The following is a 46737-nucleotide window of genomic DNA, read 5'->3' on the forward strand; positions in this document are numbered from 1 at the left end:
CGACGCCCGGCACGCGCCCCCACCCTCGAACCGGCTTCGCTCGGCTCGGGCGGGGGGACCCCCACCGCCGCACGTCGCCGCAGGACAGGTGGCTCCGCCACATGACCTGCAACGCCGCACGCCGAGGGCACGCACCGACCGCCGCTGCGCCCGCGCTCCGCGCGGACGACGGGGGTTCAGACACAGGCTCTCAGCGCCCCGCGGGCCGCAGAACCCCGCGCCGCTCCCGGGCCCCGGGCACCGGAACCCGGACCGGCTCCGCACGCAGCCGGCGCCGCACCCCTCGTACGAGCGTCCGCGCCGTGAACGAGGCCCCGTGCACGAAGCGCATGGCGGGCCCGAAGCCGGACGCCGTGACCAGGCCGGCCATGAAGAGGCCGGGCCAGGAGGACTCGAACTCCCGCCCCAGACAAGGGGATCCGTCGGGTGTCACGGTCAGGCTGCCTCGTACGTCCGCCGCCAGCAGGCCCAGGCGTTCGCCCGTCGCCCTGAAACCGGTGGCCGCGATGACGTGTTCGGTGTCCAGGGACGTCAACTCGCCGGTGTGGCCGACCGCTTCGAGGCGTACGCCGCCCCCGGACACGTACGCCGCCGCGACCTCGTTGCCCAGCAGCAGCTCGACGGTCGGTTCGACCCGGTCGCGGAGCCACCAGGCGCCCGCGGGGCCCAGCGCCGTGGCGGTGATCCGGGTGCGGGTGGTCTCCGGGAGGTGGTGGAACGCGCCCGGCCGCTCGGCGTAGAACCAGTTGCGCCAGCCGGGGCCCAGGCCGCTGTGCGGGGCCCGGGCCGACTGCCACCAGGGGCGCTCCCAGGGCGGGGGCTCCTCGTTCCAGCTGAGTCCGCGGGCGCGGGCCACGACGCGGACCCGGGTGCCCTGTTCGGCGAGCAGGGCCGCCGTCTCCAGGGCGGCCTGACCGCCTCCGACGACGGTCACGTCCTTGCCCCGGAAGCGGGCCAGGTCACCGTGGTCGCTGCTGTGCGAGACGTACTCGGGTGCCAACTCGTCGAAGACCGCGGGCACTTGGGCGAAGGGCAGCACGCCGACCGCCAGCGCCACCGTCCTCGCGCGGACCGTCCTGCCGTCGTCGGTGACCGCCTCGAAGCCGCCGGGGAAGGCCTGCAAACGGACCGCCATGCGCTCGTCGACTTCGGGGACCGCGTGCCGGGCGAACCACAGGCCGTACGAGGCGAACATCTCGACCGGGACGGGCTCACCGTGCCGGGCCGCCACGCCCTGCTCGGCGCAGTAGGCGTCCAGGCGCAGGCGGCCCTCGGGGTCCGAGAGGCTGGACGCCCACGGCTCCGACTTGAGGAACATGCCCGGGGGCATGTGGTCCCGCCAGGACGCCATGGGCCGGCCGAGGACGCGCAGGCTCAGGCCGGCCGCCGCGGCATGGGAGGCGATGGACAGGCCGTAGGGGCCGGCCCCCACCACCAGCAGGTCGTACATCAGCAACGGCTCGCTTTCTCGTCATCGGTCAGGGGGTTGGCGTCGCGGCGTGCCGTCTGCCGTACGACACGGGCGTCCGCGGCCGGTGCGGCGGGCGTCCGGCGTACGCGGTCCAGCAGGCGCCGGCCCACGTGGCGGGACCACAGCGCCCACATGGCGACACCGGGCGCGAGGTCGTCCCGGGCGTGCCAGGCCCGCTCGGATCCGCGGCAGAGGACCGCGGTGAGCGGTGCGTAGTTCTCAACGACGAAGGTCCGCCCGGGGAGCGGGGCGGGCGGCGGCAGCGGACGGTGGGTCAGGTCCAGGTGCAGCGCGCGCACCACGTCGAGCCCTGACCCGTCGGCGAAGAGCCGGAACTGGGCGCCGGGCCGGGGGTTGAAGTCGAGCAGGTGGTACGAGCCCGTCGTGGCGTCACGTCGGAAGTCCAGGTCGAAGATGCCGCGGTAGCCGAGCATCGACGTGAGCCGTTCGGCCAGCGCCTGCACGGTGGGGTTCGGCGTCCAGCGGCCCACCGCGGTCAGGCCCGCCCCGCGCGGCCAGGCGCGCTGCTTGCGGCCGGGGCCGCCGCCGCACACCGAGCTGGACCGGTCGGCGTACCCGTGGAAGAACCAGTCCCGGTCGGGACCCGGCGGCAGGAACTCCTGGAGCAGCAGCCGGCTGCCGGCCTCCTCGGCGCGGCGGCAGAGGGTCCGGGCCTCGTGGGCGGAGCGCAGCACCGTCGTGCTGCGCAGGTCCGTCCCGGCGGGCAGCAGCCAGGGGCGGCTCCACTTCGCGACCACCGGCAGGCCCAGCCGCCAGGCCGCGGCGGCGGCCTGTGCCGGGCTGTCCGGGGCCAGGGTCCGCGGGTGCGGGATGCCCGCGGCCGCGCACACGGCGGCCAGCTCCGCCTTGTCCGCGACGCGCTCGGCGAGACCGCGGGGGGAGAGGGGCAGCAGATAGCGGGGCGCGAGTTCGTCCCGCATACGGTCCACCGCGACGGCGCTCGCGTCATCCATTGGGATCAGTACGGCCGGACGGTTCACCCGGGCGGCCACCCGGCGCAGTGCCAGCGCGATGTCCGCGGGCGGGGAACCGGGCGCGGGCGGCGGATGCATCCGCCGCACAAAGCGCGATCTGCATACCGGACTTCCGGTGGAATCGGCTACCACGTGCACGTCGATTCCGGCCCGGCCGAGCGAGCGTACGGCTCCCAGGGTGCCGTGATGAAAGGGATTCCGGTCGATCCGCAGAAGTACGGCGGGAACGCGGGTGTCGAATGGCGGCACGGGTATTTTCCTTTGGTCTCGGTTGGCGCAATTCGCATTTATGTGACTGAGTGTCAGTAGAAGGCGGAAGCAGAGAGCGAGGAGCAGGAAATGGCCCCACGGCGACGAACCCGCACCAGACGGCTGGCCTTGGTCACCGCCTCACTCACCGCAGCACTCTTCGCGTCGACCGCCCTCGCCTCGGGGCCGGGTTACGCCGTGGGCGCCGGGGCGGTGCGGGCGGCGGATCCGCCGGCCCCGGTACCGGCCCCGACTCCGACCGCGCCCACCGGTGTCGTGGCGCCGGTGGCCCTGCCCGACGCGCCTCCGAAGGACCCCGAGGACCCCGCCTTCGGCGCCTACCTGGACTACGGCCCCCGTGGCGTGGCCCGGATCGCCGAGCTCAGCCGCTGGCTGGGCGGGACCGAACTGCGGGTGGGGCACACCTATCTGCCGGGCGACCGGTGGAGCAATATCGAGGGCCTGCCCGGCTTCCTCGACAGCTGGGCGGACTGGCGGCGGGAGCAGGACGACCGGCTGTTCGTCCTCAACGTCCCGATGCTGGAGCGCAACGAGGAGCACGTCTCCGACGCCGAGGTCCGCATCCAGCTGCGCCGCGGTGCGGCCGGAGCCTTCGACCACCACTTCCGCACACTGGCCGAGCGACTCGTCGAGCTGGAGGTGCCCGACACCGTCATCGTGCTCGGCTGGGAAATGAACGGCATGACGTACACCCATCGCTGCGGGCCGGACCCGGAGGCCTGGAAGAAATACTGGAACAGAATCGTCACCGCCATGCGCGCGGTGCCGGGGCAGAAATTCCGGTTCGACTTCACTCCGAACCGCGGCCGGGACGCCATTCCCTGGACCCAGTGCTATCCGGGCGACGACACGGTCGACATCATCGGCATGGATTCGTACGACCAGCCGCAGGGACAGTCATTCGACCAGGAGGTGTCGGAGCCGTACGGGCTCCAGGCGCACGTCGACTTCGCGAAGGCCCACGGAAAGCCGATTTCCTATCCCGAATGGGGGCTCTTCCGCAACGGGGACAACTCGACGTACATGAAGCGCATGCTCGCCTGGATGGACGAGCACAAGCCGCTGTACAACACGCTCACCGACTACTGCCCGCACGGCGTGTGGCAGTGCGAGGACAACCCCAAGGCCTCCGAGATCTACCGGTCCGCGCTCTTCGGACGCGACGACCCGACGCCGGTCCCGAAGCCCACCGACCCGACGCCGGTGCCCAAGCCGACACCGGTGCATCCGCCGAACTGCTCGCCGATTGAGCTGGGCGACTGGGTCGAGTACTGGCTCGGCGGGAAGCTCTGCCTGCGCTTCGACTGGTGGTCGCGCAACCGCTGACCGGGTCACCGCCGGCCGGGCGGAGGTGGCGGCGGGTCGGTCACGGCCTGCCGCCACCGCGTTCCCTCCAGCTGTGGAACCGGTGGAGCAGCTCCTTGCCCCGGCGGCGCGCGGCGACGTCGCAGACGGCCGCCGACATCAGCGGCGCGGTACGCCGCCGGGCCAGCAGGAAGCGCTGGTTGACGACGGAGTGGGGCCGCCAGTGGTGCTTGTAGGGCTCGTTGCCGCGCAGCAGGCTCAGCACCCGGTGCCCGCCCGCCCCGGTGTGCTGGGCGCCGGCGTGCAGCAGCATCGTCGCCACGTCCGCCTTCCGCTCGCGCAGCCCCGGATGGGCGCCGTACAGATAGCCGCCCGCCAACTGCCGTGACAGCAGCGTGAGATCGACCGCCATCACGGTGTCGTCCAGCCGGAACTCGGTCACCACGGCGTCCCCCGCGCGGACCATCGGCCCCACCGACCGGACCAGATGCTCGGCGAACCGCTCCTGGAGGTGCTCGCCGGTCACCTTGCGGCCCTGCCACTGGAGCCGGTGCAGTTCGAGCATGTGCCGCAGCGCCGCGTCCACCTCGTCGGGGCGTACGACACGCGGCTCGACGCCCAGGGCGGTGAGCTTGCGCAGCTTGGCGCGGGCCCGCTGCTGGGCCTTGGCCGTCTCCAGCCGTCCCACCAGTTCGTCCATCGACGCGGCGGGCAACTCCAGGCACAGCGAGTCCGGCACCTGTCGCCGGGGCCCGCGCCAGTACGCGTAGACCCGCTCCACGGCTCCGCCCGGTCGCACCTCGCGGAAGTCGATCAGTGCGGTGCGGGCGGCCGCGGCGAGACCGTCGGCGAGGGCGGCGGCCGCCCGGTCGGCCCGCTCGCCGTCCTCGATCAGGACGTCGCCGAAGTCCGAGATCGACCCGCCGAGCGGCACCAGGGCGGGCCACGGCTGCCGTACGAGCATCAGCGGGGCGGCGGCGACCAGTTCACCGCCGTCGTGGACGAGCACGAGCCGGAGCCGTCCTGGCGTGCCGTACGAGAGCCACCACGAGTGCAGCCAGGCGTGGCTCTGGAACGGGGTCGCCGCCCCGCACCGCCGGTACAGCCGCCCCCAGGTCTCGGCCAGCTCACCGAACTCCCGCTCGTCCGTGCACAGTTCGGACCGCAACGCGGCGCGGGTGCCGATCACAGCTGTCCGTGGGCGTCGGCGGCGACGGCCGGGCCCGGCACCGAGGCCGGGCGCGCGGCGTCCTCGGTCCGGCGCGGCCCGACCAGCAGCACGAGGCCGCCGAGCAGCCCGCCGGCGCTCGCCCCGACCAGCCCGGTCACCGCAGGCGACGCCGAGGACGCCTCGGTGGGCCGGACCGCTCGGGAGAACTGCAGCAGCTCCACGTTGGTGCTGCCCTGGGTGTCGTTCGCGTGCCGGGTCAGCGAGCGCGACACGGCGTTGGAGATGTCGGCGGCGAGGTCCGGACGGGTGGAGGTGGCGGTGACGGCGACCATCGGGGCGTCCGGCGAGGTCGCCGTCCGCACGCTCTCACGCAGCGTCGACACCGGCACGCCCGCCCACACCTGCGCGTCCCCGAGCACCGCGAGCTGGGTGGCGACCCGGCCGTACGCCTGGGCGAAGCCGAGCGCGGACGCCGGGTCGGACTTCTCCGTCGGTACGGCGATGACGTAGCTCGTGGCCGTGTACTGCGGTGTCTTCAGCACGCCGTACGCGCCGCCGACCAGGCCGCCGAGCAGCGCGCCCGCGGCCAGCAGGGACCAGGGCGGCAGCGTCCTGGCACGGGCAAGTGCCGTACCCGTCCGGCCGGTTGATCGGTTGGGGTTCTCGGTCGTCATGCGGAAGTCACTCCCAGAGTTGCGGCCGTGTAGATGTCCATGAGCCGGTCGGCACTGCGGGCGATGCTGTAGTGATGGGCGGCGTCCGGCGCCGAGCGGGGCCGCGGGCCCTCGGCGCGCACCTGCCGAAGGGCCCGTACGAAGGAGTCCGCGCCGCCCTGGACGCGCCTCGCGCCGGACGCCGCGCCCGGGGGCAGGTCGTCGACGGCCGGGCAGGAGACGTAGAGCACGGGCAGACCCGCCGCCAGGGCCTCCACGACGGCGAGCCCGAAGGCCTCCTCCGCGCACGGCGAGGCGAGCGCGTCCATCGCTCCTATCAGGGAGGGCAGGTCGAGCTCCGGACTCCCTTGAGGGCCACCGGTGTTGGGCCGTTCGCCGGTGAACAGCACCCGGTCCGCGACCCCCTCGTGCTGTGCCGTACGCCGCAGCACGTTCTCCTCGGGCCCGCCGCCGACCAGCAACAGCCACACATCGTCGGGCAGTTGGGCCAGCGCGCGGATGAGCACCTCGAACCGCTTGCCGGCCGTCAGCCGGCCGACGCCCCCGACGACGTACGCCCCCTGCGGCAGCCCTAGCCGTCGCCGGGTGCTCTCGCGCAGGGCCGGGTCGAAGCGGAAGCGGGCCACGTCGATGCCGTTCGGCACGACCTCGATCCGTGGTCCCGGCACGCCCCAGCGGCGCAGCCGTTCGGCGACCGTCGGCGAGACGGCGACCGTGGAGCTGCCGAGGCGCTCGCTGGCGAGGTAGAGCGCGCGGACGCCCGCGGTGAGCCGGCGGCCCTCCATCTGCGAGTCGCCCAGCGAGTGCTCGGTGGCCACGACGGCCCGGACTCCCGCCAGGCGGGCGGCGATCCGGCCGTACACGCAGGCCCGGTAGAGGTGCGTGTGGACGAGGTCGTAGCGGCCGCCGCGGATCAGGCGGACCAGGCGGGGGAGCGCCGCGAGGTCACGGTTGCCCTGTATGCCGAGGTGGGTGACGCGTACGCCGTCCGCGGCGAGCCCGTCGGCGACGGCACCCGGGTTGGTGAGGGTCACCACGTCGCAGTCGACCGGCAAGTGCCGTACCAGCAGCCGCAGTTGCTGTTCGGCGCCGCCGATGCCGAGACCGGTGATGACGTGCAGGGCCTTCACGAGGCCTCCTTCGGGGCGGGCACCGGGCGCCGCCGCAGCCCGTTCAGGCGGTACTTCAGCAGCAGCCGCCAGGACGTGTCGTTCTCGCCGATGTGCACCCGGGGAAGCGCGAGGGCGCCGGTCAGCGGGCCGGGGTCGATCGCGCAGGCGTATTGGTAACCGGCCGCGCGCACGGCATCCGCGACCCGTTGGTCGACGGTCCCGTACGGGTAGCAGAAGCCGAGGACCTCACGGCCCGTCAGCTCGGAGAGCAGGACCCGGCTGCCGCCGAGTTCGGCGCCGAGCAGCGCGTCGTCGGCCCGGGTGAGGTCGACATGGGTGAGGCCGTGCGAGGCGATCTCCAGGCCTTCCGTGTCCGCGAGCCGACGGATCCCGTCGGCGTCGAGGAGCGGCTTGCGCGGGCCGAGCGGGTCCCACTCGTTCGTGCCGCCGAGCCTGCCGGGGAGTACGAAGACGGTGGCTCCGCACTCCCAACGCCGCAGCACGGGAAGGGCGTTGTCGGCGAAGTCGGCGTACCCGTCGTCGAAGGTGAGCCCCACCAGGTCCCGCCCCTCGCCCCGTGCGCGGGCCGCGAGCAGGTCGGCCATGCTCACCCCGCGCAGGCCCCGGCGGCGCAGCCAGCCCAGCTGCCGGTCCAGCCGGCCGGGGGAGACCGTGACGCGGTACGGGTCGTCGGAGCAGTCGCCGACGGAGTGGTACATCGCCACCCAGAGAGGAGCGGCCGGGCGCGGATCAGTACGGGTGAGGTCGGTGGTGAGACCGGTCGTGTCAGCGGGAACGGACATGCGGGAGCCTTCGTGTGACGGAGCGGAGGGCGGTACGGGCGGTTCGGAGGGCGGCGGTTCGGAGCGCGGGCGTGACGGCCTGGACGCCGAGCAGCCGCAGGAGCAGGAGGTAGACGACGGTCACCGTCAACCCGCCGGTGGCCAGGGCGAGTTCGGGGGAGTCGAAGCGGCTCGCGCAGAGGGCTCCCGCCACGGCGGCGCAGGCGGCCGCGCGGACCGGCTTGCTGAGTTCGTGGACGACCTGCCGGGTGCGGATCGGCACGCTGCGCTTCTCGCTCATGCCGGACAGCAGGAGCAGGGCCGTGAGGGTGATCCCGACCGCGTTGGCGGCGGCGATCCCGCACACGCCCCAGGACTCGACCGTGCCCGCGCCGATCCAGGAGGTGGCGATGATCCCGGCGGCCATCGCGGACAGCGGGTACCAGGTGGGGCGGCCGGCCGAGAAGTACGTACGGACCAGTGCGCCCACCAGCGTGTGGCCGAGCAGTCCGACGGAGTACACCCGCATGACGGTGGCCGTGGCCGCCGTGTCCTGGGCGGTGAACGCACCCCGCTGGAAGAGGAGTTGGATGATCTGGGGCGCGCAGGCGAACACCGCGGCGGCGCCGAACAGCACTATGCACGAGGCGACCGCCACATCCCGCTCCACCCGGGAGCGGGCGCGCTCGGTGTCGCCGTCGGCCAGCGCCTGCGCCAGCACCGGGAAGGTGACCGTGCACAGCATCAGCGAGAGCGTCATCGGAATCTGGGCCACCTTCTGCGCGTAGTTCAGATGCGAGATGGCGCCGGAGGGCAGGGTCGAGGCGAGGAAGCGCTCGATGAGGACCTGGGACTGGCGGCAGAGCGCGAAGAGCAGGACCGGGGTGATGAGGGCGAGGTCCACCGAGTGCTTCGGTGCACTGAGGGCGATTGGGTCCGTCGGGTCCACTGTGTCCGCCGGGTCTTCCGGGGCGCCGAGGGCCACCGGGCCCTCCGGAGCGGCGCCTTCGGCGGTCGCGCTCGCGGCCGCGGTCGAGAACCGGCGGCGGCCGAAAAGCTGCCGGGCGAGCGAGGGCAGCTGCGCCGCCACCATCAGGCAGCCGCCCACCGCGACACCGACGGCCGCCGACCGCACGCCCCAGTGGCCGCCCAGGACGAACATCGCCGTGATGATGCCGGTGTTGTAGGCGACGTAGATCGCGGCGGGCGCCAGGAAGCGGCGGTGCGCGCGCAGGGCCGCGCTGCAGTATCCGGCGAGCCCGAAGCTCAGTACGCAGGTCGCGGTCAGCCGGGTGCAGTCGACGGCGAGCCCGGGGTCCGGCAGCCCGGGCGCGAGGACCGCGACCAGGTACGGCGCTCCGGTCATCAGCAGCGCGGAGGCGGCCACCAGGGCCAGCGCGAGGCGGGGCAGCGTCGAGGCGACGAGTGCGCGGACCGGGTCGCCGGCGCCGCCACGGGCCCGCCGGGCCACGGCCAGACTGAACGCCGGGACCAGCACGAACGCCATGCCGTCCTCGATCAGCAGCGTCGCGGCGACCTCCGGCACGGTCCAGGCGACCAGGAAGGCGTCCGTCTCGGTACCGGCCCCGAAGAGGTGCGCGAGCGCCTGGTCCCGGCCCAGGCCGAGGAGGGCGCCCGCGATCGACAGGACGGCGGTGACGAGGGTGGCCCGGGCGAGGAAGGTGCGGGTGGGCGGGGCGGCGGCGTCCGCGGGGGCGAGCCGGGCGGCGGGTAGCGCGATCGTCTTCGCGGGCCCGGGCCCGGGCACAGGCCCGGTCTCAGCGCCGGGGCCGGTCCCCGCCCTGGTCCCGGGCCCGTTCCGGGCCACGGCACCCGGGCCGGTCTCGGCCTCGGGCCCGGCGCCGGTACCGAATCCACCACCGTGCCCCTCGTCGCCGGCCACCGTGCCCTCGGCCCGAGCCCCCGCCTCCTCGCCCCGACCCTCCGCCCGGGAAGGTGTCACCGTCATCGTTCCCCGGCCCCCTCCGAGGCCAGCGCCCACCACGCGGCGAGCCCGAACACCACCGCGGTCAGCACGGTCGAGGGCCCGCCGATGTCGGCGTACGCGAAGTCGACCAGCTGCCAGACCAGCAGCCCGCAGGCCACCAGCGCGCAGTCGAGGCCCTGCGGCGAGCGCCGTACGCGGAAGAGCCCGCGCAGCCCGCACACCAGCAGCGCCAGCCAGCTCCCGGCCAGCGCCAGCAGCCCAAGCAGCCCCTGCTCGCTGAGCACCAGCAGGTACATGTTGTGCGGCGACTCCAGCGGCTGGCGCCGGAACCCGGCCCCCGCCCCGTCCGTGTCGCTGCCCGACGACAGCGCGAGCGAGGCGTGCCCGTCGCGGTACTCGGGGAAGCCCTTCAACCCCACCCCGGTCAGCGGCTGTTCGCGCCACATGTCGACCGCGGCCGCCCACATTGTGTACCGGTCGGTCACCGACTGGTCCGGCGCGTCCGCGACCTGAGTGATGCTGCCGATCCGTTCCTGGAGCATCGCGGTGCCTATCCCGAGCCCGCCCACGAGGATCACCGAGACGGCCGCCACCGCGGCGAACACCCGTACCGCCCGCCGCAGCCCGGCCAGCGCCAGCTGCACCGCACACGTCAGGGCCGTCGCGATCCACGCGCCCCGGCTGAACGACAGCGCCAGCGGCACCAGCAGCGCCAGCGCGCACACCACCGCCACCGTCCGGGCCCGCGCCGGGCCAGGACCGAGCGCCAGCCCGAGCGCGCACACGAGCCCGAAGGACACCACGGCCGCCATCCCCATGACGTCCGTCGGCCCGAACGTGCCGACGGCCCGGATCTCCTCGCCCATGTACGAGGCACCGGTCCCGGTCACGTACTGCTGGACCCCGATCGCCCCCTGCCACAGCGCGAGCCCGACGAGGGACCAGGCGACCAGCCGCGCGTCCCGCCGGTCCCGGATCAGCAGCAGCACCGCCGCGGGCACCAGCACGAAGACCTGCAGATAGCGCACGAGACCGGCGATCCCCGCCCCCGGCGAGACCGCACCGGTCGCCGCGATCGCGATCCCGACGACGGGCAGCCCGAGCACCACGGCGGCGGTACGGGACAGGGGGCGCCGCCGGTCGCGTACGAGACGTACCGCGCAGCACAGCACCACAAGGCCTGACACGGCGTCGGCGACCGTGCCGCCGCCGTCCCCGGAGACCGGCAGCGCGAGCATGGCGATCAGCGCCACCACGGGGAGGATGGGGAGCGCGGGCCGGACGCGGTGCAGCACCGAGGTGAAGGCGGTCGGGGAAGAGGTGCTCGGGGAAGAGAAGGGCAGGACGTGGTTCACGGCGCTCAGCTCCCCGTCGGACGGACGAGGGCGACCGCGGTGCGCAGCAGGATGCAGATGTCCTGCCACAGCGACCAGTCGTCGATGTACGCGTTGTCGAACCGGCAGCGGTCCTCGATCGAGGTGTCACCGCGCAGCCCGTGGATCTGTGCCAGTCCGGTGATGCCGGTACGCATCCGGTGGCGGGCCGCGTAACCCGGGTACGTCTGGCTGAACTGGCCGACGAAGTAAGGCCGTTCGGGCCGCGGGCCGACCAGGCTCATGTCGCCCCAGAAGACGTTCCACAGCTGGAGCAGCTCGTCCAGCGAGGTGCGCCGCAGGAAGCGGCAGAACCAGCCCATCTCCTGCTCGTTCGCCACGCTCCACCGCGTCGCCGCCTCGTGCGCGTCGACCGGCCGGTGCGTACGGAACTTCAGCAGCGTGAACGGCCGCCCGTCCTTGCCGATCCGCTCCTGCCGGAACACCACACCGGGACCGTCGGTAACCCGCAGCACGACCGCGCAGACCAGCAGCAGCGGGCTGACCATCAGCAGCAGGACCCCGGACACCAGCACGTCGAGCAGCCGCTTCCCGGCGCTCCCGTACCGCCGCCCGACGGGCAGCCGCCGGCAGGCGAACCCGGCCAGCCGGCCCGTCCTCCCGTACGCCGGCGAGTCCGGGTCCACCACCCAGACCGTGCAGCCCGACTCGCCCAACGCCCGTAGCAGCGGCCCCTGTTCGGAGCGGGCGGCGGAGCCCACGGCGAGCACGTCCTGCACGCCGTTCTGGATGAGGGCCCGCTGGACCTCCTCGCCGGTGGTCAGGACCGGCAGGCCCTCGCCGCCGGTCGCCTCGTCGGCGACGATGCCCACCGGCCGTACCCCGCACCGCGGATGGCGTGCGAAGGCGGCTGCCACGCGCTGCGCGGTCGCGGCCCGGCCGACCACCAGGGCCGCGCGGGGCCGCCGCAGGAGCGCCCGGCGCCGCCGTCCGTGCACGACACCGCGGCCGGCGCAGCTCGCCGCCGACTGGACCGCGCAGCCGAGGGCCAGCGTCTGTACGGACAGCGCGCCGGCCGGGGAGTACGCCGCCAGCAGGGCGGCGAGGGCGCACCAGCTCACCGCGATCCGGCCGCAGACGGCGGGCAGTTCGTCCAGGACGTCGGGCACGGGGGCGGCGCGGTACAGCGACGCGTGGGCGTTCAGCCGGAGCACGGCGAGCACCAGCAGGGCGAGCGGCAGCGGATGCGTCCAGGGCAGCACCAGGCCGCCGCCGAGCAGCGCGGCACCGGCGTCCACGGCCGGCAGCGGCAGCCGGGAGGCCTGCCGGACGAAGGGCCGCTGACCGCTGGGGAACCTGAAGCCGCCGGTGGCCCCGCGTGGCGGGATGACCGAGACGGGCGAGAATCCGTGGTCCGTCGCCCGCGGCCGGCCACCGGGGGAGGGAACGGTGCTTTCCGCAGTCACGTGTGGATGGACTCCCTGCACTCGGTGGGTTCCACGCCCGTGCTCCGCGTGGCCGGCCGGGTGCCGAGCAGCTCGCGGTACAGGTCGGCGACGGCCTCGGCCGTGTGCCGGACGTCGTGCGTGGTCAGTACGTACCGGCGCCCCTGATGGCCGAGCGACTCGCGCAGCAGCGGGTCGAGGAGCAGTTCGGCGACGGCTTCGGCCAGCGCGTCCGGCCGCTCCGGCGGCACCAGACAGCGCGGCGCCTGGCCCGGCGGCAGGCTCTCGCGTGCCCCGTCCACGTCGGTGATCACCACGGGCCGCCCGCACGCCATGGCCTCCAGCGGCGCCAGCGCCATACCCTCCCAACGGGACGGCAGGACAACCAGATCGGCGGCCTGGTACCAGGGCACGGCATCGGCGGCGGCCCCGGCGAACAGCACGGCCCCGGGCGCCGAGGCCCGCAGCGCCGACGCGTCGGGCCCGTCCCCCACCAGCACGAGCCGGGCCTCCGGAACCCGCCGGAGCACCTCGGCCCAGGCCTCGATGAGGACGTCCTGCCCCTTCTGCCGGCACAGCCGCCCCACGCAGACCACCAGCGGAGCGGCCGGCTCGACCCCTTCGAGCAGCGGAATCCCGGCCCGTACGGTGTCGACCGACGCGGGATGGAAACGCTCCGGATCGACCCCGTTCGGGATCACGCCGAACCGCCCGCCGATCCCCGCCCGCTGCCCGGTCCGCCGTTCCGCCTCGCTGACACAAACCATCCGTGCGGCCCAACGCGCGCCCCACCGCTCCCAGTTGAGCGCCAGCGCGCCCGTGATCCCGCCGACGGCCTCGAACGACCAGGCGTGCGGCTGGAACACGGTCGGCACCCGCCCGCGCACGGCGAGCCGGGTGGCGAGCCCGGCCTTGGCGCTGTGCGCGTGCACCAGGTCGGGGCGCACCTCGCGGACGACCTGACGCAGACTCCGTACCTCTCGGCCGAGCCACGGCCCGGGCGAGCGGGTCGCGTGCCAGGGCCGTACGCCGCAGCCCAGCGCCTCGGCCGCCGCCGCGAGCCCGCCGCCGGGCGGGCAGGCGACGGTGACGTCCGTGCCGGCGGCCAACTGGGCCCGCACCAGGTCGAGGACCACGCGGGCCACCCCGCCGTCGACGGGCTGGGTGACGTGCAGGACCCGCGGCCGAGGGCCGGTCGGTGACAGTTGCATGCGCGCTTTCCTCGCTCACGGGTCGTGCTCGGGGGAGCCCAGGGGAAGCTCGGGGGAGGGGACGCTCGAAGGGAGAGGCCGTCAGCGCTTCGCGTCCACGGCGACGAACAGCGCCCCGGCCCAGGCCGCGTCCCGCCGCGACACGAGCCGGAAGTCCAGACCGTCACCGCCGCGCCGCAGCGCCCTGCCGAGATCGAAGACGTCGGAGTCGTACCCGAGCGTGTTCGGATACGCGGGGGTGCGCCCCGGAGCCGTCCGGCCGGGCTCGCTGATGGTCGAGTTCAGTACGTCGTCACGGGGGTTGGCCCCGTTGGAGAGGCGGGTCGTCGCACCGCGGCCGGCCGACACGGTCAGCGAGTCGCCGGTCCGGCCGCGATCGCCGTTGTAGGCGACAAGCCCCGCCCGGCCCCCGGCGCCCTCGGGAAGCTTCGTGCCGCGCATCCGGATCAGCCGGCCGTCACTCCGGCCAAGCACGCCGAAGCCGTCCCACATCGCCAGGTGCCGCAGCGGTTCCGACTCCTTCTCGTACGCCACCATCAGCGTCCAGCCGCCCCACGCCCCGGCCGCCGAGTGCCCCATCGCCACATTGACCTGCGCCACCGTGTACGCGCCCGCGCCGCTCGCCCGCACCAGCCGGGTGACGTCCGACGAGGCCTGGAACGCGTCCGCGCCCCGCGCCACCCGGTGCCCGACGACGGAGTCCGCGAGCACCTCCTTGTACTGGCCGCCCGGCTCGGCGATCAGCACCCGCCCGTTGTCCTTCGGCGGCTTCTGCTCGCCGACCCGGAGGTTGCCGCCCCAGTACAGCCGCGCGTACGAGACCCGGGCGCCGGCCGGCAGACGGACCTCCGCGCGGCTGGAGTTGTAGGTGTTCGGGTCGCTGTCGACGTCGATGTAGAACATGTCGAAGTGGTTGTTGGCGGCGTTCGCCGCCCCTTTGCCCTCGCGCGCGGCGGGGCAGGACACCGCCGTCCGCGCGAGGGGCCGGCGGCAGGTGATGGACGAGTTGGCGGCCCGGACGATCCCGCCGTGCTGGAGCGCCCGGTACCGCTGCGTGAACTGCGGGTTCTCCGCCTCGGCGGCGGCAGCCGATGCCGGTCCGCCCGGCGCCCAGAGCGAGGCGAGGGAAAAGACACCCACCATCCCACGACGCACCAGAAGACCCAGGGAATTACGCATGACCGGCGTTGCCCTTTCGCGTTGACTCCCCGTCTGTTCAGACCGTCCTGTTTTCCGAGCGGCCTGAGGAGGAACGCAACTGTAGCCGGTGTCCGTATTTATCGGTGAAACCCGTCAAGTGTGTCGGAATGGTGAAGTTGACGGTTCTGAGACGTCACTCTTTTGGAGGCACAACCCGAGCCCGCGTCGCGCGTTGATTCCAGAGCCGGGCAGCCCGCTCGGTTGTTGTGTCAAATCCCAAGGAGCACCTCTCGATGTCGCGTATCGCGAAGGGCCTGGTCTTCACCTCCGTTGCCGCCGCCGCCATGGCGGGCACCGCCGGCGTCGCCGCCGCCGACAGTGGCGCGCACGGCGCTGCCGCTCACTCCCCGGGCGTGCTGTCGGGCAACCTGATCCAGGTCCCGGTCCACGTTCCGGTCAACGTCTGCGGCAACACCGTGAACGTCATCGCGCTGCTGAACCCGTCGTTCGGCAACGAGTGCGTCAACGACTGACGTCGACTCAGTCCTCAGCCGGCCGTCCTCCCGCAAGGGAGGGCGGCCGGTCTGCGTTGCCCCGAATGGGGGGAAGGCCGCCAAGTCCCCCCGGAGTGCTCGGGCATGGGGCTCACCAGGGACAACGGGTGTGGCGGAGGGTATGCGCCGCCACGGGGAGCGGTCGCTCGGTTGCAGGCGGCGGTGAGCGCTTTCACGGTGAGTGCAAGATCCGACGCACCATCGAAAGGACCCTCCATGCGTGCTCTGCCCGCACGGCGTATCGCCATCTCCGCGCTCTGTGCCACGCTCCTGCTCGGGATCACCGGACCCGCCGCCGTGGCGGCGGACCACGACTCGGCGCGCGACGCCCGCCATGCGGCGGCCCAGGCGCCGGTGCCCGGAGCGGACGCTCTGCTGGGACAGGTCAAGGGCCTCGGTGACGTCGCCGGAGTGCTCAAGCCGGTCACCGACCTGCTCGACGCCGTGCTCAAGGCCGACAACGGCCAGCTCCCCGCCGCCGACGCCGCGAAGCTCGCCGACGCGGCGAAGGAAGCCATCGGGAAGGCCTCGGCGGCGGCCCCGACAGCCCCGACGGCTCCGGTCGCCCCGCCGGCCGGCCTGCCGGTGCCGGCGCTGCCGCCGGCCCCCGCGCTCCCGGTCCCGCTCCCGTTGCCGAAGGCCGCCGACCCCGCGGCCGCGGCCGCGCAGGCCCCGCTCGACCTCAAGGCCGACGCGCTCAAGGCCCTGCAGACCGCGGTCGACGCCCTGGTCAAGGCGGCCACCAGCGGTGACGTCGCCGGTGTCGCGGCGGCCGCACTGGCCGTGGTGACCGGCCTCGTCAACTTCGTCGTCGCCACGGTGCTCAGCGGCGGCCTGCCCGTACCGAACCTGCCGGGTCTGCCCGCGCTGCCCAAGCTGCCGTTGCCGCTTCCGGTACCGCTGCCGTTGCCGGCGGCCTGACGGCCGGCGTCCTGCGAGACCACCCGACCGCTGCCCTCCTGAGAGCGGGGAGCGGCGGCTGAGGCGAAGCGGCCGCCGTCCCGGCCGTCGGGCCGGCCCGTCACCAGGGCCGGCCCGACGGCTGTTCCGCCGCCCTCATTTCGGGGCCTTTCGGGGATCTCATATGAGGGATCCCATTTCACGATGAGACACCCCTTCAATCGGGTGGGTTCCGGGAATTTCCGGCGCATGGAGTTTCCCGCCCGACCGGAGATCGTTGGGCAGGGAGCTGCTGAGAATTCCCGCTGGCGACGCGAGTTGCCGATGAAAGGAACACGATGAAGTCCCTGAAGGCCGCCGCCGTCGTTGCCGGGTCCCTGGTCATCGCTGGTGCCGCCGCGCCCGCTTTCGCCGCCGACCTCACGCCCACCAGCCTCAACGGCGGCCTGGAGTCGGCCCTCGGTGCGGTCGCCAACGAGCCGGTGGACGCGATGGACGCGATGCCCCTGCAGTCGCAGTCGAACGCGCTCGACACGGAGAACAAGGACTCCGTGCTGAACACCGTCAAGGGCGCTACGGACACCCTCAACTCGGCGGGCGGCCCCACTGGGCTCCTGGGCGGACTTCCTCTCCAGAAGTAATTTCGGACGGAATTCCGGAATTAGCGAACGGCCTGTTCCGTGAAGTGCGGAACAGGCCATTCGTGTTCTTCTCCGATTATACTTTTCGATTGTTCGACACTGTCCCTCGTTCGTGTGGAGAGCCCGCCGGAAATCCCCCGGGCGGGTGAGAAAGAGGGCGGACGTCTTCCGGCGCGTCGATACGGTTCCGCGGTGACCTCAACCTCAAGCGAAACCCGTCCTTTCCGCGCCGCCGACCTCGGCACGCTCGTCGTCATCGCGTGGAGCGGCGATCACCCCGACGGCGACATGCCGTTCCTCCTGGCCTACTCCCTCGGCGACGGCGAGGGCGGCCCCGAGGGCTCGGCGGCCGCCATCGAGCAGTTGCTGCACAGCAACGACCTGCCCATCGGCGACACCATCACCGACGCCACCCGGCAGCCGGGCTTCCCGGTCACCCTCCTCGTCGAGGCCGGCCAGGCCGTCGTCAACATGCCGCACCTCAGCGCGCAGTGCACCGTGCCGCCGGAGTGGCTCGCCGCGGTCGGCAAGCGCGGTTACGCGTACTTCCTGTTCGCCACCCGTGCCTGGCCCGGCGCCGAGCCCGGCAAGCCCGTCGCGCCCGAGGCGCTGGCCGCCTTCGCGGGCGACGAGGAGACGCTGAACAGCGCGGCGCACGCCCTCCTGCCGGCCCGCAGCCTGCGCGGCTGACGGTGCGCACCGCGGGCGGCAGCCGCGCGTTCGCCCTGCTGCTGGTGCTCACGGGAGCGGCCGGGCTGCTGGCGTCCTGGGTGATCACCCTCGACAAGTTCAAGCTGCTGGAGGACCCGAACTTCACTCCGGGCTGCAGCCTGAACCCGGTCGTCTCCTGCGGCAACATCATGAAGAGCGACCAGGCCGCCGCCTTCGGCTTCCCCAACCCGATGCTCGGCCTGGTCGCGTACGGCGTCGTGATCTGCGTCGGCATGAGCCTGCTCGGCCGGGCCGGTTTCCCGCGCTGGTACTGGCTGACTCTCAACGCGGGCACGTTGTTCGGCGTCGGATTCGTGACGTGGCTCCAGTTCGAGTCGCTGTACCGGATCAACTCGCTCTGTCTGTGGTGCTGTCTGGCCTGGGCCGCCACCGTCGTCATGTTCTGGTACGTGACGTCGTTCAACGTACGAAATGAATTCCTGCCCGCTCCGGCCGGGTTGAGGGAATTCCTCGCCGAATTCACCTGGGTGCTGCCGGTCCTGCACCTGGGGGTCATCGGAATGCTGGTGTTGACCCGTTGGTGGGACTTCTGGACGAGCTGACAATTGCATCCACCGGGGGAATTTTGACCTGATGTCGTTCGCGGGGTCGTTACCCGCTACGGACGCAGAGCCCCCGATCCCTGAAAGGCCCGTACCTGAGATGAAGTCGACCACCCGAGGAACTCTTGCCGCCGTCGTCACCTGTGTGGCGGCCGCCGTCGCGACGCCCGCCGTCGCGGCCGACAGTGTCCCGGTCGCCGTACCGCTGGACGGTGTGGAGCACGCCCTGAACATGGAGATGCCCACGGTCGGCGGCACCGTGCCGCTGATCATGCCGGGCAGGCCCGACGGCCCCCGGTACGTCGAGGGCCGCCTGCTGCCGGACCGGGCGATCCCGCAGCTGCCGGTCACCAGCGACCTGCCCTCGCTCAACCTGCGCACACCGGTGCCGCACGTGCTCGGGGACGCCTTCGACCACGTCGCCGCCGGCACGCCCACGTCCGACCTGCGCGCCCTGACGCCCGGCGCGACGCTGGACGCCCCGCTGACCGCGCCCCGCGCGGACAAGCTCGGCCTGCCGGCCCTGCAGCTCCCCGAGGCGGGCGTTCTCGCCCCGGTGCTGCAGGCGGCACCCGGCGCGGACCTGGGGCTCGGACCGGGGCTGTAAGAACCCGAGGATCACCTGGACCGGATGACGAAGAGGGGCGGGGCCCGGAGCTCGGGCCCGTCGCTCGGACCGCCGGCCGGTGACCGCAACCGAACCGGACAACTGGACGAGGAGAGACCGATGGTCGTCGGCAGAGTGCCGGTGAGAGCCGTGAACGGCAGACGACGGGACGTCCTGAGAGCCCTGCTCGCCTCGGCCGTCGCGGTCGCCCTGGCCCCGCTCGTCGCCGCCTCACGGCCGTCGCGCGCCGACTCGTACGGGCCCGGCGGGTCCGGCGGGTCCGGCGCACCGGCCAGGTCCCAGGCGCTGGACGGGTTCGACTTCGACGAGATGTACCGCGGCCGTCGGATCCGCGGGCTGCGGGACGCGGCGGGCGGTGTCCGGCTCACCGGGGCCGACCGCGCGGCCGCCGCGGGGCGGTGGCAGGTCACCGTGGACGACCGGCCGCTGCATGTCATGCGGCGGGCCGACGGCAGCTACCTGACCATGGTCGACCACTACCAGTCGTATCCGACGCCGCTCGCCGCCGCCCGCGCGGCCGTGGACGAACTGGGCACCTCACTGCGGCTGCGCGCGGCCGCCGTCGAGGCGGAGGGTGTGGACAGGGTGGAGGGGCACGGACATGGCGTACACGCGTAAGAACGTGAGCGCGCTGACGCGGGCCGAGCGGCGCAGGCTCGTCGGCGCGTTCCTGGAGATCAAACGCACCGGTGAGTACGACGAGTTCGTCCGCATGCACATCGAGCACTACGTGTCGGACGGCGAGGGCGGGCTGCGTACGGCCCACATGGCGCCCTCCTTCCTGCCCTGGCACCGGCGGTTCCTGCTGGAGCTGGAGCGGGCGCTGCGGCGGGTGGACTCCGCGGTGTCCGTGCCGTACTGGGACTGGACGCGGGACCGGACGCCGGCCGCCTCGCTCTGGGGCGAGGACCTGCTCGGGGGCAACGGGCGGCGCTCCGACCACCAGGTGACGACCGGGCCCTTCGCCTACCGGCACAGGAAGTGGGTCATCAAGGAGTCGCTCACCGACGGCGAGTACCTCACGCGCGAACTCGGCCGGCCCCGCGATCCGCTCGTGCTGCCCACCGCGGACGAACTCGCCCGGGCGCTCAAGGACCCCGTGTACGACGCGGCGCCCTGGGACTCCACCTCCTCCCGCGGCTTCCGCAACAAGCTCGAAGGGTGGGGGACCGGGCGGGGCAACGACGCGTGGCGCAACCACAACCGCGTCCACCGCTGGGTCGGGGGCCACATGCTCGGCGGGGCCTCCGTCAACGACCCTGTCTTCTGGCTGCACCACTCCTTCGTCGACCTGCTCTGGACGCGCTGGCAGAAGCGGCATCCGGGGGCGCGGTATCTGCCCAAGTCCCCGCCGGGGCTGGGGGACCGGCAGCGGGGGCGGGTGGTGGCGCGGCACGAGGGGATGCCGCCGTGGGACGTCGCGCCGGACGCGCTGGAGGACCACAGCCGGATCTACCGGTACGTCTGAGGTGTCCGGCACGTCCGGCACGTCCGACGGGCCGGTGCGCGGGACATGGGGAAGCCCCCGGCGGTGTGTACCGCCGGGGGCTTTCACCTGAGTTCGGTGACTCAGTGGCCGTAGCCCTTGGGGCCGTTGGGGCCCGGGTGACCCTTCGGGCCGTCGTCGACGTTCGCGCACTTGTTGCCGAACGCGGGGTTCAGCAGGCCGATCACGTTCACGGTGTTGCCGCAGACGTTGACCGGCACGTGGACCGGGACCTGGATGACGTTGCCCGACAGGACGCCGGGCGAGCCGACGGCCTTGCCGTGCGCGCCCGCGTCCGCCATGGCCATACCGGCACCACTGAGCACAACGGCACCAGTGCCGAGAGCGACACCGGCAGCCTTCGCGATGCGAGACATCACGTTCTCTCCTTCGAATCGGTGAGCGCGGCTGCATGAGCGCGGCCGCACTGCCCGTTCAACGCGAGGGCCCACGACGGGTAACGGTGCTCATCGGGCATCCTTCACCAAGATGCTTCATATGGGTTGATAAACCATATGAGTCATGCCGAGTCACGTCACGGGCGGGTGCAGCGGCCCGTCGGGTTGGCGGCCGGGGGGCGGCACTGGAGGGCGTAGTCGGACTCGGCCGTGCTGAGGTAACGGCCGAGGCAGGTGGTGGAGGTGGTTCTGCCGCGTTCGTCGCAGAAGGCCAGCGCGGCGCGGCCGTCGGCGAAGGGGCCCGGGGCGTAGAAGACCCAGAAGCCCGGGCGGAGCGACGCGTAGTCGTCGCTGCGGACGTAGCGCGCCTCGGGGACGGTCTCGCGGATGGTGGCCAGCCGCTGGTCCCGCACGGCGGTACCGGAGCCGACCGGTTCGGAGAAGAGCTGGGCGATCCAGCCGCCCGGCGAGGCGTCGGTCGGGGCGGGCGTCTCGTCAGCCGGAAGGGAAGGGGCCTCGGTGGCGCCGGGCTTTGTGGGCGAGGGCGTCGCTGTCGGCTTCGTGGACGGCTTCGTGGACGGGGAGGACGAGGCGCCGGCCCTCGGGCCGGTGCCCCCGTCGGCCTCGGTGTCGGCGTCGGCCGATCCGCGCAGGGTGAGGACGAGCGCCGTCGTGGCGGCCACCGCGACGGCGACCGCGACGGCGGCGACGACCACGGCCATGGGCCTGCGGGGGCGTGGACGGGTCTGCTGGACGTGCGTCGGCTGTTCGCCGACCGGCTGGGCCGGTACGACGGGCACGGCGGGTGCGGGGGTGGACGGGGCCGGTACGCGCAGGACGTGCGTCGGCGTCGTCGTGGGCCCGGGCGTCGGCATCACCCTCGTCGCGGGCTGCACCGGCAGCGGTGCCGTACCCGACTCCACCTGCGCCAGCATCGCGTCAAGGCGTGCCGCGTCGGGGCGGGCCGCGGGATCCCGTACGAGCAGGGCCTGGAGTACGGGCGCCAGCGGCCCGGAGCGCACCGGCGGGGGCACGGCCTCGTCGAGTACCGCGGCCAGGGTGGCCAGTGTCGTGCCGCGGCGCAGCGGACTGACGCCCTCCACGCAGACGTACAGGACGAGCCCCAGGGACCAGAGGTCGGACGCCGGGTCGTCGTCGTTGCCGCGGATCCGCTCGGGGGCGATGTACTCGGGGGAGCCGATGAGTTCGCCGGTGGCTGTGAGCGCGGTGGAGCCCTGGAGTGCGGCGATGCCGAAGTCGGTGAGGACGGCGGTGCCGTCGGCGCGCAGCAGGATGTTGGCGGGCTTGATGTCCCGGTGCTGTACACCGGCCGCGTCGGCGGCGCGCAGGGCGGAGAGCACCTGTCGGCCGAGGCGGGCCGCGTCCGTGGGGGGCAGCGGGCCGTTGTCGAGCCTCTCCTGGAGCGAGAGCCCGTCCACCAGTTCCATCACGAGCCAGGGATGCGGGTCGTCCTCCACGATGTGATGGATCATCACCACGTTCGGGTGGTTGAGCCGGGCGAGCGCCCGGGCCTCCCGCAGCACCCGCTCGCGGACGGCGTCGGACGCCGCCGCGTCCGGCCGTACGGCCTTGAGGGCGACCTCGCGGTGCAGCACGCTGTCGCGGGCCCGCCACACCGTGCCCATGCCTCCGCTCCCGAGCCGCCCGATCAGCTCGAACCGCCCGTCGACCATGTCCCCCGGTGAGCTCATGGCCGACAGGCTAGAGGAACGGTGGGCTCCGCCGGTCAGTGGGCCTGGTCCGGTGCGGGGTTGAGGGTGGGGCGACGGCTCGCTACGGTCGCCCGATGCAGGTTCTTCGATACACGGCGTTCACGGTCGACCCGGCCGGCGGGAACCCCGCCGGAGTGGTGCTCGACGCCACCGGAGCCGACGACGCGGCCATGCTGGCGACGGCCGCGGAGATCGGGTACTCCGAGACGGCGTTCCTGATGCCGCCGCAAGAGCCGAAGGAAGAGAAGGAAGAGAAGGGGGAGGCCGAGGGCGACTCCTTCGGTATCCGTTACTTCAGCCCGCTCGCGGAGGTGCCGTTCTGCGGGCACGCCACGATCGCGACGGCGGTCGCCCACGCCGAGCGCCACGGCGTCGGAACACTTCGGCTGCGTACTCAGGCGGGTCCCGTCACCGTCACCACCGGCAGCACGGGGGACGGCCGCGTCGTGGCCACGCTGGTGAGCGTCGCACCGCGGTCGGTGCTGATTCCGGACCGCGTACTCGCCGAACTGCTGGCCGCCCTGCGGTGGTCGGGCGACGAACTGGACCCCGCGCTGCCGCCCCGCGTCGCGTACGGCGGTGCCTGGCACCCGGTCATCGCCGTCACCGGCCGCGAACGGCTCGCCGACCTGGACTACGACTTCGCCGCCCTCTCCGAACTGATGGACCGTGAGGGCTGGGTGACGGTCGACCTCGTCCAGCGGGAGTCCCCGACGGTCTTTCACGCACGCAACCCCTTCCCGCCAGGTGGAGTCGTCGAGGACCCCGCGACGGGGGCGGCGGCCGCCGCGTTCGGCGGATATCTGCGGGAGTTGGGGATCGTGACCCCGCCGGCCGACCTGACGATTCACCAGGGTCACGACATGGGACGGCCCAGCACCATCACCGTGCGGGTTCCGGAGGAGCCGGGCAGCGGCATCGCGGTCTCGGGAAACGCCGTGCCGCTCTAGGGCAACCCGCGCGGCGCCGGTGGCGACCCAAGGGGGAGAGCACGTGAAATCCCGTCCCCCCACCGAGGGAGTTCACCATGCGCAGACATCTGGCACGGCTGGTCACCGTCCTCGCCGCCCTGGCAGCGCTGGCCGCCGCGCCCGGCCAGGCGGTGTCCCCGGCGCAGGCCGCCGACCAGTGGAACCCGCCCGCGAACCTCGTACAGCCGCTGGGTGAGGTGTGGAACCACGTCGAGTCGACCTACCCGGACCTCTACGGCTTCCGCAACTACGGCTGGGACCAGGTCATGGCCAACAAGGGAAGCATCAACTACTGCGTCCGCTGGGAGTCGGACGCCCCGGTGAGCACGACCCTGCGGGACCGGATCCACGCCGCGCTGAAGAAGCAGTTCGGCAAGTGGACGGCGGCCATGGTGGAGAACGGCACGGGCCACAACGCCTGGCCGTACGCCACCGTGCCCGTCAACATCGTCGGTTGGGCGGTGAAGGACCGCTCGACACTCCAGTGGACCGACAACTCCGTCGACATCTACGCCGGAAACCTCGATGGTGGCGGCGCCCCGCAGTGCGCGCCGGACTGCGGTCGCTTCTTCCACCAGGACGGCGACTACTCCCGCTGCCCGGGCGGTGCGGCACGCCACTACGACCAGTCGCTGTGGCTGACCAAGGGCTTCCAGGGCGGCGCCGGCGGGGACTGGGGCCAGCGGGTCGGCCAGGAGTACTTCACCGGCGCGTTGAACCAGGAGAACATCCACATCTACCTGCACGAGGTCGGCCACACCTTCGGCCTGGACGACTTCTACGACTGGACTCCGACCGGCCAGTGCTGCTTCCTGATGAAGGCGGGCAGCGCCGCGCAGATCACGGAGTTCGACAAGTGGATGCTCCGCGACTTCTGGCGCCACCTCAAGAGCCGCTACGGCTACTGACGGCCGCTCCTGCGGAGCCTGAAGCCGTCAGGCTCCGCAACGCGCCCGGGTCACCGGATGAAGTTCCGCTCGACGAGCAGGTCCATCAGCATGGCGGCCGACTCGGCGGCCGACTGCGCGTCCGCGAGCGGTACGTCGAGAAACGCCGTACCGCTCCGCCTGTGCCGACGGCGTACGACGGCGTGAGCGTCCGCGGCCGCCTCGACCGCCGGGACCAGGACGACGAAACCGTTGCGCGCCAGCACCTCTGCCGCCAGACCGGCCCGCCGCACCTGCCCGTCGGAGCGGGCGCCGGGCGTCCCGTCGATGTCCAGGACCTTGACGCGGCGCCCCGCACCGCGCAGGCGCTCGGCGAGAACGCCCGCGGCGGCGGGTTGCCCCGCGCCGGGAGGTCCGGTCAGCCATACCGTCACCCCGCAGTCACACGGGCGGGTTACGAGAGCACCGCCCGCGTCCGTCCGCGGCTCTTCTTGATGGATGGGACGCATCACCAACCCCGTTCCGTGTCAGGGCCTGTGTCGGAAGTGGCGCCTGCCGGGCGACGCCACTTCCGACACAGGCCCTAGGCCGGTTGACCTGTCAGACGTGCGAAGTGGGCTTCCGTTCGGGTGCCGAGCAGTTGCATGACCTGATGCAGAGTGTCGAGCCGTGCCGCGTCGGGCAGCCACAGCCAGGTCTCGCGCGGCGAGAGTGAGGCGCCGCGTCGTAGCTTCGCGTCGAACGCCTCGAAACCGAGCCGGACCCTGCTCAGTCCGTGGTCCGCCGCGTGGCGCAGGGGCTCGTAGAACGTCAGGTGCGCGTAGACGGGGCCGCCGGCGGGCACGGTCTCGTCGGCTCCGTACATGAGGATGCAGTAGCTGTCGTCGTCGGTCAGGTGGATGCCGCACGCGGCGGGTTCGTCGGCCTCGTCCGCCCGCAGCACGACGGGCACCCGGACGCGGTCGCCGATCAGTTCGGCCATGGCGGACCGGGCGGCGACCAGGGCTACGGGGTCGGGCTGCCCGCCGTGCTTGGCGATGTTGCGGGCCTCCAGCGCGGCGACGCTCTTCACATGGCCGGTCAGGGACCAGGTGCCGAGGGTGAGCGGGGAGTCGGCGACCGCCTGTCCCTCCTTGCGGTACATCCGTCGTCGGCGGCTGGGGAGCGAGGCGAGGAACTCCTCGTAGGAGGAGACCCCGGTCAGGTCGAAGTCCGATACGGCCGTCAACGCGGCCTGACGGAAGCCGAGTTCGGCCAGACCTGTCCGGAGGGGCAGGTCGTCCCGGCGTACGAAGGGGAGGCACACCGCGCCTGCGAGGCCGTCACGCACCGCGTCCTGAGCCGCCGCGAGGAGGGCGCGCAGGGCCGCGTGCCGCGCCTCGGTGGTGAGCCCCTCGCGCAGACCGGCCTCGGTCGAGTCGAAGCTCCGGAAGACCACGGCCTCGCCGAGCGCGGTGGTGAGCGCGGCGGCGTCCGGCTGTGCCGCCGTCCCGGTGACGGCCGTGAGCAGGCGTTCGCGGTCGGCCCGGGCCCGGTCCGCGCCGGGCTCCTCGGGGCGGAGCAGCTGCTCCGACGTCAGCAGTTTCCACGGGTGGCTGAAGAGCCCCGAGCCGGCGGTGGTCAGTGCGCCGTGCAGGGCCGCGCACCGGCCGGCGTCGTCCTCGGCGGCGACGAGCACCGGCGCGCCCGGTTCCATGTGCTCGCGGAACAGGGCGTAGCCGTGGCCGCGGTCGGCGTGGCGCGTACCGTACAGGGCCGCCCACTGCGGGGCCGTGAGCCGGGCGGCGCTGTCGTGCAGGTGCGTCTTCACAGATCGCCCTTCCTCTCGGGTACGGGCTGTGACAGGCACCTACTTGACGATGGGCTGCCATTCGCGGACCTGTGCCACGGTCACGCCCGCCGTGGCGAAGTACGGGTCGTCCGCGAGGAGTTCGTCCAGCGAGGCACGGTCCGGGACGTCGAAGACCAGCACCGCGCCGGACTCGTCGGCGAGCGGACCCGCCATCCGTACGATCCCCTTCTCGTGCAGCCCGGTCAGCTTCTCGCGGTGTGCGGGACGCGCGGCGAGCCGCTCGGGAGCCTCGCTGAAGGAGAGTTCAACAATCCACATGCCGGTCTGCCCTCTCTGGTGGTCCATCTGGTCCGTCTGGTCCGTCTGGTCCTTCTGTCACGAACTCGACGGCGCGATCACGATATCGACGCTGTCGCGGACCTCCGCCTCGATCGCGTCGAGTTCGGCCACCGTCCGCGCGTCGATCAGGAAGGTGACGGCACGGTCCCCGGACTCGGTGAGCGGCCCGATCAGGGAGCCGCGCGGCTTGAGCGCCAGTACGGCCCGCAGCGCGGCAGGTTCGTCCGCGCCGCCCGGTGTGATCTCCGGCCACGGTTCGCCGTTCGCGGCCCAGACGACCGCGGGGGCCTGCGGATGGCGGACCTTGACGTCCTCCAGTACTCCCTGCGCGGTCTCCAGATAGACCTGCCGGGCATGTCGTACCGGCTCGGGATACGTGACGGGCTCACCCAGCGCGATCCGCAGAATGTCCGGTTCCATGGGCCGCCCGGTCGCGAGGTGGTACAGCGGAAGCAGCCCGTCGCCCGGAGTGCGTGCCGCCACCTCCATCAGGACGACGCGCCCGTCGCCGGTCAGCCGCAGCTCGGTGTGGACGATGCCGTGCTCGACGGCCAGCCGTGCCACGATCGCCCGGTTCGCCGCCAGCAGCCGCTCGTTGTCGGGGGACGGGGGCGCGGGGACGGTGTGTCCGAGTTCCACGAAGCAGTCGGTCGACTCCTCGTTCGTACGTTTGCGGGTCAGCGACTCGAAGATGACATGCCCGTCCTGGATCAGCGCCTCGACGGAGAACTCCTGGCCGCTCACGCGCTCCTCGACCAGGAGGGTCTCCCCCGCCGCGTAGTCACCGCCCGCGATCAGCCCGGCCAGCTGATCGCGGTCGAGGACGGTCCGCACGCCCGAACTCTCCCGTCGCGCCGAGGGTTTGAGGACGACGGGGAACCGGAGTCCGTCGTAGGGCACCGAGTCCCTCCCCTCCGGAGGGACGACGAGGGAGCGCGGGCTCCACTCGGCGAGATAGGCCCGTTGCAGGTACTTGTTGCGGCAGATCCTGGTGGCGCGCAGGCCGGGCGAGGGCAGGCCGAGCAGATCGGCGATGACACCGGTCTGCTCGACGAGCATCTCGCCCGCCGCGAACACCCCGACGATGTCGAAGCGTTCGCGCCACGCCATGATCTGTGCGACGGCCCCGGACGTGAAGCCCCCCTCCACGCTCACCGAGCCCGAGACGAACCCCGCCTCCTCGATGAGGGCGCCGGGACGCAGGCCCGAGCCCATCTGGCGCAGCGTCTCCGCGCGCCACTGCTCGGAGGTGAGCACCAGGGGCGCTATGCCCCGGCGCTCCAGCTCGGCGAGATAGCGCCAGTTGCGCAGGATGACACGGAGTCCGCCCAACAGGACGAAGGCGGGGGTACGTTCTGGGTCGATACGTTCTGGGCCGACGCGATGCATCACTCGTATCCGTACTGTTCGAGAAGGTCGCCGAACTGCTCGTCGAACCGTGCGCTGTTCCGCTGGGTGAAGTACTCCCGCCAGGCGCCGGAGCGGCCCTTGAAGAAACTCCACGAGTCCTGGTTGTAGATCTTGTCGACGAGGTGCTCCGGGTCCTCGTCCGAGCGGATGTGTGTGAGCAGCCGGCCCAGCGTTTCCACCTGCTGCTCGCGTGAACCGCCGCCCTTGGGGCCGACCAGGTCCTCGTAGCGCACGTTGCACACGTCGGGGTGACGCAGCAGCCACAGGGAGCGCTCGAACTGGTCCCGGCCGAGGAACGACGGGTCGCGCAGCGCGTAGTCGATCTTCTCCTCCCAGCTGCCGAGGGATTTGAGGATCTTGTGGAAGACGTCGAACTCGTAGAAGTTGCCGTACCCCGCGGGCGTACGGCCCTCCAGGAAGTTGATCATCGAGACGATGGTGTCGCGCGGATCGCGGTAGTTGAAGACCAGCGGGGGATTCCCGGTGGACACCCACTCGCTGAGGAAGCTGCCGTCCACCTTGTCGATGTCCAGCTCGTGGAAGATCCAGCAGAGCCCCGGCGGGGTGTCCGCGAACTTCGAGTACGCGATGTGCGGGTTGCTGATGACTTCCTCGGCGAAGGTGACCCGGGTCTGCCCGTAGCGGTTCACGACCCGCTGGCCGAGCCGCTGCTGCCAGTGCCAGCCGAGCGCCGCCCAGTCGTCGCGGGTCGCCTGGCGCAGCAGCTCGGAGTCCAGCTGCTTGAGGGCGTCGAACTCCTCGCGGGAGCGGGTGAGCGAGGCGATGTGCAGGAGCTGTGCGTCGTCGAACTCGGGCACGTTGTTCGGCGCCGGGCGGGGTACGCCGGTCATCTTGTAGCCGAGGTTGACCATCAGCCCCTGCATGAGGTGCGTACCGGCCTTCTGCAGGGAGATCACCATGGTGCGAGGTGCCTGGGGCATTGCTCTCCTCACTGGTCCTGGTCGCCGAGGCGGGTGACGTCGCCGAGCGAGCGGCGGTAGAGCACGCCCTCGGACCAGACCATGTCGACCTGACCCCACTCGATCGCGGACGCCACGTCCGGGAAGAAACTGCGCCCGTTGTAGTTGGCGCTGGTGTTGCACAGCACGGGGACGCCGCTCCACTTGTGGTACTCGCGCAGGATCGCGGCCAGCGTCGGGTCGTCGTCCGTACTCACGGTCTGCAGGCGCGCGGTGCCGTCCAGGTGCAGGATCGCGGGCACCCGGTCGACCCACTCGGGGCGTACCCGGTGCTCGAAGAGCATGTACGGGTCGGGGGTCCCCGGGTCGAAGATCTCCGGCGCGTGCTCCACCAGGCAGATGGGCGCCACGGGCCGGAAGTCCTCGCGCTTCTTGGCGTCGTTGAGCCGCTTCTTCATCACCGGGTCGACGGCGGGCGCGAGGATGCTGCGGGCGCCGAGCGCGCGGGGTCCGAGCTCCGCGGGCCCGTTGAGCACCACGACCGGCTCACCGGTGCGGTGCAGGATGCGCGCCAGTTCCTCGGGGCGGCAGGGCATGACCGACCAGCCCTGCGGGAGGTGGGCGGTGCGTACGAGGTCGGGGCCCTGCCGGGTGCCCCAGGTGATGGGACGCAGGCCCTGTCCGTCGGCGGCACGCAGACAGGCCGTGCCGATCGAGGAGCCCGAGTCGTCCGGGAACGGCGGTACCCACATCTCCTTGATGGCCGGGTGGGACCGCAGGGCGCTGTTCCACTTGATGTTGAGCGCGCAGCCGCCCGCGAAGCACAGGTTCCAGGGCTCGTCGCCCTTCCACGCGCGGATCTTCGCGGCGACCCGCTCGATGAGCATGTCCTCGATGAACTCGTGCACGCTGGCGAGCACGTCCTCGTCGGACACCCCGAGTTGTGCGGTCCGGGCGGCCACATCCGTGAGGAACACGTGCACGTAGCCGTGGGACGGTTCCCCCGTCGAGCCGCAGCCGATGATCGTGTCGCGGTACTCGCGCACCCGCGGCGTGTCGGCCTCGAAGTGCTCGTGGAACAGCTCCCGGAACACGGCCTTGATCTCGGCCCGCGGCGTGCCGAGCGCGATGTACGCCATCATCTTGCCGGCCACCGACAGGTCGTCCACGTGCGTGGACTTGTTCCTCCTGGCGTACGGCCCCCAGTGCTGGGACGCCATCGAGTACGTGTGGCCGATCAGCGGGAAGACCTCGCCGCCCGGCTCGATCCGGCCGTCCTTGTCGACGCAGTACAGGCGGGGGAAACAGCCGCCGTCCCACACCATGACCATCGAGGGCTCGCCGCGCCGGGCGAACGGGCTGGTGCAGTACGCGGCCGCCAGGTGGCTGCCGACGTGCACGAAGCTCTGGTACTTCCGGGACTGTCCCCCGATGACGAGGGTGCCCGTCTGGCCGGGACGAGCGGGGTCGGGCACCTTGTCGGTCTCGCGGTAGGGCGCGACCAGCAGGTCCAGCGGCCCGCCGCCGGTACGCGTGGAGACGTTGCCGTTCACCGAGCCGTCCCAGCCGTCGACGACCCACTGGCCGACATCACCGACCTGGTAGCCGTAGTGGCCGAGCACCGAGACGATGTCGTCGAGCTCGTCCACGTCGCTGTAGCGGCGGTTGTTGTTCAGTTTCTGTATCTCGATGTTGAACTCGAGCTTGTCGTCGTTCAGGAGGGCGATACCGCCGCTCTGGGTCAGTTTGAGACCCGCAGTAATCATGCTGCTCCCTTGACTTGGACAGTGCGACTCAGGGCGTGCCTGCTCTCATGCAGTCGTGGGTGTGGCGTCCGGCGCCTCGTGCGCCGCCTCCGGATCGCCGGACCTGCCCGGTGGGGCAGCGGCGTCGGCGGCACGGTCGATCAGGTGCGGTGCCGCTCGCGTGAGCTCGTTGACGGGCGGCGGAAGAGCGGCGTCCCCATGTTCAGCGGGAGTTGTGCGGGGATTCAGGCCCGAAGGAATGCGTTGCCCCGGCTGGAATTCCGCCTGGCGCGAGAAGAGCCGGCATCCTCTGTTCCTGCCGAATCGCTGGCTTCACCGCTGTCATCCCCCAACTGCTCATCGTTGAGCCGTTCCGTGACGCGTTCAGAGCACAGCAGATCTTGCCCTCCGCCGCCGTTCTGCTGAAAGGTGCCCGGGCATCCTGATGACGCACTACCGAAACCGGAAGGCACGGCAAATGCGTGCCAATCGCGACAAGGGGGGTGCCTCACTGTACGCAGCGGTCTGTGAACGGGGAGTTTCCGAGTGCCGCGGGCCCGCCGGTTGCCGTCATCTCGGCATCACCGCTGAAGCGGGCGTGACATGTGACGACAACTCCCGGGTCCGGGTCGCGAGATGGCTGTCCAGCGCGTCGGCCTGCGAGAGGCGATAGCCCAGTTCGGCTCTGCTGCGGGCGCCGAAGAGGGCTGACGCCCGCTTTATGTGTGTGCCGATGGTGCGCGTGCTCAGGCCCAGGCGCTTTGAGATGGTGCGGTCCGTATGGCCTTCAACCATCAACCGGAGGATCTTTGTCTGGATTTCGTCGGTGAGCCGGGGTGGCCGATTGTGCTCCGTGTTCCATATGACAGGTTTCCCCCTTTCCCAGACATGCTCGTGCATTTTCGCCAGGTACTGAACCAGACCGGGGAGCCGGATCGAGACGACGCACGGCTGTTGACCTTTCGCGGCGGGTTCGGGTAGGAAGGCGACCGAGCGATCGAAGATGATCAGTCGTTGGAATACCTCGTCCACCGTTCTGACCTCCGCCCCGGCCCGGGTGATCCGCTCGGTGTAGGCGAGGGTCGGCTCGTGAGAGCGCATCGCATGGCTGTAGAGGATCCGCTGGCGGACTCCGCGCGCGGCGAGATCCAGGTCGTGATCCAGGTTCTCGGCCAGTCCGTCGTCCTCCTGTTCGCCGTGGGGGTGGGCGGCCAGTACTTCCTCGCGGCACGCGTCGAGGGCCAGTTCCAGGGCCGCGCCGATGGTGTCCCTGCCGAAGAGCCGCTCGGTTCCCGCCTGATGCAGTTGTTCCTGCTGGTAGAGGGCCTCCAACGGGGACAGCGCCAGAGTCAGCGTGTCCAGATCCGCCTGATGCCGCTCGATCGCCTCCTCGATGGGGCGCCCCAGTTCCAGCGCGGCGACGGACGGCGGCACGGGAAGGTAGACGGCTGTGCTCATCGGGGTGCCCGCGGCCGCCTCACCGGCGGCCTGGCCCTGGCCTGCGCGGGGTTCCGGCATGCTTCTCGTGAGCCGGAGCAGCCCGAGCCGTGTCAGGCATTCCGGCGCTTCGCCCGCGATTTCTCCGGCCGCCAATGCGGCGCGGTACCGGGAGACGCATGAGCCGCAGAGAGGAGATCGGATCGAGGTGTCCACTTTCTCACATGGTGTATGCATGTGATCCCCCTTCGTGTTTGGGCACTTCGTGATCAGGATGCCTCGGATCGCTTCCGACCACGGAGCGGTGGAGGCACGATTTGATCGACTCAGAGCAGTCGCAAACGGCTCATCCATTGAACGACGGGGGAGGCAAGGGTGAGGCCGACATCGGCGAGAACTCGCGGTTTCTCAATGGGCTGTTCCTGTGCTACGAGAGAACGAATCGAGCACGAATGAGGGTTTCGGCAACCAGAGCCGGCAGTGGACGTGATCCGGCGCCGGGACTTCACGAGGCGCTCGGTTTCCTCACTCAGGCGCGTAAGGCCATCGGCGACGAGTACGGATCGGACGACCATCTCGTACACGCCGCTCTCCACCTCATCGACTGCACCACCGACGCCTGCGCGCTGCTGGCCGACACCGATGACCTGGAGGCGGCGCGTGAGGCACTCGCCGCTGCCCGCGCCGCGGTCGTCGCGGCGACCTGCGCGGTGCGCCACGTACACGACGGCCTGCGGTCGCGCACGTCATGAGCAGGGTCGACGGCGATCCGGAGTTCAACGCCGAAATCCGGAACCCGCACAACAACCGTCGCCACCGTGAGCCGTCATCGTCGTCGGCGCCCAGGACGGGCGTCCCGGAACGGCGGCCCGTCAGCAAATGACGTGGTGAGGCAGCACACGACGACAGACACACCTCGCGGAGTGTCGGGGGAGAAAAGGCATGGAGAGCCCGCAGACCGCAGCAGCGGACGGACCGCGCTCGCTGCTGCGGCTGAGCGCGTTCCGCGGCCTGTGGGCGGGGGACGCGGTGTCCCGGCTCGGGTACCAGATCGCGCTGTACCTGTTCCCGCTGCTCGCGGTGACCGAGCTGCACAGCAGCGGCACCCAGGCCGGACTGGTGGCGGCCTCGCAGTTCGTGCCCGTCGTCGTGCTCTCCCTGGTGGCAGGCGTCCTCGCGGACCGTGCCCGCACCCGCAGCCTCATCCTGATCTGCACGGTCATACGAGGTGCCGCGGTCGCCCTGCTCGGGGTCGGGTACGCCCTGTTCGGACTGAGCGTCTGGATGCTGATCGCCATCGCCTTCGTGGTCGGCTCGGCGACCGTCTTCTACGACGTCGGCTACCAGTCCGCCATCCCCAAGGTGCTCAAGCCCGGTGAACTGGCCGCGGGCAACGGCATCCTGCAAGCCAGCACCTCCGCGACCCAGATGGCGGGGCCGGCGCTGGCCGGCGTCTTCGTCCAGGCGGCGGGACTGCCGTTCGCGGTGACCATGACCTGCGCGCTCTTCGCCGGCGGGGCCATCAGTTTCTGGTTCCTGCGCATGGAGGAGTCCGTCGCGGCGCCGCCGAGCCGCCCGGGCGGGCGCGCGCTGCTCGCCGGGCTCCGGTTCACCTGGAAGTGCCGGCCCATCCGCGACCTGTGTGTGCAGTCGGGCCTGTTCAACCTCCACGAGCAGGCGTTCCTCACCGCGTTCCTGATCTACGGGGTCCGCGAGGCGGACATGTCGAGCGGCACGGTCGGCCTGCTCATCGGCGTCGCCAGCGTCGGCGCGCTCATCGGGTCGGTGGGCACCGGGCACCTCTCGGGCCGCCTGCACGCCGGGACGACGCTGGCCGCGGGAATGATCGCCGCGTCCCTGTCACTGCTCCTCGGAGCGCTGTTCGCCCAAGTGCTGCCGCCGCTCTGGGTGTTCGCGGTGGGCTTCCTGTGCAACGGCGTGGGTCTGAGCGCCTACAACGTCTACGTGATGAGTCTGCGCCAGAGCATCCCGCCGCAGGAGTTCATGGGATCGGTGACCGCCGCCTACCGCCTGGTCGCCCTCGGCCCGAACCCGCTCGGTGCGCTGCTCGGCGGCCTGCTCGCCGACGCTCTCGGTGCGGGCAGCGCCCTGGTCGCGGTCGCCGCGTCCCTCACGCTGACCTCCCTGCTGGTGCTGGCGTCACCGGTCCGGCGGGTGCGGCAGGTCGAGGACGCCCGCCGGGTCCTCCGGTCCCACCTGCCGGACACCGGCATCGCACGGCCCCTGGCGGAGGAGAAGAGCGACCTGTGAGAACGGCACTGCACGACAGCCCGCACGACAGCGTGGCACGCGCTCGCCGGCGCCGCACCGACCGTGAGGAGCGGCGGGCCGTCGCGGACTCCGCGCTGTCCCTCGACACCTCGACACCTCGATACCTCGATACCTCGACACCTCGATACCTCGGCATCTCGACAGTCAAGCCGTCCAGCGCGGAACGGGGGCGATACAACCATGGTGGTCCGTGACAGAAAGCGGCGGGAAGAGCACCCGGAGGCGCTCGGCAGCGCGACGGGGCGGCCATGTACCTGCGGGGTGACGGTGCTGCTCACCGGGTTGCCCAGTGCCGGGAAGACGACCATCGCCCGTGCGCTCGCCGCGCGGCTGGGCGGCGACGGGCATCGTGTCGAAGTACTGGACGGCGACGGCGACGAGACGCTTGCGTCGCTGTCGGCGGGGCTCGGCTCCTCGCGCGAGGATCGCGACACGCATCTGCAACGTGTCGGCCTGGTCGCGGAGGTGCTCGCCCGCAACGGCGTCATCGTCCTGGTACCGGTCGTCGCCCCGCACGCGGACGCCCGCGCCGCCGTCCGTTCGCGCCATGAACGGAGCCGTACCGCCTTCTTCGAAGTGCACGTCGCCACACCGGTGGAGGTGTGCTCCGAGCGTGACGTGAAGGGCCGCTACGCCGAGCAGGTGGCGGGCGGGACAACGGTGTCAACCGGTGTCGACGACCCGTACGAACCTCCCGTGGAACCGGACCTGAGGATCCCGGCGCACGCGCAGTCCGTCGCCGAGTCGGCCTCGATGCTGATGGAACTGCTCACCGAACGGAACTTCATCCGGTGACGCCGGTGACGCCGGTGAACCGGGTGGCGGCCGACGGGCCCGCGGAGCAGCTCCGGCTCAGTCATGTGGACGTTCTGGAGTCCGAGGCCGTGCACATCTTCCGTGAGGTGGCGGGGGAGTTCGAGCGGCCGGTGATCTTGTTCTCCGGCGGCAAGGACTCGATCGTCATGCTGCATCTGGCGCTGAAGGCGTTCGCGCCCGCGGCGGTGCCCTTCTCGCTGCTGCATGTGGATACGGGACACAACTTTCCGGAAGTCCTTGAGTACCGGGACCGTGTGGTGGCCGCACATGGGCTGCGGCTCCATGTGGCCTCCGTACAGGACTACATCGACCGGGGGGTGCTGCGGGAGCGTCCGGACGGGACGCGCAACCCGCTGCAGACCGTGCCGCTGACCGAGAGGATCCAGAGCGAGAAGTTCGACGCCGTGTTCGGCGGCGGGCGCCGGGACGAGGAGAAGGCGCGGGCCAAGGAGCGGGTGTTCAGTCTGCGGGACGAGTTCTCGCAGTGGGACCCGCGTCGGCAGCGGCCCGAGCTGTGGAACCTGTACAACGGCCGGCACGCGGCCGGCGAGCACGTGCGCGTCTTCCCGCTCTCCAACTGGACCGAGCTGGACGTGTGGCAGTACATCGCCCGTGAGGGCATCGAGCTGCCGGGGATCTACTTCGCTCACCAGCGTGAGGTGTTCCGGCGGGCCGGTATGTGGCTCACCGCCGGCGACTGGGGTGGCCCTCGCGAGGGCGAGACGGTCGAGAAGCGCCTTGTCCGGTACCGCACGGTGGGCGACATGTCCTGCACGGGCGCGGTGGATTCGGATGCCGTGACCCTCGACCAGGTGATCGCCGAGACAGCCGCGTCCCGGCTCACGGAACGGGGTGCCACCCGCGCCGACGACAAGATGTCCGAGGCCGCGATGGAAGACCGCAAGCGCGAGGGGTACTTCTGACGCCTGACACCTGTCACTCATGTCGCCTCTGCCGCTGTTCGTCAGAGCCCGCCGAGGCACGGTGACGTTCACACACCAGGAAGGCGCACGGAAAGCGCACGGGGAGAGCACGGGGAGAGCACGCATGGCACGTGTACGGGGACAGGCTCTATGCCGGGGAGCCGAGCCGGAATTCACCGAGGAGGACGCGCCGCACGCTGTGCGGGCGCTGCTGCGTGCCGCGGAGTCCGACTCCGGTGCGGCCGTCGTCACGCTTGGCCCGGACGGCTCCGTGACCAGGCAGTCGTATCCCGAACTGCTGTCGCGGGCCCGCCGATTGCTCGCCGGACTGCGGGAGCGCGGGGTGCGGCCGGGTGATTCCCTGGTGCTGTGCGGACTGCCGCTTGACGAGTTCTTCCCCGCCTTCTGGGCCTGCGTCCTCGGTGGCGTCCGGCCCGTGGCCATCGCGGAACCTCCCGTACCGGGCTCTCCGGCCCTGGAACGCCTCCGGCACGCCTGCGCGTTGCTGGACCGCCCGCTGGTGCTCAGCGACGCGGCCGGTGCGGCGGCCCTGGCCGAAGCCGCGCCCGGGCTCCGTGTCGCGGTCGCGGGGGACTGCCTGAACCGGCCGCCCGCGGACGGCCACGTCGAACCGGTCGAACCAAGAGGGTCCGACGTCGCGCTGCTGATGCTGTCCTCCGGCAGCACGGGCGTGCCCAAGGCCGCGCAGCTGACCCACGCCGGGCTGGCGGACTTCGCCGCGAGCACCCGGCGGATTCTGGACGTGCGCCCGGACGACACCATGGTGAACTGGCTGCCGGTCGACCACAGCGGGGCCTTCCTGATCTACCACCTGCTCGCCGTCTTCACCGGCTGCACCAACGTCCACGCACCGACCGAGCTGATCCTGGCCGAACCCCTGCGCTGGCTCGACCTCCTCCACGAACACCGGGCGCAGCACGGCTGGGCGCCCACCTTCGCCTACCAGCTCGTCGCGGACGCGCTCGCCGAGCGGCCGGCGGGCCACTGGGACCTCGGCGGCGTCAAGTCCCTGGTCTGCGGGGGCGAGCAGATCACGCTGCCGGTGATGCGCCGCTTCCTCGACGCGACGGCCGCGTACGGGATCCGGGACGGGCACATCGCTCCGGCCTGGGGGATGGCCGAGACGGTCACGGCCGTCACCTACGGCCGGCTCGACCGGCCGGGCACCGTGCACCGGCTGCTCAAGAGCAGCCTGGGCGGCGACCTGGTGCGGGCCGGCGAACAGACGCCGGAGGACGACTGCGTCACCTTCGTCGCGGTCGGCTCGCCCGCGCACGGCGTCACCCTGCGCATCGTCGACGACCAGGGAGAACCGGCGCCCGAGGGCAGGATCGGCCTGCTTCAGGTGAACTCGCCCGCCCGCCTCACGCCCGGCTATGTGAACAACCCCGAGGCGGACGCGGCGGCCTTCCCCGCCGGACGGGACTGGCTGGACACCGGTGACCTGGCGTTCCTCGACGGCGACCAGGTCGTGATCACCGGCCGCCGCAAGGACCTGATCATCCTCAACGGGCACAACGTCTACTGCCACGAGGCCGAGGAGGCCGCCACCGCCGTCGCCGGTGTCCGGCAAGGTGAGGTGGCCGCCTGCGGCATCCCGCACCCGGACCGGGGAACCGAGGAACTGGCCGTGTTCTTCGTGAGCCACGGCGCCGCCGAGGACACCCGGATCGCCGCCGAGGTGAAGGCGGCACTGTTCACCCGACTCCGGCTCACCGCGGCCCACGTCCTCCCGGTCCCGCGAAACGAGTTCCCGAGGACGCCCGCCGGCAAGGTACGCCGAACCGAACTCCGAGACCGCCTGACCAACGGCGATTTCGACACGGCCCCTGCCTCGGGTCCTGCTCCGGCCCTGCGTGCGGCTCCGCGCCCCGCCCCCGCCTCGCGCCCCGCCCCCGCCTCGGGTCCTGCCCTCGCCCCGGCCCCGGCTCCGCGTCCGGCCCCCGCCTCGGGTCCTGCCCCGGCTTCGGCTCCGCGTCCAGCCTCCGTCCCGCGTCCGGACCCCGCCTCCGCCCCTGCCTCAGGCCCGGCCCCTGCCTCGGGTCCGGCTTCGCGCCCCGCCCCCGCCCCCGCCCCGCGCCCCGCCCCGGATTCCGACGCCGTGACGCAGGTGGTGCGGGAGGAGATCGGTGTGGTGCTGGGGCGGCCGGTCGACGCGCACCTGCCGTTCTACGAGCTCGGGTTGAACTCCGTGCTCCTGGTCCGGCTGCGGACCCGTCTGGTGGAGCGGCTCGGGACGGAGATCGCTCAGACCGTGTTCTTCGAGCATCCGACAGCCGCCGCGCTCGGGGCGCATCTGTCCGCCACCGCCGTGTTCGCGGAGCACGGGGCCGACGGCGCCGCGGCGCAGGTGGAACCGGTAGAACAGGTGGACACCGGCTCCTCCTCGCCGGACGCGACGGACCGCCGTATCGCGGTCATCGGACTGTCCCTGCGCTTCCCGGGCGCGGACTCGGCGGAGGAGTTCTGGGCCAATCTGCGTGACGGCGTGGACAGCATCCGGGGCTTCGGCGAACAAGAACTCGCGGCGGCGGGCCTGTCCCCCGAAGAGCTGCGCGCTCCCGGCCTCGTACCCGTCGCCGGAATCCTCGACGGGGCCGAGGAGTTCGACGCGGACTTCTTCGGGATGAGCCCCAAGGAGGCCCAGCTCACGCATCCCGCGCACCGGCTGTTTCTCGAGTGCTGCCACCAGGCCCTTGAGGACGGCGGATACGCGGCGCCCCAACCGGGCACCAGGACCGGCGTCTTCGCGGGTTCCGGCATGAACCTCTACGACCACCAGCAGCAGCCCGCGGGCGGTTCGCCGTACGGGGCCCACGACCCGGCGGACCCCGCCACCGGCATGCAGACGGCCGTCGGCCGGCAGCCCGACTTCCTCGCCTCCAGGGTCGCCTACCGGCTCGGGCTCACCGGCCCCGCCATCGGCGTGCAGACGGCCTGCTCCACCTCGCTGGTCGCCGTGCACCTCGCGGCCCAGGCGCTGCTGAGCGGCGACGCGGACCTGGCGCTGGCCGGTGCCGCGGCCGTGCACCTCCCTCAGGGGACCGGCTACCGCAGCCATCCCGGGTCGATCCTGTCGCCCACCGGACGCCTTCGTGCCTTCGACGCGGACGCCGACGGCACCGTGGGCGGCAACGGCGTGGCCGCCGTCCTGCTCAAGCGGCTCGACCGGGCGCTGGCCGACGGCGACACCGTGCACGCGGTGATCCTGGGCTCCGCGGTCAACAACGACGGCGCGGGCAAGGTCGGCTTCAGCGCCCCCGGGGTCACGGGACAGGTCGAGGTGGTACGCCAGGCGCTGCGCAGGGCGGCCGTCCCCGCGGACACCATCTCGTACGTGGAAGCACACGGCACCGGTACCCGGCTCGGCGACCCGGTGGAACTCGAAGCCCTCGGCCGGGCTCTCGGCGAGGGCACCGGGCGCACGGGCTTCTGCACCGTCGGCTCGGTGAAGCCGAACATCGGCCATCTCGACTCCTGCGCCGGCATGGCCGGGCTGATCAAGACGGTCCTCATGCTGCGCCACCGCACACTCGTGCCGACGCTGCACCTGACCCGCCCCAACCCCGAACTCCGCCTGACAGGCGGACCGTTGACGCTGGCGGCCGAGCTGCGGCCGTGGTCGGTGCCGGACGGCCGGCCGCGCCGGGCCGGGGTCAGCGCCCTCGGCGTCGGCGGCACCAACGCCCATGTGGTGCTGGAGGAGGCCCCCCCGGTGCCTCCGGCGGCCGCACCCGAACTGCCCGTACTCGTACCGGTGTCGGCCCGCGACCCGCAGGCACTGGACGAACTCGCCGACCGGCTCCGCGACCGGCTGCGGGAGCTGCCGGAGCCCGCGGCCGCGGACGTCGCAACCACCCTGGCGCTCGGCAGACCGCACCGCGCGGCGCGGACCGCGGCCGTCGGCCGGACGGCCGCGGAGCTCGCCCGCGCACTGGAAGAGCGGCCCGCGCCGCCCGGTCGCCCGCCCGGGCCGCTCGCGTTCGCCTTCGCCGGACAGGGCAGCGCACGCCGCGGCATGGCGAGCGGCCTCTACGCGGCCTTTCCCGCGGCCCGGCGCATCCTCGACCGGTGCGAGGAGATCTACGCCGACGAGTTCGGCGGCACCCTGCTCCCGCTGCTGCTGGACGAGCCGGACGGACCGGATGGACCGGATGGACCGGACGGGCTGGACGGACCGGCGGAGTCCGCCGCCGGGAGCGAGGTCTGGCCCACCGAGACGGCCCAAGTCGCCCTGTTCGCCCACCAGTCGGCGCTCACCGAGGTGTGGCGCGTGGCCGGAATCCGCCCCGCGCTGCTGTTCGGGCACAGCGTCGGCGAGTACGCGGCCCTCTGCGCGGGCGGTGCCCTGACGCTGGCGGACGGTGTGCGGCTCACCGCGTGGCGCGGGCGGCTGATGCACCGGGCCTGCCCGCCCGGTGGCATGCTCGCCGTCCGCGCCGGCCAGGCGGCCGCGCGGCGCATCGCGGAGGCCGCCGGGGCAGGACTGGCCGCGGTCAACGGGCCGAACGCCCAGGTCATCTCCGGCTCGCGGGAGGCCATCGAGGAAGCGGTCCGGCTGCTCGACCAGGAAGGCCTGCGCCGGCGGGTGCTACCCGTCGACCGGGCCTTCCACTCGGCCGCGGTCGAACCGGCGCTGGGCGAATTCCGTGCCCACGCCGAACGGGTGGCGTACGCACCGCTGCGCGTCCCCCTGGTGACGGCGACCGACGGTGTGCCGCGACCCGCGGGCTGGACCGTCGACGCGGACTACCTCTGCCGCCAGGCGCGGCAGCCCGTCCGCTTCGACCTGGCCGTGGCCGCCGCTCTGGAGCAGGGCTGCGAGGACTTCGTGGAGATCGGCGCCGGGGAGGTCCTCACCGGCCTCGGCAGGCACTGCGCCCCCCGGAGCCGCTGGCTCGGCGGGCAGGGCCGGGGCACGCGAGCCGACCAGGTGGGCGGTCTCCTGTCGGCCCTGGGCTCGCTGTACGCCGGGGGCGCCGAGCTGGACTGGCCCGCGATCACCACCGGCGGCGGCAGGGTGCCGTTGCCGGGGCATCCGCTGCGGCGCGGCCCGGTGGCACGCCCGGCCGCACCACCGGTACAGGCCCCCGAGCCTTCCCCGGAACCCATCGCCCCCGTCACCCCGGAAGAGCCCATGGTGCCGAACGAACTACTGGAAGACATACGGGAGTTGACGGCCCGCAAGCTCGGCAGCGAGGCGTCGGACGTGGCACCCGACAGCTCGTTCTTCGAACTGGGCGCGGACTCGCTCTCCCTGATCGGCATGACGACGGAACTGGGGCAGCGGTACGGCGTGCGCATCCCGGTCCGGGAGCTGTTCGACTCGGCCGACACCCCTCGCAGACTCGCCGAACACCTGGCGCGGCTGCGAGGCGACACGGCAACGGCCCCGGCCGCCGAGCCACGCCCGGCCGCCGAGCCACGCCCGGTTGCCGAGCCGCGCGCGGCGGCGGACCCGCCAGCCGCCGCACCGCAGCCACGTCCCGAACCCGCCCTGGCACCCGCTCCGGCACCCGTCCCGGCTCCGGCACCCGTCCCCGCTCCGGCACAGGCACCCGCTCCGGCACAGGCCCCGGCCCCGGCTCCGGCCCCGGCTCCGGCTCCGGCCCCGGCACCCCAGGGCTCCACCGAGCTCCACGACCTGTTCGGACAGCAGCTGAGGCTGGCGGAGCACCTCGTCGACCAGGTCACCGGGGTGATCTCCCGCCAGCTCGACGTGCTGGCGGCCACGACGGCAGGGCCCGCCGCCGCGCCGCCCGTCGCCGCCCCGGTCCCGGCTCCCGCCGTCACTCCCCGGCATACTCCCGCCGCCGCCCCGGCCGCTGCCACCGTCCCTGCCCCTGCCCCTGCCCCTGCCCCGCCCCAGGCTCCGGCGCAGCCCGAACCCGTACCGGTGCCCGCCCCCGCGGTGCACGCTCCACCGGCGCCGGCGACCGGCTGCGACTTCAGCCTGTACTTCTTCGGCGACTACCCCGACGACACCGACCAGAACAAGTACGCGCTGATCATGGAGGCCGCGGAGTTCGCCGACCGGCACGGATTCCACGCCCTGTGGTTCCCGGAGCGGCACTTCGACTCCTTCGGAGCCCTCTTTCCCAACCCCTCCGTGCTCGCCGCCGCGCTCGCGGCCCGCACCAGCCGGGTCCGGCTGCACGCGGGTTCGGTCGTGCTGCCGCTGCACCACCCGGTCCGGGTCGCCGAGGAGTGGTCGGTCGTCGACAACATCTCCGGCGGCCGGGCGGGCCTGTGCTTCGCGAGCGGCTGGCACGCCACCGACTTCGCACTCGCCCCGCAGCACTTCGGCCGGCACCGCGAGGTGATGTACGAGCAGCTGGCGACCGTACGACAGTTGTGGTCGGGGCAGCCGCTGGCGACGACCGCGGGCGACGGCGAACCCGTGGAGATCCGCCTGCACCCGCGTCCCGTACAGGAGCAACTGCCCATGTACGTGGCCGTGGTGGGCAACCCGGACAGCTACCGGCGGGCGGCGGCCGAGGGCCTGGGCGTGGTCACCAACCTGATGACGCAGACCGTCGAGCAACTGGCCGAGAACATCGCCCTGTACCGCCGCACCCGCGCCGAGCACGGTCTCGACCCAGCGGCGGGACGCGTCGTGGTGCTCGTGCACACCTACCTCGGCGAGGACGCGGAACGCGCCCGGGCCGAGGCGTACCGGCCGTTCATGTCCTATCTGCGCTCCTCGCTGTCCCTCTTCGACCAGGTCACCAACAGCCTCGGCTTCGATGTCGACCTCGACAACACGCCTGAGGATGACATCGAGTTCCTGCTCGGACGTGCCTACGAGCGGTACTGCGACTCCCGCGCCCTGATCGGCGACGAGCACAGCACCGCCGGGACGGTACGCCGGCTGGTGGACGCCGGAGCCGACGAGATCGCCTGTTTCATCGACTTCGGCGTCCCGGCCCAGCAGGTCCTGGCGGCCCTGCCCGTGCTCGACCGGGTACGCCACCGCGAGCAGCAGAGCGAGCAGTCGGACGAGCGGCAGAGCGAGCCGCAGGGGAAGACGGCGCGAGCGCTGGAGAAGGAGAAGGGGCCCGAAGGAGGTCCTGAGCGGCTGCCGCTGTCGTCCGCGCAGCGCCGCATCTGGTTCCTGGAGCAGCTGCATCCGGGCACCAGCATGTACCACGAGCCCAAGGCCGTCCGGCTTGACGGCCCGCTCGACGTACCGGCGCTGCGCTGGGCGTTGCAGCGGGTCGCGGACCGGCACCCGGCGCTGCGCACGGTGTTCCGGGACGCCGACGGAGTGCCGTACCAGGAGATACGCGACCGCACGCGGCTGGAACTCCCGGTCGACGACCACAGCGGGGCGACCGAGGAGCAGGCGCTGCGCTCGGCGCTGGAGACCGAGGGGCGCCGGATCCTCGACCTGAGCACCGGCCCGCTGGTCTCGGCGAGGCTGCTGCGGCTGTCGGAGGAGCGGCACCTGCTCTTCCTGCTGGCCCACCACATCGTCTTCGACTCCTCCTCCACGGTGGTGCTGGTCCGCGACCTCGCCGCGTACTACCGCTCCTGGCCGCACGGTGAGCCCGTACTGCCGGACCTCACTGAGAACCTCACCGAGACACCCCCGGCCGACCGGCCGGACCCCGAAGGGCCCGCCGAATCCCTTGAGTTCTGGCGGCGTGAGCTGAGCGGCGCCCCGGAGCTCTCGCTGCCCACCGACCGCCCCCGGCCGCCCGTCAGGTCGGGCGCGGGAGCGGGCCTCACCCACGCACTGGACGCCGAACTCGTCGGCAGGCTGCGGACGTTCGCCGCCGAGCACCGCGCCACCCTCTTCATGACGCTGACCAGTGCCATCGGCGCGGTGCTCGGCCGGTTCAGCGGACAGCGGGACGTGGTGCTCGGCACCGCGGTCGCCGCCCGCCCGGCCGGCGCCGAACACCAGGTCGGCCTCTTCCTCGACACCGTCGCCCTGCGCCTGGACCTCACCGGCGACCCGGACTTCCCGACACTGCTGCGCCGGGTGCGGGAGAAGAGCACCACGGCGTACGAACACCTCGACGTCCCCTTCGACGAGCTGGTCGGCGCGCTGAACCCGCACCGCGATCCCGGCCGCAATCCGCTCTTCCAGGTGATGGTGGAGTACGAGAACGAGGGCGAGGTGGGCTTCGCCCCGCCCCGGCTGGCGGCCACGCTGCTGGACATGCCGAGCGCACGCGCCCCGTTCGACCTCAGCGTCTATCTCACGCACCACCGCGACGGCCTGCGGTTCATGGTCGAGTACGACACGGTGCTGTTCGACGAGAGCACCGTGCGGCGGTTCGTGGACTACGTGGAGCAGACGCTGCGCCGCGCCCTCGACATGCCCGGCGCGCCGCTCGGCGAACTGACCGCGGTCACCGACGCCGACCGGACGGCCCTGGCCCGGCTGGGACACCGGGACGAGCCGCTGCCGGACGTCGAGGACACGCTGCACGGGCTGTTCGAGCGGCAGGCGCGCCGGACGCCGGACGCCGTCGCGCTGGTGGACGCCGAAGAACGGCTGAGCTACCGGGAGTTGGACACGCGTGCGGGCCGGCTCGCCCGACGGCTGCGTACCCGGGGTGCGGTGCGCGGGGAGCGGGTGGCCGTGCTGCTGCCCCGCGGGCCGGAACTGATCACCGCCCTCCTGGGGGTGCTCAAGAGTGGCGCCGCGTATCTGCCCCTCGACCCGTCGGTGCCCACCCCGCGGCTCGCCACGCTCCTCGACGACGGCGCCCCGGTGCTGCTGCTGACCTCCCGCGCCGCCCTCGAACATCATCCGGACCTCGCGGCACGGCCGGCCGTGCAGTTGGTGGATGACGTGGACGAGGTGGACGACAGCCTCGCGGCAGGCCCCCTGGACGACGGGGCGCGCCCCGAGGACCCCGCGTACTGCATCTACACCTCGGGATCGACCGGCCACCCCAAGGGAGTGGTCGTGCCCCACCGGGGGCCGGTCAATCTCGTACGCGGGCATGTGGCGCGGCATCCCGCGCTGCGTACCCTGCAGTGGACCTCGCCCGCCTTCGACGTCAGCGTGCAGGAGATCTTCACCACGCTGGCCGCCGGAGCGGCGCTCGTCCTGATCCGGGACGAGGTGCGGCAGGACCCCGCGGCCGTCGCGGACTTGGTGCGCCGCCACGAGGTGCAGCGGATGTTCATGCCGTGCACCCCGCTGAAGTACCTGATCGAGACCGGCCCCGAACTGCCGTCCCTGCGCGAGCTGTTCTCGGCGGGCGAGGCGCTGCAGCTCACCGCGCAGTTCCGCGAATTCCTCACCGCACACCCCGACTGCGCTCTGTACAACCAGTACGGGCCCACGGAGACCTCCGTCATCGTCACCTCCCACCGCGTCGACCCGGGCGGCGAGGAGTGGCCGCCGATCGGCACCCCGGTGCCGGGCGCGCGGATCCTGCTGCTGGACGGCGCCGGACGGGACGTGCCTTCGGGCTCCGTCGGCGAGATCCACGTGGGCGGCGTACCGGTCGCGTACGGGTACCACGCACGGCCCGCCGAGACGGCCGCGGCCTTCCTCGACGACGGGGCGGGAGCGGTCCTGTACGCGACCGGGGACCTCGGGCGCTGGCGCACGGACGGCTCCCTCCAGTACTGCGGCCGCGCCGACGACCAGGTAAAGATCCGCGGCCACCGGGTCGAACCGGCCGAGATCCAGGGGGCGTTGGCGGCGCTTCCCGGCGTGCGCGACGTAGCCGTCGTGCCCCGCCGCGACCGGCACGGCGAGGCCGGACTCGTCGCCTATGTGGTCCCCGAGACCCCGGCGGACGACCCGCGCCGGCTGCGCGCGGCGCTCGCCGCGGAGCTCCCCGGCCATCTCGTGCCCGGCCGTTGGGTGCTCCTGGAACGGCTCCCGGTGAACGCCTCCGGCAAGCTGGACCGGGACCGGCTGCCCGAGCCCGCACCCGACGACCGGTCAGGGGCGCCGGACGCGGAACCCGCCACCCGGCTGGAGAAGACCCTGCACGAACTGTGGTGCGACGAACTGGACGTGGCCGGGGCGCCGGTGACCTGGTCCTTCTTCGAGCTCGGCGGCGACTCGCTGAGCGCGATGAGGCTGCTGCACCGGATGGCGGAGCAGCTGGACGTCACGGTGTCCATGGCCGACTTCTTCCGCGATCCGACCATCCGGGGCATCGCGGCACGCTGCGAACGGCCCGACCCCGTCTCCTCCGAGATCTCCGAGATCCCCGATATCTCTGCCATCGCGAAGGAGACCGCCGACTCTCCGCCGGGTCCGGTGGTGGACACCGTGCCGATGACCTCCACGCTGCGCAGGGTGTGGCGCCGGCACCACGAGCGGGCCGATCCCGGCGTCTACAACGTCGCCCACCGCATCGACCTGCGCGGCGAGCTGGATCCCGAGGCCTTGGAGCAGGCCCTGGCAGGTGTGGTGGACCGTCATCACGCGCTGCGCAGCAGGGCGGTACGGCGCGACGGCCGGTATCTCGTCGAGGTGTTGGCCGAGGTGCCCGTGGACCTGCCGGTCAGCGACCTCACCGCACACGCCGAGGACCCGGCCTTCGTCGAGCGCTGGTGCCAGGACCACGCCTCGCGCGGCTTCGCGATGGACCGCGCACCACTGTTCCGCTTCCGGCTGGCCCGGCTCGGCCCGGACCACTGGGTGCTGGTGACCGTGTTCCACCATGCGGTCTGCGACGGCTGGTCCATGGGCATCATCTGGCACGACCTGCAGGAGCTCTACCGTGCGA

At 72.4% G+C, this 46737-nt stretch carries 36 protein-coding genes; 16 read left to right on the forward strand and 20 right to left on the reverse strand.

Features of this window, described 5'->3' with window-relative positions:
- Positions 1–190: 190 nt before the first annotated feature.
- Complete coding sequence (locus AB0I18_RS35800; RefSeq protein WP_363109889.1) at positions 191–1450, reverse strand: NAD(P)-binding domain-containing protein; 1260 nt, start codon at positions 1448–1450, stop codon at positions 191–193.
- A complete protein-coding gene (locus tag AB0I18_RS35805; protein ID WP_363109856.1) occupies positions 1450–2715 on the reverse strand; it encodes an ATP-grasp domain-containing protein in 1266 nt (421 codons plus the stop codon). The genes AB0I18_RS35800 and AB0I18_RS35805 overlap by 1 nt, the downstream gene beginning before the upstream one ends.
- A 90-nt stretch (positions 2716–2805) precedes the next feature.
- On the opposite strand from AB0I18_RS35805, the gene AB0I18_RS35810 reads away from it, so the two are divergent.
- Entirely contained in the window at positions 2806–4062 is a 1257-nt protein-coding gene (locus tag AB0I18_RS35810; protein WP_363109857.1) for a glycosyl hydrolase, read from the forward strand.
- Positions 4063–4102: 40 nt separating this feature from the next.
- On the opposite strand, the gene AB0I18_RS35815 is transcribed toward AB0I18_RS35810, so the two are convergent.
- The 9 genes from AB0I18_RS35815 to AB0I18_RS35855 all read right to left on the reverse strand — a co-directional run bounded on the left by AB0I18_RS35815 (position 4103) and on the right by AB0I18_RS35855 (position 14897).
- Positions 4103–5230: a GNAT family N-acetyltransferase gene (locus tag AB0I18_RS35815; protein WP_363109858.1), complete on the reverse strand. Its 1128-nt coding sequence runs from the start codon at positions 5228–5230 to the stop codon at positions 4103–4105.
- Positions 5227–5886, reverse strand: a complete 660-nt coding sequence (locus AB0I18_RS35820; RefSeq protein WP_363109859.1) for a lipopolysaccharide biosynthesis protein — start codon at positions 5884–5886, stop codon at positions 5227–5229. Before AB0I18_RS35820 ends, AB0I18_RS35815 begins: the two co-directional genes overlap by 4 nt.
- Positions 5883–7016 (reverse strand): glycosyltransferase, encoded by a 1134-nt coding sequence (locus AB0I18_RS35825; protein ID WP_363109860.1) that lies wholly within the window; start codon positions 7014–7016, stop codon positions 5883–5885. Before AB0I18_RS35825 ends, AB0I18_RS35820 begins: the two co-directional genes overlap by 4 nt.
- Complete coding sequence (locus AB0I18_RS35830) at positions 7013–7801, reverse strand: polysaccharide deacetylase family protein (protein WP_363109861.1); 789 nt, start codon at positions 7799–7801, stop codon at positions 7013–7015. Before AB0I18_RS35830 ends, AB0I18_RS35825 begins: the two co-directional genes overlap by 4 nt.
- A complete protein-coding gene (locus AB0I18_RS35835; RefSeq protein ID WP_363109862.1) occupies positions 7785–9749 on the reverse strand; it encodes a lipid II flippase MurJ in 1965 nt (654 codons plus the stop codon). Before AB0I18_RS35835 ends, AB0I18_RS35830 begins: the two co-directional genes overlap by 17 nt.
- The gene (locus AB0I18_RS35840) at positions 9746–10966 is read right to left on the reverse strand and encodes an O-antigen ligase family protein (protein WP_363109890.1); all 1221 of its coding nucleotides are present in this window, start codon (positions 10964–10966) and stop codon (positions 9746–9748) included. The genes AB0I18_RS35835 and AB0I18_RS35840 overlap by 4 nt, the downstream gene beginning before the upstream one ends.
- Before the next feature lie 122 nt (positions 10967–11088).
- Positions 11089–12528 (reverse strand): exopolysaccharide biosynthesis polyprenyl glycosylphosphotransferase, encoded by a 1440-nt coding sequence (locus tag AB0I18_RS35845; protein WP_363109863.1) that lies wholly within the window; start codon positions 12526–12528, stop codon positions 11089–11091.
- The gene (locus AB0I18_RS35850; RefSeq protein WP_363109864.1) at positions 12525–13718 is read right to left on the reverse strand and encodes a glycosyltransferase family 4 protein; all 1194 of its coding nucleotides are present in this window, start codon (positions 13716–13718) and stop codon (positions 12525–12527) included. The genes AB0I18_RS35845 and AB0I18_RS35850 overlap by 4 nt, the downstream gene beginning before the upstream one ends.
- Before the next feature lie 81 nt (positions 13719–13799).
- A complete protein-coding gene (locus tag AB0I18_RS35855) occupies positions 13800–14897 on the reverse strand; it encodes a DUF3344 domain-containing protein (RefSeq protein WP_363109865.1) in 1098 nt (365 codons plus the stop codon).
- A 254-nt stretch (positions 14898–15151) separates the two neighbouring features.
- Between AB0I18_RS35855 and AB0I18_RS35860 the strand changes: the two genes are divergently transcribed.
- The 8 genes from AB0I18_RS35860 to AB0I18_RS35895 all read left to right on the forward strand — a co-directional run bounded on the left by AB0I18_RS35860 (position 15152) and on the right by AB0I18_RS35895 (position 20323).
- A complete protein-coding gene (locus AB0I18_RS35860; RefSeq protein WP_363109866.1) occupies positions 15152–15391 on the forward strand; it encodes a chaplin in 240 nt (79 codons plus the stop codon).
- 237 nt (positions 15392–15628) lie between these two features.
- On the forward strand, positions 15629–16333 hold the full coding sequence (locus tag AB0I18_RS35865) for a hypothetical protein (protein WP_363109867.1): 705 nt from the start codon (positions 15629–15631) through the stop codon (positions 16331–16333).
- Between the two features lie 317 nt (positions 16334–16650).
- Positions 16651–16953 (forward strand): hypothetical protein, encoded by a 303-nt coding sequence (locus tag AB0I18_RS35870; RefSeq protein WP_363109868.1) that lies wholly within the window; start codon positions 16651–16653, stop codon positions 16951–16953.
- Between the two features lie 192 nt (positions 16954–17145).
- Complete coding sequence (locus tag AB0I18_RS35875) at positions 17146–17643, forward strand: DUF5949 family protein (RefSeq protein ID WP_363109869.1); 498 nt, start codon at positions 17146–17148, stop codon at positions 17641–17643.
- Positions 17644–17645: 2 nt separating this feature from the next.
- Entirely contained in the window at positions 17646–18227 is a 582-nt protein-coding gene (locus tag AB0I18_RS35880) for a vitamin K epoxide reductase family protein (RefSeq protein ID WP_363109870.1), read from the forward strand.
- A gap of 100 nt (positions 18228–18327) precedes the next feature.
- The gene (locus AB0I18_RS35885; protein WP_363109871.1) at positions 18328–18834 is read left to right on the forward strand and encodes a hypothetical protein; all 507 of its coding nucleotides are present in this window, start codon (positions 18328–18330) and stop codon (positions 18832–18834) included.
- A 120-nt stretch (positions 18835–18954) separates the two neighbouring features.
- The gene (locus AB0I18_RS35890; RefSeq protein ID WP_363109872.1) at positions 18955–19473 is read left to right on the forward strand and encodes a tyrosinase family oxidase copper chaperone; all 519 of its coding nucleotides are present in this window, start codon (positions 18955–18957) and stop codon (positions 19471–19473) included.
- Entirely contained in the window at positions 19457–20323 is an 867-nt protein-coding gene (locus AB0I18_RS35895) for a tyrosinase family protein (RefSeq protein ID WP_363109873.1), read from the forward strand. Before AB0I18_RS35890 ends, AB0I18_RS35895 begins: the two co-directional genes overlap by 17 nt.
- A 101-nt stretch (positions 20324–20424) precedes the next feature.
- On the opposite strand, the gene AB0I18_RS35900 is transcribed toward AB0I18_RS35895, so the two are convergent.
- A complete protein-coding gene (locus tag AB0I18_RS35900) occupies positions 20425–20718 on the reverse strand; it encodes a chaplin (RefSeq protein ID WP_363109874.1) in 294 nt (97 codons plus the stop codon).
- A 158-nt stretch (positions 20719–20876) separates the two neighbouring features.
- Complete coding sequence (locus tag AB0I18_RS35905; RefSeq protein WP_363109875.1) at positions 20877–22451, reverse strand: serine/threonine-protein kinase; 1575 nt, start codon at positions 22449–22451, stop codon at positions 20877–20879.
- 95 nt (positions 22452–22546) lie between these two features.
- Here AB0I18_RS35905 and AB0I18_RS35910 point away from each other — a divergent pair, with 95 nt between their 5' ends.
- Together AB0I18_RS35910 and AB0I18_RS35915 are read left to right on the forward strand one after the other, a co-directional pair.
- Entirely contained in the window at positions 22547–23422 is an 876-nt protein-coding gene (locus AB0I18_RS35910; RefSeq protein WP_363109876.1) for a PhzF family phenazine biosynthesis isomerase, read from the forward strand.
- Positions 23423–23499: 77 nt separating this feature from the next.
- The gene (locus tag AB0I18_RS35915) at positions 23500–24351 is read left to right on the forward strand and encodes a hypothetical protein (protein WP_363109877.1); all 852 of its coding nucleotides are present in this window, start codon (positions 23500–23502) and stop codon (positions 24349–24351) included.
- 50 nt (positions 24352–24401) lie between these two features.
- On the opposite strand, the gene AB0I18_RS35920 is transcribed toward AB0I18_RS35915, so the two are convergent.
- The 7 genes from AB0I18_RS35920 to AB0I18_RS35950 all read right to left on the reverse strand — a co-directional run bounded on the left by AB0I18_RS35920 (position 24402) and on the right by AB0I18_RS35950 (position 32189).
- Positions 24402–24764: an adenylyl-sulfate kinase gene (locus AB0I18_RS35920; RefSeq protein WP_363109878.1), complete on the reverse strand. Its 363-nt coding sequence runs from the start codon at positions 24762–24764 to the stop codon at positions 24402–24404.
- A 149-nt stretch (positions 24765–24913) separates the two neighbouring features.
- Positions 24914–26140: a GNAT family N-acetyltransferase gene (locus tag AB0I18_RS35925; protein ID WP_363109879.1), complete on the reverse strand. Its 1227-nt coding sequence runs from the start codon at positions 26138–26140 to the stop codon at positions 24914–24916.
- A 39-nt stretch (positions 26141–26179) separates the two neighbouring features.
- A complete protein-coding gene (locus AB0I18_RS35930; RefSeq protein WP_363109880.1) occupies positions 26180–26440 on the reverse strand; it encodes a YciI family protein in 261 nt (86 codons plus the stop codon).
- A 57-nt stretch (positions 26441–26497) separates the two neighbouring features.
- On the reverse strand, positions 26498–27850 hold the full coding sequence (locus AB0I18_RS35935; protein ID WP_363109881.1) for an ATP-grasp domain-containing protein: 1353 nt from the start codon (positions 27848–27850) through the stop codon (positions 26498–26500).
- Positions 27850–28812: a hypothetical protein gene (locus AB0I18_RS35940; RefSeq protein ID WP_363109882.1), complete on the reverse strand. Its 963-nt coding sequence runs from the start codon at positions 28810–28812 to the stop codon at positions 27850–27852. Before AB0I18_RS35940 ends, AB0I18_RS35935 begins: the two co-directional genes overlap by 1 nt.
- 8 nt (positions 28813–28820) lie before the next feature.
- Positions 28821–30557 carry a carbamoyltransferase N-terminal domain-containing protein gene (locus AB0I18_RS35945; protein WP_363109883.1) on the reverse strand — a complete coding sequence of 579 codons (1737 nt, stop codon included), beginning with the start codon at positions 30555–30557 and terminating at the stop codon, positions 28821–28823.
- Between the two features lie 549 nt (positions 30558–31106).
- Positions 31107–32189 carry a helix-turn-helix transcriptional regulator gene (locus AB0I18_RS35950; RefSeq protein WP_363109884.1) on the reverse strand — a complete coding sequence of 361 codons (1083 nt, stop codon included), beginning with the start codon at positions 32187–32189 and terminating at the stop codon, positions 31107–31109.
- Between the two features lie 236 nt (positions 32190–32425).
- Here AB0I18_RS35950 and AB0I18_RS35955 point away from each other — a divergent pair, with 236 nt between their 5' ends.
- The 5 genes from AB0I18_RS35955 to AB0I18_RS35975 form a co-directional block, all read left to right on the forward strand.
- Positions 32426–32725, forward strand: a complete 300-nt coding sequence (locus AB0I18_RS35955) for a hypothetical protein (protein WP_363109885.1) — start codon at positions 32426–32428, stop codon at positions 32723–32725.
- Between the two features lie 190 nt (positions 32726–32915).
- The gene (locus tag AB0I18_RS35960; RefSeq protein WP_363109886.1) at positions 32916–34244 is read left to right on the forward strand and encodes an MFS transporter; all 1329 of its coding nucleotides are present in this window, start codon (positions 32916–32918) and stop codon (positions 34242–34244) included.
- 201 nt (positions 34245–34445) lie between these two features.
- On the forward strand, positions 34446–35060 hold the full coding sequence (gene cysC, locus AB0I18_RS35965; RefSeq protein WP_363109887.1) for an adenylyl-sulfate kinase: 615 nt from the start codon (positions 34446–34448) through the stop codon (positions 35058–35060).
- A 14-nt stretch (positions 35061–35074) separates the two neighbouring features.
- A complete protein-coding gene (gene cysD / locus AB0I18_RS35970) occupies positions 35075–36004 on the forward strand; it encodes a sulfate adenylyltransferase subunit CysD (RefSeq protein WP_363109891.1) in 930 nt (309 codons plus the stop codon).
- A gap of 124 nt (positions 36005–36128) precedes the next feature.
- On the forward strand, positions 36129–46737 hold a 10609-nt coding region (locus AB0I18_RS35975), incomplete at its 3' end, for an amino acid adenylation domain-containing protein (protein ID WP_363109888.1).

Source organism: Streptomyces sp. NPDC050704, from assembly GCF_040654355.1.
GTDB lineage: Bacteria > Actinomycetota > Actinomycetes > Streptomycetales > Streptomycetaceae > Streptomyces.

What these genes read in the sequence shown, in the direction of transcription:
- AB0I18_RS35960 (WP_363109886.1), top strand. Translation starts at nt 32,916, where the DNA reads ATGGAGAGCCCGCAGACCGCAGCAGCGGACGGACCGCGCTCGCTGCTG.
- AB0I18_RS35870 (WP_363109868.1), top strand. Translation starts at nt 16,651, where the DNA reads ATGAAGTCCCTGAAGGCCGCCGCCGTCGTTGCCGGGTCCCTGGTCATC.
- AB0I18_RS35940 (WP_363109882.1), bottom strand. Translation starts at nt 28,812, where the DNA reads ATGCCCCAGGCACCTCGCACCATGGTGATCTCCCTGCAGAAGGCCGGT.
- AB0I18_RS35830 (WP_363109861.1), bottom strand. Translation starts at nt 7,801, where the DNA reads ATGTCCGTTCCCGCTGACACGACCGGTCTCACCACCGACCTCACCCGT.
- AB0I18_RS35885 (WP_363109871.1), top strand. Translation starts at nt 18,328, where the DNA reads ATGAAGTCGACCACCCGAGGAACTCTTGCCGCCGTCGTCACCTGTGTG.
- cysC (WP_363109887.1), top strand. Translation starts at nt 34,446, where the DNA reads ATGGTGGTCCGTGACAGAAAGCGGCGGGAAGAGCACCCGGAGGCGCTC.
- AB0I18_RS35935 (WP_363109881.1), bottom strand. Translation starts at nt 27,850, where the DNA reads ATGCATCGCGTCGGCCCAGAACGTATCGACCCAGAACGTACCCCCGCC.
- AB0I18_RS35895 (WP_363109873.1), top strand. Translation starts at nt 19,457, where the DNA reads ATGGCGTACACGCGTAAGAACGTGAGCGCGCTGACGCGGGCCGAGCGG.
- AB0I18_RS35860 (WP_363109866.1), top strand. Translation starts at nt 15,152, where the DNA reads ATGTCGCGTATCGCGAAGGGCCTGGTCTTCACCTCCGTTGCCGCCGCC.
- AB0I18_RS35905 (WP_363109875.1), bottom strand. Translation starts at nt 22,451, where the DNA reads ATGAGCTCACCGGGGGACATGGTCGACGGGCGGTTCGAGCTGATCGGG.
- AB0I18_RS35930 (WP_363109880.1), bottom strand. Translation starts at nt 26,440, where the DNA reads ATGTGGATTGTTGAACTCTCCTTCAGCGAGGCTCCCGAGCGGCTCGCC.
- AB0I18_RS35890 (WP_363109872.1), top strand. Translation starts at nt 18,955, where the DNA reads ATGGTCGTCGGCAGAGTGCCGGTGAGAGCCGTGAACGGCAGACGACGG.
- AB0I18_RS35910 (WP_363109876.1), top strand. Translation starts at nt 22,547, where the DNA reads ATGCAGGTTCTTCGATACACGGCGTTCACGGTCGACCCGGCCGGCGGG.
- AB0I18_RS35800 (WP_363109889.1), bottom strand. Translation starts at nt 1,450, where the DNA reads ATGTACGACCTGCTGGTGGTGGGGGCCGGCCCCTACGGCCTGTCCATC.
- AB0I18_RS35955 (WP_363109885.1), top strand. Translation starts at nt 32,426, where the DNA reads ATGAGGGTTTCGGCAACCAGAGCCGGCAGTGGACGTGATCCGGCGCCG.
- AB0I18_RS35810 (WP_363109857.1), top strand. Translation starts at nt 2,806, where the DNA reads ATGGCCCCACGGCGACGAACCCGCACCAGACGGCTGGCCTTGGTCACC.
- AB0I18_RS35900 (WP_363109874.1), bottom strand. Translation starts at nt 20,718, where the DNA reads ATGTCTCGCATCGCGAAGGCTGCCGGTGTCGCTCTCGGCACTGGTGCC.
- AB0I18_RS35945 (WP_363109883.1), bottom strand. Translation starts at nt 30,557, where the DNA reads ATGATTACTGCGGGTCTCAAACTGACCCAGAGCGGCGGTATCGCCCTC.
- AB0I18_RS35840 (WP_363109890.1), bottom strand. Translation starts at nt 10,966, where the DNA reads ATGCTCGCGCTGCCGGTCTCCGGGGACGGCGGCGGCACGGTCGCCGAC.
- AB0I18_RS35835 (WP_363109862.1), bottom strand. Translation starts at nt 9,749, where the DNA reads ATGACGGTGACACCTTCCCGGGCGGAGGGTCGGGGCGAGGAGGCGGGG.
- AB0I18_RS35865 (WP_363109867.1), top strand. Translation starts at nt 15,629, where the DNA reads ATGCGTGCTCTGCCCGCACGGCGTATCGCCATCTCCGCGCTCTGTGCC.
- AB0I18_RS35850 (WP_363109864.1), bottom strand. Translation starts at nt 13,718, where the DNA reads ATGCAACTGTCACCGACCGGCCCTCGGCCGCGGGTCCTGCACGTCACC.
- AB0I18_RS35855 (WP_363109865.1), bottom strand. Translation starts at nt 14,897, where the DNA reads ATGCGTAATTCCCTGGGTCTTCTGGTGCGTCGTGGGATGGTGGGTGTC.
- AB0I18_RS35915 (WP_363109877.1), top strand. Translation starts at nt 23,500, where the DNA reads ATGCGCAGACATCTGGCACGGCTGGTCACCGTCCTCGCCGCCCTGGCA.
- AB0I18_RS35820 (WP_363109859.1), bottom strand. Translation starts at nt 5,886, where the DNA reads ATGACGACCGAGAACCCCAACCGATCAACCGGCCGGACGGGTACGGCA.